Source organism: Candidatus Zixiibacteriota bacterium (genome assembly GCA_018820315.1).
Taxonomy (GTDB): Bacteria; Zixibacteria; MSB-5A5; order JAABVY01; family JAHJOQ01; genus JAHJOQ01.
This window is the reverse complement of record JAHJOQ010000147.1, coordinates 1-55,149: the sequence shown is the minus strand read 5'-3', so window position 1 is coordinate 55,149 and position 55,149 is coordinate 1. Positions and strand designations below refer to the sequence as shown.

48 protein-coding genes are annotated in these 55,149 nt (G+C 50.9%); 22 read left to right on the top strand and 26 right to left on the bottom strand.

Annotation, left to right across the window (positions count from 1 at the left end; translation table 11 throughout):
- The 17 genes from KKH67_14410 to KKH67_14330 form a co-directional block, all read right to left on the bottom strand.
- The coding region (locus KKH67_14410; protein MBU1320374.1) for a hypothetical protein at positions 1–451 on the bottom strand (451 nt) is incomplete at its 3' end.
- Positions 452–458: 7 nt separating this feature from the next.
- Positions 459–1,712, bottom strand: a complete 1,254-nt coding sequence (gene fabF / locus KKH67_14405; protein MBU1320373.1) for a beta-ketoacyl-ACP synthase II — start codon at positions 1,710–1,712, stop codon at positions 459–461.
- A 6-nt stretch (positions 1,713–1,718) separates the two neighbouring features.
- Complete coding sequence (acpP, locus tag KKH67_14400; GenBank protein MBU1320372.1) at positions 1,719–1,955, bottom strand: acyl carrier protein; 237 nt, start codon at positions 1,953–1,955, stop codon at positions 1,719–1,721.
- Positions 1,956–1,997: 42 nt separating this feature from the next.
- A complete protein-coding gene (gene fabG, locus KKH67_14395; GenBank protein MBU1320371.1) occupies positions 1,998–2,738 on the bottom strand; it encodes a 3-oxoacyl-[acyl-carrier-protein] reductase in 741 nt (246 codons plus the stop codon).
- Positions 2,735–3,700 (bottom strand): ACP S-malonyltransferase, encoded by a 966-nt coding sequence (gene fabD, locus KKH67_14390; GenBank protein MBU1320370.1) that lies wholly within the window; start codon positions 3,698–3,700, stop codon positions 2,735–2,737. The genes fabG and fabD overlap by 4 nt, the downstream gene beginning before the upstream one ends.
- Positions 3,701–3,764: 64 nt before the next feature.
- Positions 3,765–4,757: a ketoacyl-ACP synthase III gene (locus tag KKH67_14385; protein ID MBU1320369.1), complete on the bottom strand. Its 993-nt coding sequence runs from the start codon at positions 4,755–4,757 to the stop codon at positions 3,765–3,767.
- Positions 4,750–5,790, bottom strand: a complete 1,041-nt coding sequence (gene plsX / locus KKH67_14380) for a phosphate acyltransferase PlsX (protein MBU1320368.1) — start codon at positions 5,788–5,790, stop codon at positions 4,750–4,752. Before plsX ends, KKH67_14385 begins: the two co-directional genes overlap by 8 nt.
- Positions 5,791–5,811: 21 nt before the next feature.
- Positions 5,812–5,997, bottom strand: a complete 186-nt coding sequence (gene rpmF / locus KKH67_14375; GenBank protein ID MBU1320367.1) for a 50S ribosomal protein L32 — start codon at positions 5,995–5,997, stop codon at positions 5,812–5,814.
- A gap of 1 nt (position 5,998) precedes the next feature.
- Complete coding sequence (locus KKH67_14370) at positions 5,999–6,508, bottom strand: DUF177 domain-containing protein (protein ID MBU1320366.1); 510 nt, start codon at positions 6,506–6,508, stop codon at positions 5,999–6,001.
- A gap of 218 nt (positions 6,509–6,726) precedes the next feature.
- Positions 6,727–8,142, bottom strand: coding sequence for an NADPH-dependent glutamate synthase (gene gltA / locus KKH67_14365; protein MBU1320365.1), 1,416 nt, complete (start codon positions 8,140–8,142; stop codon positions 6,727–6,729).
- A gap of 67 nt (positions 8,143–8,209) precedes the next feature.
- The gene (locus KKH67_14360; GenBank protein ID MBU1320364.1) at positions 8,210–9,061 is read right to left on the bottom strand and encodes a sulfide/dihydroorotate dehydrogenase-like FAD/NAD-binding protein; all 852 of its coding nucleotides are present in this window, start codon (positions 9,059–9,061) and stop codon (positions 8,210–8,212) included.
- A gap of 134 nt (positions 9,062–9,195) precedes the next feature.
- Entirely contained in the window at positions 9,196–10,416 is a 1,221-nt protein-coding gene (locus KKH67_14355; GenBank protein MBU1320363.1) for an acetate kinase, read from the bottom strand.
- Positions 10,413–11,309, bottom strand: a complete 897-nt coding sequence (locus KKH67_14350; protein MBU1320362.1) for an NAD(P)-binding domain-containing protein — start codon at positions 11,307–11,309, stop codon at positions 10,413–10,415. Before KKH67_14350 ends, KKH67_14355 begins: the two co-directional genes overlap by 4 nt.
- 207 nt (positions 11,310–11,516) lie before the next feature.
- Complete coding sequence (locus tag KKH67_14345) at positions 11,517–12,056, bottom strand: hypothetical protein (protein ID MBU1320361.1); 540 nt, start codon at positions 12,054–12,056, stop codon at positions 11,517–11,519.
- Positions 12,057–12,205: 149 nt separating this feature from the next.
- Positions 12,206–14,596 (bottom strand): primosomal protein N', encoded by a 2,391-nt coding sequence (priA, locus tag KKH67_14340; GenBank protein ID MBU1320360.1) that lies wholly within the window; start codon positions 14,594–14,596, stop codon positions 12,206–12,208.
- A 62-nt stretch (positions 14,597–14,658) separates the two neighbouring features.
- Positions 14,659–15,975 (bottom strand): tetratricopeptide repeat protein, encoded by a 1,317-nt coding sequence (locus tag KKH67_14335; protein MBU1320359.1) that lies wholly within the window; start codon positions 15,973–15,975, stop codon positions 14,659–14,661.
- A 116-nt stretch (positions 15,976–16,091) separates the two neighbouring features.
- Positions 16,092–17,456, bottom strand: coding sequence for a DUF4139 domain-containing protein (locus KKH67_14330; GenBank protein MBU1320358.1), 1,365 nt, complete (start codon positions 17,454–17,456; stop codon positions 16,092–16,094).
- 204 nt (positions 17,457–17,660) lie between these two features.
- On the opposite strand from KKH67_14330, the gene recG reads away from it, so the two are divergent.
- The 19 genes from recG (at position 17,661) to KKH67_14235 (ending at position 40,031) form a co-directional block, all read left to right on the top strand.
- A complete protein-coding gene (gene recG, locus KKH67_14325; protein ID MBU1320357.1) occupies positions 17,661–19,751 on the top strand; it encodes an ATP-dependent DNA helicase RecG in 2,091 nt (696 codons plus the stop codon).
- A gap of 12 nt (positions 19,752–19,763) precedes the next feature.
- The gene (locus KKH67_14320) at positions 19,764–19,961 is read left to right on the top strand and encodes a hypothetical protein (protein ID MBU1320356.1); all 198 of its coding nucleotides are present in this window, start codon (positions 19,764–19,766) and stop codon (positions 19,959–19,961) included.
- Positions 19,958–20,332 carry a DUF1844 domain-containing protein gene (locus tag KKH67_14315; protein ID MBU1320355.1) on the top strand — a complete coding sequence of 125 codons (375 nt, stop codon included), beginning with the start codon at positions 19,958–19,960 and terminating at the stop codon, positions 20,330–20,332. Before KKH67_14320 ends, KKH67_14315 begins: the two co-directional genes overlap by 4 nt.
- 95 nt (positions 20,333–20,427) lie before the next feature.
- Positions 20,428–21,366, top strand: coding sequence for a UDP-N-acetylmuramate dehydrogenase (murB, locus tag KKH67_14310; protein ID MBU1320354.1), 939 nt, complete (start codon positions 20,428–20,430; stop codon positions 21,364–21,366).
- 217 nt (positions 21,367–21,583) lie between these two features.
- A complete protein-coding gene (gene sprA / locus KKH67_14305) occupies positions 21,584–27,313 on the top strand; it encodes a cell surface protein SprA (GenBank protein MBU1320353.1) in 5,730 nt (1,909 codons plus the stop codon).
- Complete coding sequence (locus tag KKH67_14300; GenBank protein MBU1320352.1) at positions 27,313–28,233, top strand: M28 family peptidase; 921 nt, start codon at positions 27,313–27,315, stop codon at positions 28,231–28,233. Before sprA ends, KKH67_14300 begins: the two co-directional genes overlap by 1 nt.
- Positions 28,234–28,268: 35 nt before the next feature.
- Positions 28,269–28,688, top strand: a complete 420-nt coding sequence (locus KKH67_14295; GenBank protein ID MBU1320351.1) for a helix-hairpin-helix domain-containing protein — start codon at positions 28,269–28,271, stop codon at positions 28,686–28,688.
- Entirely contained in the window at positions 28,685–29,566 is an 882-nt protein-coding gene (locus tag KKH67_14290) for a hypothetical protein (GenBank protein MBU1320350.1), read from the top strand. The genes KKH67_14295 and KKH67_14290 overlap by 4 nt, the downstream gene beginning before the upstream one ends.
- 1 nt (position 29,567) lies before the next feature.
- Positions 29,568–30,116: a 16S rRNA (guanine(966)-N(2))-methyltransferase RsmD gene (gene rsmD / locus KKH67_14285; protein ID MBU1320349.1), complete on the top strand. Its 549-nt coding sequence runs from the start codon at positions 29,568–29,570 to the stop codon at positions 30,114–30,116.
- Entirely contained in the window at positions 30,116–30,601 is a 486-nt protein-coding gene (gene coaD, locus KKH67_14280) for a pantetheine-phosphate adenylyltransferase (protein MBU1320348.1), read from the top strand. Before rsmD ends, coaD begins: the two co-directional genes overlap by 1 nt.
- Before the next feature lie 48 nt (positions 30,602–30,649).
- Positions 30,650–32,104 carry a lysine--tRNA ligase gene (lysS, locus tag KKH67_14275; protein MBU1320347.1) on the top strand — a complete coding sequence of 485 codons (1,455 nt, stop codon included), beginning with the start codon at positions 30,650–30,652 and terminating at the stop codon, positions 32,102–32,104.
- A 3-nt stretch (positions 32,105–32,107) separates the two neighbouring features.
- On the top strand, positions 32,108–33,346 hold the full coding sequence (locus KKH67_14270) for a lipoprotein-releasing ABC transporter permease subunit (GenBank protein MBU1320346.1): 1,239 nt from the start codon (positions 32,108–32,110) through the stop codon (positions 33,344–33,346).
- Positions 33,347–33,381: 35 nt separating this feature from the next.
- Positions 33,382–34,116, top strand: a complete 735-nt coding sequence (locus tag KKH67_14265; GenBank protein ID MBU1320345.1) for an ABC transporter ATP-binding protein — start codon at positions 33,382–33,384, stop codon at positions 34,114–34,116.
- Between the two features lie 11 nt (positions 34,117–34,127).
- The gene (locus tag KKH67_14260) at positions 34,128–34,631 is read left to right on the top strand and encodes a UvrB/UvrC motif-containing protein (protein ID MBU1320344.1); all 504 of its coding nucleotides are present in this window, start codon (positions 34,128–34,130) and stop codon (positions 34,629–34,631) included.
- A 47-nt stretch (positions 34,632–34,678) separates the two neighbouring features.
- Positions 34,679–35,728: a protein arginine kinase gene (locus KKH67_14255; GenBank protein MBU1320343.1), complete on the top strand. Its 1,050-nt coding sequence runs from the start codon at positions 34,679–34,681 to the stop codon at positions 35,726–35,728.
- A gap of 25 nt (positions 35,729–35,753) precedes the next feature.
- Positions 35,754–38,210: an ATP-dependent Clp protease ATP-binding subunit gene (locus tag KKH67_14250; protein MBU1320342.1), complete on the top strand. Its 2,457-nt coding sequence runs from the start codon at positions 35,754–35,756 to the stop codon at positions 38,208–38,210.
- A 103-nt stretch (positions 38,211–38,313) separates the two neighbouring features.
- Positions 38,314–38,574: a 50S ribosomal protein L27 gene (gene rpmA / locus KKH67_14245; GenBank protein ID MBU1320341.1), complete on the top strand. Its 261-nt coding sequence runs from the start codon at positions 38,314–38,316 to the stop codon at positions 38,572–38,574.
- Positions 38,575–38,614: 40 nt separating this feature from the next.
- Positions 38,615–39,457: a fumarate hydratase gene (locus KKH67_14240; GenBank protein MBU1320340.1), complete on the top strand. Its 843-nt coding sequence runs from the start codon at positions 38,615–38,617 to the stop codon at positions 39,455–39,457.
- A gap of 13 nt (positions 39,458–39,470) precedes the next feature.
- Entirely contained in the window at positions 39,471–40,031 is a 561-nt protein-coding gene (locus KKH67_14235; GenBank protein ID MBU1320339.1) for a Fe-S-containing hydro-lyase, read from the top strand.
- 125 nt (positions 40,032–40,156) lie between these two features.
- On the opposite strand, the gene KKH67_14230 is transcribed toward KKH67_14235, so the two are convergent.
- The 5 genes from KKH67_14230 to KKH67_14210 form a co-directional block, all read right to left on the bottom strand.
- Positions 40,157–40,924, bottom strand: a complete 768-nt coding sequence (locus KKH67_14230; GenBank protein ID MBU1320338.1) for a hypothetical protein — start codon at positions 40,922–40,924, stop codon at positions 40,157–40,159.
- Positions 40,925–41,217: 293 nt separating this feature from the next.
- Positions 41,218–41,952: a succinate dehydrogenase iron-sulfur subunit gene (locus KKH67_14225; protein MBU1320337.1), complete on the bottom strand. Its 735-nt coding sequence runs from the start codon at positions 41,950–41,952 to the stop codon at positions 41,218–41,220.
- A 1-nt stretch (position 41,953) separates the two neighbouring features.
- Positions 41,954–43,654, bottom strand: coding sequence for an FAD-dependent oxidoreductase (locus KKH67_14220; protein ID MBU1320336.1), 1,701 nt, complete (start codon positions 43,652–43,654; stop codon positions 41,954–41,956).
- 14 nt (positions 43,655–43,668) lie between these two features.
- The gene (sdhC, locus tag KKH67_14215) at positions 43,669–44,061 is read right to left on the bottom strand and encodes a succinate dehydrogenase, cytochrome b556 subunit (protein MBU1320335.1); all 393 of its coding nucleotides are present in this window, start codon (positions 44,059–44,061) and stop codon (positions 43,669–43,671) included.
- 9 nt (positions 44,062–44,070) lie between these two features.
- Positions 44,071–44,430 carry a hypothetical protein gene (locus tag KKH67_14210; protein MBU1320334.1) on the bottom strand — a complete coding sequence of 120 codons (360 nt, stop codon included), beginning with the start codon at positions 44,428–44,430 and terminating at the stop codon, positions 44,071–44,073.
- 653 nt (positions 44,431–45,083) lie between these two features.
- Between KKH67_14210 and KKH67_14205 the strand changes: the two genes are divergently transcribed.
- Positions 45,084–47,882: a T9SS type A sorting domain-containing protein gene (locus KKH67_14205; GenBank protein ID MBU1320333.1), complete on the top strand. Its 2,799-nt coding sequence runs from the start codon at positions 45,084–45,086 to the stop codon at positions 47,880–47,882.
- A gap of 260 nt (positions 47,883–48,142) precedes the next feature.
- Complete coding sequence (locus KKH67_14200; protein ID MBU1320332.1) at positions 48,143–49,948, top strand: hypothetical protein; 1,806 nt, start codon at positions 48,143–48,145, stop codon at positions 49,946–49,948.
- Here KKH67_14200 and lpxD read toward each other — a convergent pair.
- From lpxD to rplU, 4 genes are read right to left on the bottom strand one after another with little or no spacing between them, the layout of a single operon-like run.
- The gene (gene lpxD, locus KKH67_14195; GenBank protein ID MBU1320331.1) at positions 49,945–50,973 is read right to left on the bottom strand and encodes a UDP-3-O-(3-hydroxymyristoyl)glucosamine N-acyltransferase; all 1,029 of its coding nucleotides are present in this window, start codon (positions 50,971–50,973) and stop codon (positions 49,945–49,947) included. The two genes, KKH67_14200 and lpxD, sit on opposite strands and share 4 nt — an antisense overlap.
- A 1-nt stretch (position 50,974) precedes the next feature.
- Positions 50,975–51,520 carry an OmpH family outer membrane protein gene (locus KKH67_14190; GenBank protein MBU1320330.1) on the bottom strand — a complete coding sequence of 182 codons (546 nt, stop codon included), beginning with the start codon at positions 51,518–51,520 and terminating at the stop codon, positions 50,975–50,977.
- Positions 51,521–51,561: 41 nt separating this feature from the next.
- Positions 51,562–53,883: an outer membrane protein assembly factor BamA gene (gene bamA / locus KKH67_14185; GenBank protein ID MBU1320329.1), complete on the bottom strand. Its 2,322-nt coding sequence runs from the start codon at positions 53,881–53,883 to the stop codon at positions 51,562–51,564.
- A 4-nt stretch (positions 53,884–53,887) separates the two neighbouring features.
- Positions 53,888–54,205: a 50S ribosomal protein L21 gene (gene rplU / locus KKH67_14180; protein ID MBU1320328.1), complete on the bottom strand. Its 318-nt coding sequence runs from the start codon at positions 54,203–54,205 to the stop codon at positions 53,888–53,890.
- Positions 54,206–54,467: 262 nt separating this feature from the next.
- Here rplU and KKH67_14175 point away from each other — a divergent pair.
- Positions 54,468–55,149 (top strand): hypothetical protein (locus KKH67_14175; protein ID MBU1320327.1); only part of this gene is annotated, 682 nt, incomplete at its 3' end.

Below are 55,149 nucleotides of genomic sequence, written 5' to 3'. Positions count from 1 at the left end.
CATCAAGATAGATGGCGCCAAGAAGTGCCTCGAAGCAATCTGAAGTGATAGATGGGCGTTCTCTGCCGCCAGCATTCGCCTCTTCTTCGGATAGTCTGATGTGGTCGCCAAGTCTCATATCTCTGGCAATCAAAGCCAGTGTCTGCTCGTTGACCAGCGAGGACTTCAGCTTTGTCAGCTCTCCCTCAGAACATTCGGGATAGAGCCTGAACAACTGCTCGGCGACAAGCATGCCGAGCACAGAGTCTCCGAGAAACTCCATCCGCTCGAAGGATGGACATTGGGGATTCGCGGCAGTTCTTACATATGATCTGTGGGAAAGAGCCTCCGACAACACCTCAGCATCGGAAAACGTATATCCAATCGTTCCCTGCAACTCACCGAAGTTTGCCTGTCCACTAAACAGCCTCGTTACTGCGGATTTCCATCTTCTTAGCCATGACGGCGACATAGCTACATCACGCTTTCCCGTCCTCTAATGACTTGAGCAGCAACGAGACGTTATGCCCTCCGAAACCGAACGAGTTTGTGAGAGCATACTCAACATTCACCGATCTCTTCCCTTCCGAAACGAAATCAAGGTCGCATTCGGGATCGGGATCATCCAAATTGATAGTCTGGTGTACTACACCATCCCTTATAGAGAGCACGCAAACGCTGGTCTCGACTGCACCTGCCGCACCGAGGAGATGTCCGATCATCGATTTCGTGGAATTGATCGGAATCTTTTTCGCATGATCCCCGAACACGCTCTTGATAGCGGTCACCTCAGCGACATCCCCAAGACCGGTGGATGTACCGTGGGTGTTAATGTAGCTTACCTGGTCCGCCTCGATGTTGCCGTCTTTTATCGCCGCAATCATCGCCCTCGCGGCTCCCTCACCGTTGGGAGACGGCGCAGTGATATGATACGCATCACACGACTGACCTGCTCCAGCGATTTCGGCATATATCCGCGCGCCGCGTTTCCTGGCATGCTCGTACTCTTCAAGAATCAGCGCCGCAGCCCCTTCTCCGATCACGAAACCATCGCGACCTGAATCGAATGGCCTTGATGCTCTCTCCGGTTCATCATTCCGGGTCGAAAGAGCGCGCGCAGAACAGAATCCTGCGAGCGCGAGCGGGGTTATTGCACTCTCAGCTCCACCGGCAACGAAGACATCCGCTTCGCCATACACAATGCTTCTGAACGAATTGGCGATCGCATGCGCAGATGATGAGCAGGCAGAGACCGTCGCATAGTTCGGTCCCCTGAGATTATACTTCAGCGCCACCGCCCCCGCGCACATGTCCGATATCATCATAGGAATGAAGAACGGCGACACTTTAGAATGCCCTTTTTGCTCAAGCAGAGAGTACTGCGCCTCGAACGTACGAATGCCCCCAATTCCGGAACCGATTATGCAACCACATCTATCATGATCGACCGAATCGAGATCAATGGCGGAGTCTTTCAGTGCCATCTCGGCAGCGTAAAGAGCGAGTAGTTGCACCGGATCTGAGCGGCGGATCTCCTTCTTGTCAAAATGATCCTCAGGCTTGAAATCAGACACCTCACCAGCAATCTGAGACGCATAATCATCGACGTCGAAATAACTGATTCTCGAAATTCCGCTCTTGGCGGAAAGACAATTGCTCCAGAAAGTCTCGGCGTCGAGACCATTCGGGGCAATTACGCCAAGCCCGGTTACAACACAGCGACGACCAGCCATCCCGGCCTACTCTCCTGAATGCTGGTCGATGTAGTCAATCGCAGATCCGACCGTTCCGATCTTCTCGGCCTCATCATCCGGGATCTCAATCCCGAACTCTTCCTCGAGAGCCATGACCAGCTCGACTGTATCAAGGGAATCTGCACCGAGATCATCGACAAAAGAAGCTTCCAGCGTTACCTGCTCGGGGTCAACTCCAAGCTGTTCAACAATGATCTCTTTTACTTTTGCCTCAACCGACATCCCGTTACCTCCTGTATGGTTCTTGTTGCTTCTCTCTTCCAGCTACATGTATAGTCCGCCGTTAATGCCAAGCACCTGCCCGGTGATATAATCACTTGCAGACGATGCCAAGAACAGCACAGATTGTGCAATATCTGAAGGACTCCCAGCTCTCTTAAGTGGAACATTCTCCAGGAACGCCGCCTTAGCGGCATCCGAGAGTCCGGCAGTCATATCTGTTTCTATATACCCCGGAGCGATGGCATTGACGCAAATGCCGCGTCCGGCAAGTTCTTTGGCTGCGGACTTGGTCAGGCCGATGAGGCCCGCCTTTGAAGCGGCATAATTCGCCTGTCCGGCATTACCCATCAGTCCGACAACCGATGATATGTTAACAATCTTTCCGCTTCTCTTCTTCATCATGATCTTGGCAGCCGCTTGTGTCATCAGAAATGCACCTTTGAGATTCACTCTCAACACCAGATCCCAGTCCGATTCGGTCATCCGCACAAGAAGCGTGTCACGAGTCACACCGGCGTTGTTCACCAGCACATCGATTCCTCCGAGCTTCTCGACAGTCTGAGCAACCAGGTTCGTAACCTGCACAGAATCGGTAACATCACCGGCAATACCGATGACCTCGCCGCCGGATGCAGAAAGAGTCTTGACCGATTCCGAAAGCGCATCTTCGAGTACATCGGACAACACTACCTTGGCACCATTTCTGACGAACTCTTCTGCAATCGAGTAGCCGATTCCCCTCGCCGATCCTGTCACCAGACAGACTTTGTCTTTTAGCATCATGCTACTTCCGACTCCTGCAGAAGAAGTTCCACATCTTCGAGCGTATCTATATTAGCTGTTTCAACATCTGGCGCAATCTTCTTTATCAATCCGGTAAGCACCTTTCCCGGACCGATCTCGACGAATCTTGTCACCCCGAGGTCACACATTTTTTGCACCGACTGCATCCACTTCACTGGTGCAGTGATCTGCTTCACAAGCAACTCGCGTCCGCTCTCAGGTGAGTCAACCGGCTCGGCAGTGACATTTGCGACTACGGGACACTCGGGAGTCGAGAATTCCAGCCCCGCGAGAGCACCGTCCATCCTGTCCGCCGCAAACTGCATAAGGGGCGAATGAAAGGCACCGCCGACCTTCAACGGTAACATTCGCTTGAAACCATATTCTTTATGATGCTCGTGTGCAAACTGGATGCCCGCAGCATCGCCCGACATGGCAATTTGTCCCGGCGAATTGTAATTCGCAGGTTGCAGTATCCCGTGTTTCGATGCGTCCTTAACCATTCTGGAGACAGAATTATCATCGCCGCCGATGGCAGCAGCCATTGTTCCGTCAGTCGAATCGCAGGCGCTCTTCATGAGTCGACTCCTGTCTCTGACCGCAGCGATAGCATCCTCGAATGAAAGAGTACCAGCACACGCATGTGCGGAATATTCGCCAAGAGAATGCCCTGCGCAGAATGCCGGAACCGGCAACGAATCACCGATCATAGTCAGAATAGCCAGCGAATGAACCAACACCGCAGGTTGAGTATGTTCTGTTCGAGTCAGTTTTTCGAGCGGCCCATCGAAGCATGCTTCTGCCAGATCAAAATCCAGGATCCTGGATGCCGATTCAAAAAGACTTCTTACATCTAAAGAGGCATCGTGAAGGTCTCTGGCCATGCCGACATATTGCGACGCCTGCCCTGGAAAAACAAATGCCGTCTTGTCCATACGCAGTTTTCGCGGCTTATCTAGCATGTGATCAATCCTTTGTCAATACCAAAATTAGCGCGATCCATCGAGCAAGTGTCCGCCTCGTCAGTTAGAAACCGACCAGCGACGCCCCCCAGGTGAGGCCGCCGCCAAATGCAACCATCAGGACTTTGTCCCCCGGCTTGATTCTGCCTGTCGAATATGCTTCATCGAGAGCGAGAGGAACCGAGGCGGAGGATGTATTGCCGTATTTTTCGATGTTTACAAAAATCCTCTCTTCAGGGACACCGAGTCGTTTGATCATCGCGTTGATAATTCTGATGTTGGCCTGATGAGGAATGAACAGGTCGACATCTTCAACAGCGACATTCGATCGTGCGCACGCTTCTTTCGCTGCCGCGCACATTGCGCGAACTGCTATCTTAAACACCTCATTACCGTTCATCTCGATATACATCCGATCTTCAGAGGCGTTGTTTTCTCTGATCGGATTCACGCTGCCGCCCATTGGAATCCACAAATCCTTCGCATACCTGCCATCGGTCTGCAGGTAGTTGCCGAGAATACCTTCGGGCTTTCCTCCGTTGCGAGCTTCCACGATCACCGCTCCGGCGCCATCTCCGAAAAGCACACACGTGGAGCGATCATTGTAATTGGTGATACTCGACAGAGCTTCCGCTCCGATCACGAGGATTCGCTTGTAAGCGCCCGATTTGATATATGCCTCTGCAGTTGTTAGTCCGTATATGAAGCTCGCACAGGCCGCACCGATATCCATCGCCGGAGCCTGGAAGGCACCCATCTTCTCCTGCAGAATGCAAGCTGCCGACGGGACCGGATAGTCGGGAGTAACTGTACCAAAAAGGATCAGATCCAAGTCCTGTGCAGTTAATCCCGCTCGATCCAGAGCGACTTTGCTCGCCTCAAGCGCCAAATCCGACACACCGACACCGTCATCCTTGATGCGTCGCTCGGTGATGCCTGTTCTGCTGACAATCCACTCATCAGATGTATCGACTATTTTCTCAAAGTCGGCATTTGTCATCACCCTTGAAGGAGCATAGGAGCCAATCCCCGTGATGACAGCTTTTAGTCTATTCACTACCGTTTCCCTTCAATCTCACAGCCTTCTTCATACCAGCCAGTTCCTTACCTATGTGTTCGTTCACCCTTCTAATGACCATCTCCCTCGCCATCTTGATAGCATTGGAAACTGCGCGTGCATTTGAAGCCCCATGACAGATAATGGTCACCCCGTTGATTCCGAGCAACGGTGCGCCACCATATTCGGCGTAATCGAATGTCTTCTTCAACCTGCGGAGAAATGGCGCCATCAGCGCGGCACCCGCTCTCGAAAAGACATTCGCGGAAACCTGTGCCTTAAACTTGTCGAATATGAACGACTTGATAGATTCCGCGAATTTCAGAATTATATTGCCGACGAAACCATCACACACAACAACATCAGCCTGACCCTTCAGAACATCTCTCCCCTCGATATTGCCCACGAAATTCAGAGAATTGTCCGTCAGTTGGCGGTGTGTCTCAATCGTCACGTCATTGCCCTTAGTCCTCTCCTCTCCAATGGAGAGAAGCGCAAGTCTGGGGCTCTTGTTGTCGTACATATAGCTGTAGTAGATAGAGCCCATATGCGCGAATTCTATTAGGTTGTGTACCTTGCAATCAGAATTAGCGCCGACATCGAGAACCAGACATGGCTTGTCTGATGCCGTAGGAAATAGCGTGGCAATCGCAGGTCGCGACACGCCATCAAGTCGCCCTAGATTGAAGATCGCCGATGCCATTACGGCGCCGGTGTTGCCTGTTGATATCACTGCAGCGACTTCACCCCGCTTCAGCAATCCGTGAGATATCACCAGCGAAGACTCCTTCTTCCTGATCCCATCCGTTGGGGGTGAATCCATAGTAATGACATCAGTCGCGTTTTTGATCATAATCCTACTGCTCTGAGGTTTCAGATCAGCTAGCAGAGAGGCGAGTTCATGCTGGCGGCCTACCAAGACAATTTCTGTGTCGTCAGAGGCGTGATTCGACAGATACTGCATCACTCCACTGATGATCTCGCGGGGCCCGAGGTCACCTCCCATTGTGTCGACAGCGATTCTAACGGACATATTGCTTAAAAGGATACGAAGTTAATCTGACTTTTTGGGTGAAATTGCTTCGCGGCCACCATAATACCCACAGTTGGAGCATATATGGTGAGCCATTTTTGTTTCTCCGCATTCGGAACAGGTCGAAAGTGCCGGTGCAGAGAGTTTCCAATGCGTTCTGCGCTTGGCGCCGCGACTGTGCGAGTGCCTTCTTTTGGGTAGCGCCATATCAATTTCCTCCGTCTGTTTCCTTCAATTTGGCGAGCACACTAAGACGCTCATCAACTGTCTCGTTTGTACATTCACAAGTCTCTAAGTTCCTGTTTACCCCGCAGTTGGGGCAGAGTCCCTCGCAGCTATCGCTACACAAAGGTTTCAGTGGGAGAGATAAAATGACTCTCTCAGCGATTATAGGTGCGAGGTCGAATTCCTCCGTAGTGTCCGGAACTATGAAATAGTCATCACTGGACTCACTTTCAGGTCCGGTCAACTTGCCGTCATGCGCTAACTTAATTATGAGCGCCAGTTGAAAAACCGTTGACATATCAAAAGGTTCCAGGCACCTCGCGCATTCAAGTTTCAGATCTGTCGATACCTGACCCCGGACAATGACTTCCCCGGCGTTAGCATCGATCTCGACATCGACTATGCAACTGTCGACCCCAGCGACATCGGTCCAGTCGATCTTCAGTTCGGACTCATCCAATTCATATGTGTGGCGGGAAATTCCCGGTTTCATCCGCCGAAGGTATATAATAGCACTCATAAGGTTTAGATATTAACCTGACTGTGAAGTTATGTCAAGCAAATATTGGTCTGCGGCTCAAGCATGTCGAGCATTCTGAGGCACAGCCGTCTACTCGATCGCTGAACACGATCCGACCGCTCGTGTCAGGCAGAGGTTAATCTGTCGAGACCTCCCAGGTGTGATACTCTATGAAATTCAAATTCTCAGGTTCATAGGTTCTTCAGATAATCATCGATCGCACGAGCCGCTTTCTTTCCTGCACCAGCGGCAAGGATTACCGTCGCACCGCCCGTGACAATGTCTCCTCCGGCATAGACGCCCTTGCGGGAGGTCAGGCCTGTCTCATCATCAGCGACTATGTTGCCCCACTTATTCGTCTCAAGTCCCGGAGTAGTGCGTGGAATCAGGGGATTTGATGAATTTCCGATTGCAATGACCACAGTGTCGACATCTATCATATAATTGGAGTCTTTGATAGGGACGGGGCGGCGCCTGCCTGAGGAGTCCGGTTCGCCGAGTTCCATCTTTATGCACTCCATCTGCTTAACCCACCCATTCTCGTCACCGAGGAATCTAATCGGGGCTGTCAGAAACTGAAACTCAATCCCCTCCTCCTCGGCGTGGTGAATTTCCTCTTCTCTGGCCGGCATCTCCTTGCGAGAGCGCCTGTATATGATCCGAGCATGCTCAGCGCCGAACCGGAGCCCTGTGCGCACAGAATCCATCGCCGTGTTACCGCCTCCGAGGACAGCTACACTGTTCCCCGCCATCACCGGGGTTCCGTGGGACTCGAAGTCGAATGCTCTCATAAGGTTACTGCGTGTCAAATATTCGTTCGCAGAGTATATCCCGTTCAGGTTTTCCCCCGGGACTCCCATGAAATTCGGCAACCCGGCACCGGTGCCGATGAAGACGGCATCATACCCCTCTTCAAACAGCTCATCAATGCCCTTGATTCTTCCTATAACATAGGAAGACTTGAATTCTACACCCATGCTGGCCAGAAAATCGACCTCTGCCTTGACAATCGCCTTGGGGAGTCGGAACTCAGGAATCCCGTACACCAACACTCCCCCCTCTTTGTGCAGCGCTTCAAATACGGTCACAGCGTGACCGAGCTTGATCAGGTCGCCGGCGACTGTCAAGCCAGCCGGTCCGGAACCGACAACCGCGATCCTCTTGCCGGTCGGTGGCGCAATTTCTGGGATTTCGGTCTCGTTGTGCTCACGTTCCCAGTCAGCGACGAATCTCTCAAGGTGACCAATCGCCACCGGTGTGAATTTCTTCGCAAGAACACAGGTGATCTCACACTGCTCCTCCTGCGGACAGACACGCCCGCAGACAGCCGGAAGTGAGTTTGTCAACTTGATCTGCTTGGCCGCGTCAGAGAATCTGCCTTCCGTGATCAACTGGAGAAACCCGGGAATATCGACGTCGACTGGACAACCATCCATGCATGTGGCCTTCTTGCACTGCAGACAGCGCTGTGCCTCTTTGACAGCGAGCGCCGGGGTAAATCCGTTAGGTACTTCCTTGAAATTGTGAATTCTCTCTTTTGGGTCCTGCGCCGGCATCTGCTGCCGGGGTATCTTCATCCTGAGCTTCTTCTCTATCTGTCCAAGCATCAACCCTTCGAGTTCGTTGGATGCCATTGTTACCTCCAGGGAGCCATATCGATCTCGAATCGACGGTTTACTTCTTGCCTAACCCAATCCTACACTTGTGAAGAAAATCGTCATACGCGACTTTCTCCTGCGGCTTGTACATCGCTTGTCTCTGTATCAGCTCATCGAAATCTACTTTGTGACCATCGAAATCAGGACCGTCAACGCATGCGAACTTCGATTTGCCATCTATGGAAACGCGACAACCGCCACACATTCCGGTACCATCGACCATTATCGGGTTAAGTGACACCCAGGTCGGGATACCATGCGGCTCAGTCGTCCGTGCAATATTCTTCATCATAATAACAGGACCGACAGACATGACGAACTTGATCGGCTCGCCATCGTCGATAAGCTTCTGTAGCGCATGAGTGACAAAGCCCTGTATACCCTTCGAACCGTCATCGGTAGTGATGACCAGTTGATCGCAGACCGCGCCAAGTTCTGCCTCATAAATGAGCAGATCCTCGGTCCGGGCACCGATTATCCCTATCACTTTGTTGCCGTGGTCTTTCAGTGCCTTTGCGATAGGGAGAATCGGCGGAATGCCGACCCCTCCGCCTATCACTATGCATGTTCCACCAAAATCTTCCATGTGGGTGGGAATCCCAAGAGGACCGACTACATCGAGGAATTTCTCGCCGACTTCCATTCGGACTATCTCGGCCGACGATTTGCCAACCTCCATAACGACTATAGTCAGAAGACCTTTCTCCCGATCCAACCCGCCGATCGACATCGGTATCCTCTCAGAGTCTTCATACGCACGGAGGATAATGAACTGCCCTGCTTCTGCCTTGTTCACGAGTTCAGGCGTGCTGATTCTGAACAATGTGATATTGGGATAGAGGTCTTCCTTGTAGACTATCTCATTCAATGCGTGCCTCCGATGGATAATTTCTGTTCGATCTTTGCTTCCAATTCAATACAATCTCGGTCATTTTAGTCATGAATCCAAGCTATGATCCAGCGTCAGTCAAATCCCGGCAAATCGGGATTCCCAATCGACGATCATGTCGGATTTTTGTCGGCCTGCTCCCGGACTACTCTGTCAGTGTCCTTGGCAATAACCAATTCCTCGTTGGTCGGGATCACATAGATATTAACCGCGCTGTCCTCAGCCGATATATCGCTTTCCGTCGCAAGAGCGTCAGCGTTTTTCTCTTCATCTATCTTGATTCCGAACCAATCCATGTCGGCCAGCACTGCGCTTCTGACGCGCGGCGAATTCTCTCCTACGCCGGCAGTAAAAACGATTGCATCTGCGCCATTCATAGCGGCGATATACGCGCCGATATATTTCTTGATTCGATAGCAGTACATCTCGAAAGCAAGCCTGGCGCGCTTTCTGTCTTCATCCATGGCACTTATGATCTCCCGCATATCGGAGGAGCGTCCAGAGACGCCCATGAGACCAGAGTGCTTGTTCAGAAGCGTGTTTGCTTCGTGGAGCGAGAGCTCTTCTGTGCTCATGATTCGCAGAATGATGGCCGGATCCATATCACCTGATCGGGTTCCCATCATAAGACCTTCGAGTGGAGTCAATCCCATCGACGTATCAATGGAAATACCTCCGTCAATTGCTGCAATCGATGCGCCATTTCCGAGATGAATCGTGATAATCTTCAGGTCTTCGTATTTCCGGTCCATCAGCTTAGCTGCGCGCACTGAGACGTACCGATGAGACATGCCGTGGAAACCATAGCGTCGGATTTGATACTTCGTATATAGAACGTACGGTATCCCGTACATGTACGCGTAGTCGGGCATCTGGTGATGCAATGCAGTGTCGAATACGGCAACTTGCGGAGCATGCTCGAGAATCTTCATACAGGCCGTGATGCCCCGGATGTTGTGCGGATTGTGAAGAGGAGCAAGGTCTATCATATCTCGCAGTTCGGCGAGGACTTCAGTGCCAATGAGTGTCGACTCTGTGAATCTCTCCCCGCCATGGACTACTCGATGGCCGACCGCATCGATCTCAGATTTGTCCTTGATAACACCGTGATTCGGAGAAAGAAGCATGCTGATGACATGCTCTATGGCCATGATATGATCGAGTATCTCGCCCGAGATTTTCACAGCATCACGGTCATGGGGCTTGTGCGTGAGGACGGCGCCTGCCATGCCGATTCTGGAAACATCACCCTTCGCAAGACATATCTCCGTTTCGGTGTCAATCATCTGGTACTTGACCGATGACGATCCGGCGTTTATGACAAGTACTTTCATTCCCGTATTCCCTCTGCAGGCTCTACGACGTTGCCTTCTGAATCATAAGCATAAAAACCCTGACCCGACTTAACTCCGAGATGTCCAGCTCGGACCATCTTGCGAAGCAACGGACAGGGATTGTACTTATGCTCGGACAATTCGTGAAGCAGATTTTCCATCCAGTGCATCAGTTCATCGAGCCCGATCATATCCGCAAGCCGCAGCGGACCCATCTCTACGCCAAACGCGAGTTTCATGGCAGTGTCGATGTCTTTCGCAGAGGCTATGCCCTCCATCAGGACATGCATCGCCTCGTTGAGGAACGGGACGATGATTCGCGTTGTGATGAAACCAGGATACTCATAAACCATCACAGGCGTTTTATTGAGCTGGCCTGCGAATGATTTGATAGCCTCGACTGTTTCGTCAGAAGTTTTCAGTCCGCGCACAATCTCCACCAACGGCACCCTATGCACGGGCTTGAGGAAATGAAGACCGATGACTTTGTCGGGACGGTTGGTCGCTGCGGCCAACTCGGTGATTGAAAGTGTGGACGTATTCGACACTATGATCGTCTGCGGTTGACAGATGTTATCAAGATGAGCGAACAGCAATCGCTTCGCCTCCAGGTTTTCAGGAATGGCCTCGATCACCATCCTGACAGTCTTGACGGGTTTGAAGTCTCCAACCGGCTGAATCCTGGCAAGAATCGCCTTCTTCTCAGATTCAGTTATGCCCCAGCGCTCGATCTCACGATTAAGACTCTCTGCGATCATCTCTATGCCCTTTTTGGCAAGATCGAGATCACGATCGATAAGGATGACTTCGGTTCCGGTGGCGGCGATCACTCTCGAGATCCCCTGCCCCATAGAGCCGGCTCCTATCACTGCGATTTTATTGAAAGCTGCCATATACCATTACCATTTGCTAGCGTTCCTATAGCTACTTTTCGTACGTCGGGGAATATATAAGGAGGCTCCGAATTTGCAAGCGATATATTGGGAAATTCTGTGGTGGATATACAATGAGCAAATTGTCAGGCAAGTGACTACAAAGCAGCCACCTGAGCGCAATTGAGAAGCTTCATTCCTGCAGTGACAGATCAGGAGAAGTGACTGTTACCACTCTGCCAATTCGATCTTCTTGAGTTCCACATGAGTCTCTTTCTTGGGGCCGCTCATGTTCATTTCCCGCCATTTCTTGAACTCATCAAGGTACAGCTTATCCTTATCAATATTCCAGCTTCCCTTTTTGAAGTAACTGTAGATATACTCCCGGAAATACCGCGAATTCTTCACCTTGACTAGATTCTCTAGATAAGCATCTTTGTGACTTGCGCGCGTATTCTGCAGCTCTTCCCATTTCTCGGCCAGAAACTTCCTGCATTCATACTCTTCCTCGAAAGTGCTGTGATACGATTCTGCTTCAGGGAATCTCTCACGAAATATTTCGGTTCTCCACTTGACCTTCAGTTCGCCGTACTGCCGCCAGACAATTGCAAGAGCAGGCTTGTTGAGAACGCTCTTGTCGAGCTCGACGGTGTAAAGTACGCGTTTAAAGCCGGAGTTTGCGGATCCTTCTTCGGGAACCGAGGCAAATGCATGGACAATGAGCAGAGCGAAGAATGCCGCCACTGCGGTAAGGACTGATTTATTCATAGCTTCACTCCTGAGTAAGCCAGTTGTTATTTTGCCTGTCATTAATATTATCGGCGAACTGCCTGTACCGACTCTGCACATTGAGCGCCGAGGCAGCTCCAACTCTGTACAGTTTTGCGGTTGAACTCAAGCTGGCGGCTAGCGGGAGACTACATCATATCATATGGATCGACGTCGATGATCAAGCGGACTTTCCGCACTGTCTCTCTGACGCTCGGGTCACCTATGAATGAATCGAGGAATGTCAGAGTTGATGCCACAGATGACGTTTTTATCATGATTCGCCAGCGGTAGTTGTTCAGAACCTTGAAGAGGGGCGCTGGCGCGGGACCGAGTACGGACATGAATCGGTCGTACTTGCGGCGGGCAGATGCTAGTTTCTTCTGCAATTCAAATGCAGCGCTCTCAACCCGTTCAGCCGAGCCTGACTTCAATTTCATCAAGACCAGATGGCGCAAGGGTGGATAGCCGAGCTGGGTTCGCCTGGCGAGTTCCTTATCGAGGAATTCGGCAAAATCGCTCTTTTCAGTGACCTGCAGGAGAGGAGATTCGTCGCTGTCGACCTGCACCACCACCTCTCCCCTATATTTTCCCCTGCCAGCTCTCCCGGAAGCCTGGAAAAGAAGGGCAAAGGTCCTTTCAACCGAGCGGAAATCGGGAAAGTTCATCGATGCATCCGCACCGAGAATTCCCACAAGGCGAACATCTGGAAAGTCGAGCCCTTTTGCCACCATCTGAGTCCCAACGAGAATATTAACTTTTCGAGCAGAGAATCCAGCAAGTGTCTTCTTTGCCGCTCCGGCCTTTTCGGCCGCATCGGCATCCAGGCGACCGACCACGGCAGACGGGAATTTGAGATTCAGATAGTCCTCGATCCTCTGCGTGCCTGCGCCGAAGAATCCCCAGTTCGCCGCTCCGCATGCCTGGCACGTGTGATCCAGGGCTGACTTGAATCCGCAAAGATGACAGAGGACCTTTTCACGAGAGGCAATGTGAAACACCAACCCCACGTCACAATTCGGACACCTCAGCGTAGCGCGACAATCCAGACATTTCACCGTCGGCGCAAACCCCCGCCTGTTGAGAAAGAGGACAGTCTGGGCTCCTGATGACAGGCACTCTTCGATTCTTTCACGAAGATAATCGGAGAGCGGCTCCTCGTGCTCGGCGGCCGGTCTGTGCACAATATGTTTGATCGACGGCATCTGCCGCTCATCCCATCTCGTGGTAAGTCGCAACAGAGTGTACTTGCCGTTTTGAGCATTGCCCCAGCTCTCGACCGATGGCGTTGCGCTGCCGAGAAGGACCGGGCAGCAACTCAGCTTGCCAAGCATGACGGCTGCGTCTCTACCTTGATAATAGGGCGCAGAACCACCCTGCTTGTATGAATGGTCATGTTCCTCATCGACGATGATCAATCCCAGATTGCGAAGCGGTGAAAATATCGCAGATCGCGGTCCTATCACAACACGGATCGCACCTGACTCGATGCCCTTGAATATTGCATATCGTTCGGAATCTGTGACATTGGAATGAAGCCTGCAGATCCTGTCTCCAAACCGAGCAGATAACTTAGAGAAGACTTGTTCGGACAGCGCAATTTCCGGTTGAAGAAGCAATGCTGTTTTACCGAGCTCGAGAGCATCCCAGATCAACTTCACATAGACTTCAGTTTTCCCGCTTCCAGTCACACCGTATAAGAGAAACGTCTCGAACGTCCGGTCAATAATCGCCTTCGATACAGATTCAACAACATCCATCTGCTCGCGATTCAGCATCAGTTCCTGTACTGAAGAAAACTGTGATGATGTATCCGGAGGCGCTTTGATAGTCACAATCCCCTTTTTCGAAAGCGAGCGTATGGTCTGTCGCGAGAACTTCGCATTCTTGATAAGTGCGGACAATCTCATCGGTTTCCCCGACTTCTGAAGATGTTCGATAACCAGCTTCTGCTTTGAGCCAAGCTTCTGCTCACCAGCATCGGCAGCGCTTAGTTGTACTAACTCATCAATTGTACTGATTCGACGCGGCTGCCGATACGAGACAGTTACAAGCCCACTCTTCTCCAAATCAGTAAGTCGTCGGTGGAATCCGATCTGCGAACCGAGCTTCGCCTTCAGAGTGCTGACTTTGATAGGTCTATTGGGTGCGAGATGAGACAGAATCTCATCCGGCGATGCGCCTTCGCTATCGAGCCTACTTGCAGTCCTGCAAATCAATAATCCATCCGGCTGCATCAGCAGTTTCGGTAAGAAGAGTTTTAACACCGAACCGAGTGAGGAATAGTAATACCGTGACATCCACTCGATCAGCCCCCGCTGCTCAAGCGAAATCAGCGGATCGGAATCGATGACCTCGTGAATCTTTTTGAGGCTGTCGTCATTGCCGGTCTGAAGAGACCATACTACTCCGACAGTCTTCTTATTGCGAACATCAGCGACTACTCTGCAACCTTCCGATATGTCATCCGCGAGACCCGCAGGTACTTGATACGAAAGCGGCAGAGGAGGTCCCTGAACGAAAATTACGTCTACAATCATGGATTGAATATAACAAAAAGGGCGGTGGAAATCCACCGCCCAGAAGTCGGATAGTCACATGCCTAACCGGATTCCCCTACCAACTCCTCATACTTCTTCTGAGCTTCATCAGATTTCTTCCGATCCCCCTGCTTCAAATAGAGCGGCGCGAGGATTTCCAAAACCTCCTTGGCATCCGGCTTGATTGCTAATGCCTTCTCGTAACACTCCAGCGATTTCTGATATTCCTCGAGGAAATAATAACAGTTACCCATCCAATACCATGCGTCATAGTTGCCGGGATCTGTTTCTGCTACCACAGTAAAATCATCAATGACGCTACGGTATGCCGCATTCCTTACCTCAGTCAGCGCCTGAATTTCTGACTTATGCACGTTCTCGTCGAGACCTCTGAGTACACTGATTGAGTCATTGATGCCGATGCTCTCGGTAATGGTCGCGAAGGCCCGCTGACTCAAAGCGTCAACGTTTGTGGGATCAAGTTCTATTATTCTATCGAACACGAAAGTAATGGAGTCACCCAGATTCAGAGTGTTGAGAGTATCCTTTGAATCGAGCTCCATGAGGAGCATCGAGAGATTGCTAAGGACCGAGACATTATCCGGCTGCAGGGCGGCCATTTTGCCAAAAGTCGCAGCACATGCATCCCAATTCTTGAGCTCGAAGTATATCGTTGACATGTTTGACAGCAGATCGAAGTTTTCCGGATGTACCTCTATGGCGGTCTCGTAGGCAATGATAGCGGAATCTTTCAGTGCCGTCTCTGCATCTGGTTCGCCAAGGGTCTTCTTGACTTTGCCGAGATTGTAGTACGTGATTCCTGCGTTGATCCAAGCTTGAGCCGAGTCAGGAATTATGATACTGGCATTTACAAAATTCTGGAGCGCAGACCGATATGTAGCGTCGATCTCATCCAATATGTCGAGAGTGTCATCTTCTGACTCAGCGTCTTCGAGATCAGGCCAAAGGTCGACCGCACCCGCCAGCACCGAAGCACCACTATTAAACTCGTCAATCCAGGAGCTGAGACGAATTGAGATAATGGTCTCCGAAATGTTCTCTTTGTCGCACCGCTTCTTCAATTTCTTGTCAGTAGCTTCGGCGCAAATCTTCAGGGCTGCTTCGAAATTCTCGTTCATCTCCGCATAACGCTTCTTCTCAGCCTGCAACGCACCGAGTCCGAAGTAAGCTTCGACTGGCTGTTTGTCTTGAAACTCGTCTATAGCCTGTCTGAGCTTCTCTTCCGCCTTCACATAGTCCTTCGGAGCTTCCTGAAGGTAAATCTTGGCGGAACGAACAAGGGCATCATAGGTTAGCCGTTGAGCTGATGCTGATGCGACTATAGTCAACGCCAGGAATATCGTTATAACAGTTCTCATTCCAACCTCCCGGTTTGCATTAATTATCGGGCGTCATACTAACAAAAGACCCGGAATTTGTCAAAGCAAATCTCAGAAAGATTGTGAAACAAATACCAATCATGATATTACCCGATCTAATACCATTTACGCACGATGATTGAGAGTGTTGAATCACCATCGGCGTTGACCGGCACCAGAAACTCGGCAGTAGATGCATCCTTCTTGGTGAACTCGTAGTTCGACTCGCGAACCTCCCAGTACCGGCCGAATTTCTCGACAACCTTTATCGTAACATCTTTGTCCTTATGATTTCTCAGCTTTATTTCAATGGTCTCCTCGGTCATTCTGTCCGTGATCTTCTTTCTATCCATCACATTTCTCTCACCTACTAAGTCGAATGCATTCCCGAGAAACACCTTCAGGTCTTCGTCTTTGGGCGTATGATCTATCATGTCTTCACCCACAAACTCCATCAGACCGTCGGTATCTCTCTTCATCACTCGCAATTTGCCGGCTGGCAGAGGCATCCCGAGTCCAGCCTCTTTCGAATTCGTGAATTCAAGTACGATCCTGATATCCTTCGGATAGCGCCAACCCTCATATTCAAACACCTTCACAACCGGAGTTGTCGCCGGTTCAAACAGAGAAATCTGCTTGATCTCATTGTTCGCAATTGTCGTTGTTCTCGGCAAAGTGTAGAGATGATACTCAAAGAATGACTTCTCTTCGAATGAGGCATCCTCCGCCGACATTGCGGCAAGAGCATAGCCTTTGTCACGTCTGAACGATGGTGGCGGCGGCTGGACGACATTCACATCGCCCGCGATCAACTTCAATTTGGCATCCTTATAGGTAGCCCCCGTGCGATTATCGACAGAAACCCAACCTGAGAGATCGAGTTTGCTGTCATCGTCGGAGACAACTGCCACATATTCCGTATGCCAGTTGATGTTTTGGGTGAGATATGAGACTTCCGCCTTCTGCTTACCGGCCACATCGGAGAGTAATCTCCAGACAAGTGTCGGCTTGGTGATGAGGCCCTCAGGCAGCTTCTCAAATGAAACGTCAGAAATCCACTTCATTTCTATGACTTTGACCCCACCGTCCGTTGTCTTGAGGGTCACGTTGTTGCCATCGAATGCAAGAAGCTCTCCTGAATAGAACTTTCCCTGGTCACCGGCCACAGCCGTAATCTCGATCTCGCTGCCGATGAATTTCGTGAGAATTTTCGACGCGCTCACCAAATCATATTGATAGTTTTGTTCAAGGAGGACAGCCGCGTCCGGCTTATCGAGCAGCTTGAAATGAACGGATGTGGGGTCTATCGAGCTGGGAATATCCGTAAATTCAAGATCAAACTGCCCTTTCTGGAACTGAAGATCGCGGTGCTCTCTGACTAGTCCCAGATCCTGATTATAAACTGTGAGAGCAATCTGCGCCTGGGCTGATATTACCGGTATCAGCAGCAGCGCAAACAGTATTAAACCAAATTTCTTCATGGCGTTGCACCTCCCTCGCCTAACACGCTTATTTCTTATACAATGCACGCAGGTATTCATTCCCGGATTTCAAGGCAGCCGGCGATATTACATGCGCCGACAAACATCACTTACATCAACGGAGACAAGCATTTCAACAAAAATTCTGAAATATTGACTTGCGATATCCTTCAGCGAAATTAACTTTGGAACATGCAGGAAAGGATGATCTCATGTAAGGATCCTGTTCAGTTCGTCAAAGGGGTCGGACCCAAGCGGGCGGAATGGCTGAAAGGCGTCGGTGTGGAGACAGTCTTCGATCTGTTGCGCTACTTCCCCAGACGCTGGCTGGACAGATCAGACATCAAGCCGTTTAAGGCCTTGCAGGAGGGCGAGAAGATATCGACCATAGGCAGGGTCGTATCGCACGGCGTGCTGAAGGGTCGCCGGACAATCTTCGAGGTGCTTCTTTCAGATGGCGAAGGTTACCTCACTCTAACCTGGTTCAAGGGGTATCAGTATTTGCAGAAGAAATTCAAGCGTGACGACCTGCTTGCAGTTTCCGGCACGGTGACATCGTTCAACGGCCCGCAGATAATCCATCCCGAATTCGAGTATCTTGATGATCCTGACAGTACCGACAAGCTAATCCACTCCGGACGAATCATTCCGCTCTATCCCTCAACCGCTGAACTCAAAGGCCGAGGCCTCGACAGCCGGGGATTCAGGCGAGTTATCAGAAATGCGATCGAGAAGTTCCTGCCGTCTGTCGATGACTATCTGCCGCAGAGCATTATCGCTGCCAACCACCTGATGCCTCTGCGCGAGGCACTGGAGAGAATCCATTATCCCGACAGCGATGGAGAGCTTGCGGCTGCAAAAGAGCGGTTGGTTTTCGACGAACTGTTCTTGCTGGAGTTGAGGCTCGCTATCGGAAAAACATTCTCCTCCAGCAAACGGAAACCATACGGGTATGCGGCTCCCTCCTCCCTTCTGAGGGACTTCTACGATCTGCTGCCGTTCGAGTTTACGCGTGAACAAAACAAGGCAATTGGTCAAATATTAGAAGATATGCAGCGTAATTCAGCTATGCACCGTCTTCTGATGGGAGAGGTTGGTTCCGGCAAGACCGTCGTCGCACTCGCGGCGATGCTGTTTGCAGTCGAGAATGGCCACCAAGCGGCAATTATGGTTCCCACGGAACTTCTGGCCGAACAGCATTACGCATCGATCTCAGAGATTGCAGAGAGGCTGAATCTGAGAGTCGCTATGCTGACCGGTTCATTGTCGGCAAGCCAGCGTCGTGATCTGCACGAAGAAATTGCATCCGGAACTTTCAATATAGTGGTCGGCACGCATGCACTGTTTTCGAAGCCGGTTCAGTTTAAGCAGCTCGCGCTCGCTGTAGTCGATGAGCAGCATAAATTCGGAGTGAATCAACGCCTCCATTTCAGGCAGAAAGGGGTCGGCTGTGATCTGCTGGTTATGACAGCAACGCCGATTCCGAGATCGCTTGCGCTGACTGCATATGGCGACCTCGATTTGACGGTTATCGCAGACCTTCCGCCGGGGCGCCTTCCGGTCAGGACAGCGTGGAGGACCGACGAAAGCCGCTCCAAGGTCTACGACTTCATAGAATTGGAATGCAGCAAGGGCCGTCAGGCATTTGTTGTCTACCCGCTCGTCGAGGACTCGGAGAAGCTCGATCTGAAATCAGCCGTGTCGTCGTATGAGAATCTCAAAGATAACGTCTTCGCAGAACTTAACGTCGGACTTATACATGGCAGAATGAGTTTTGATGAGCGCGAGGAGATTTCACACAGATTTCGCGATGGTAAGATTGACATTCTTGTGTCGACTACAGTCATAGAGGTCGGAATTGACATTCCGAACGCGACTGTGATGCTGATCGAGAACGCAGAGAGATTTGGCCTATCCCAGCTTCATCAGTTGCGAGGCAGAATTGGCCGGGGTAAGAACAGAGCGGTTTGCATACTCATGTCTTCTGACGATCCCGGTGATGTTGCGAGGGAGAGACTTGCTGCGATAGAATCGACGAGCGACGGATTCAGGATAGCTGAGGCGGACCTCGAGTTGCGCGGCCCCGGCGAGTTTCTTGGATCGAAGCAGCACGGATTGCCCGACTTTAAGATCGCCAACCTCGTCCGAGATGCGGCCATTCTCGAAAGCGCAAGGAAATGCGCCTTTGACATTGTCTTGAAAAAACATAAATTATCGAGCGAAGAAATGTCGAAACTAAAGAGAGAGGCTTCGAGCCTATACAAACAGGCTCTGGAGTTGCTGACTTCAGGCTGATGGAGTGCCCAGATGGATAAAAAGAGACTGATCAAGGCTAAAGCACTGTCAAAGGAACTGGCGGACGAGGTTAATCATCTCGTGAGCAGTTCTTCGGATTACGATCTCGAGCGCCTGCTTAAGAAGATTGAAGCAGAAATTATGGACGTCCAGCACAATTTGAAGCTGGCATTGAGAATCTCGGAGGATGGCAAGGGAGAAGAGAAGTGACCGAGGATATAAAACCCATGCAGGTGGACCCTCACCTGATCCAGCTAATAGTCTCGCTGGAAGCTGCAGCAATGCAGCAGATGGGAAAGCTGCAGAACTCTATTACAGGGAAAGTCGAAAGAGACCTCGGCCTGGCCAAAAACAGCATTGATATGCTGACTATGATACAGACCAAGACTGATGGCAATCTCACCGATGATGAGGCAACGCTCATGAAGAGAACGCTATTTCAGCTTCGCATGAACTACGTCGACGAGTTGAATTCCGAGAAGAAGGCTGCTTCGGAACGAAAAGGTGACGGACATGCTGAGTCAGACGCGGCCGAGCAGGAGACGGGCGAGAGCACGAATGCGAGCGAAGAGAACAAATAACGGGAACTCCGGACCGGTAATGACGCGTATAATTCGTCGGAGGAGTATTGAATCGACCGCTACGACCGGCCCACAAAACGTAAGCAGAGATTCAGATGCTTGATAGGCTTGCAGAGACGCTCCACAGCAGCCTGAAGGCACGTTTCGGAGCAGCCGCTTCTGAAGACGAGCCGTTGTCGAAACACACCACATTCGGCATAGGCGGCCCCGCGGATATGCTCGTCACAATAACACTTGTTGAAGATATGGTCGATGCGCTCAGGCTCTGCGAGCAGCATGGAGCCGAATATTTCATCCTGGGCGGTGGATCGAATCTGCTCGTGTCAGACAGCGGCTATCGCGGCATCGTACTCAAAACTCAGATCGAGCATTTCGAAAATTCAGGAGGAAGCCTGACTGTCGGAAGCGGACACGGACTGGAGAGTATGATTGACAAGGTCTGCGCACTTGGTCTGGGCGGCATGGAGTCATTGGCCGGGATCAAAGGCTCTGTTGGTGGAGCGATCTATGGCAATGCGGGTGCATACGGCGGCTCAATTTCTGACCATTTGGTATCGGCGACTATAGTGACACCGGGTCAGAAGCCGCGCACAGAGCCGAAAAAGTATTTTGAATTCTCATACAGGAACAGTATATTGAAACGATCTCATGAGATCGTACTGGAAGCAAACTTCGAGCTACCGGCAGACTCGACCGAACGTCTGACCGAAAGGAAACGAGAGATCCTGAATCTGCGGGCGGAAAGGCACCCTGAGACTGATTGTTCGGCGGGGTGTTTCTTCAAAAATATCGAAAAGCCGGATGAGATGCACGGCAAACTCTCCGCAGGCATGCTCCTGGAAAAAGTTGGCGCAAAGAGTGCATGCGTGGGCAAGGCCGGAGTTTACCAACATCATGCCAATATTCTGGTGAATCTCGGAGGCGCCAGAGCCGAAGATGTTAGAGAGCTTGCTGCTGTGTTGAAAAAGAGAGTCAAAGACAAATTTGGTTATACTCTTGAAGAAGAAATTACATATCTTGGCAACTTCAGCTAAGGAGGTCTATCGAGCAGTTTATACAGTTAGAATGTTTTACTGAGGTTGGTCGTAGTTGCGATTAAGACCCGCTTTGAACATCAGGCTTTTATGTCTTGTCTTGCTCCTGTCGATGATCTCGGCGGGCAGTTCCGCTGTTGGGCAATGGCTGTCTATTCCCCTGGATACCAAATCACTTCGAAATGTTCCTATCCCGGCTCCCGCGCATTGGTCGGGTATGTCGATCGCTATCAAGAAATACTCCTGGCTTGACGCCGGCAAAGTCAGACCAGTCGACAAGACCAGAATTGAGCCGGGCACTCTGATGTTCACTTTCACCAGGACATATTCCTTTCACCCAACATTCGCGCCTATCGCTATCCACTATCCGACCTCTGTGGAGCCACGCGAGTTCAACCGCCAGAGAAACGAGACTAATGCGAGCGACTACTGGAAAATAGGCCTGATGAGATCGATAGCGAAAGATCAGGCGGACAAAGCTCAGGGCCTGCTCACTTTCAGCATCCCCATTCACGTACCCAGAGCAGTCGAGGCACTGATCGGCGAAGGTGGTGTCGGTCTTCGAGTCAACGGATATTATAGGGTCAGCTTTGATGGCCGAAGCCAATGGGATGACAAAACACAGGTCGCAGCATTCAAGCAGAGCAAATTCCCCTCCCTGAACATGGAGCAGGTCTCGCAGTTCAAGATCACGGGCAATATCGGTTCAAAGATCGAGGTCAAAGTTGACCAGGACTCGAAAAGGCAGACGGATCTCGATAATCGCATTCAGATCAGATACCAGGGGACCGAGGATGAGATTCTGCAGACTATCGAGGCGGGAAACACAAACCTCGCATTGCCGAATACGCAGTTCGTTGGGTACTCTTCGAGAGTGCAGGGACTATTTGGTATCAAAGCAACCGCGCAGCTTGGCAACCTCGGCATGACGGTAATCACGTCACAGGAGAAGGGGAACACCGAAAAATCAAGTTTCACCGCAGGTGCGCAGAGGAGTGTCAAATATATTCGAGACTATGACTACCTGACGAATACTTTCTTTGATCTCGGAAGAATCGGCGGACCGGCCGATGTCGGCGATACAGACTACGATCTCTTTCGCGGTGTCGACAAGATCGTAGATTTCAGGCTTTACATAAACGAGACAAGAACGGATCTCGAGGTACAGAAGATTCATGGGTTTGCATATATCGATCCCCGCGACACGACCCAATATTCCTCAGAAATCTATGAGACCGACTGGCTGGAGATTGACCGAAACAAATACTTCTTCTATGAAAACGAACTGTATCTGGAGATGCTTACCTACGTGGGCGTTCAGCAGGATCTCGCTTGCTGGATGACTGTCGAGCGTGGTGGCTCAAGGTATGAGGTCGGCAGCCTGTCGAATCCAGACACGCTTCATCTCAAGCTCATCAAAAGAGCCAGCGCTCCGCCCGACGTACCAACGTTCCACTATGAATGGAAACGAGTCTATTCTCTCGGTGCTCGCAACATCGACCCCGACGGATTAGAGATCAAGATATACAAGGGCAAACAGGGAGAGGAAACGCGTGAAGACGCAAACCTGGATCACCAGGACGGAACGCCATACCTCCAGCTCATGGGCCTTGATCAGCAGGACCTCAATGGCAATCCGAACCCCGACGGAAAGCTTGACATCACGGATCAAACGGTGTTTTTGGAAAGAGGATTTCTCTTCTTCCCGAATCGAGAACCGTTTAACAACCCCGATTCTCTCAACGAGGTAGTCCCTGAAATATACAATTCTGTCAATTCCCAGGACATTCGCGAAGCTTCGAAGTATTACATTGCAGTGAGCCTCGCGGAGCGACAGACCGAGTTTTCGCTCGGCAAGATCAATATCATCGAGGGTTCGGAGGTCGTCACTCTCAACGGACGGCGACTCACGAAGGATACCGACTACACAATATACTACGATCTTGGGCGCATAATATTCCGAAGCGAAGAGGTACTGGATCCGAATGCCAATGTCACTGTCGACTTTGAGTATCAGCCATTCATCGCTGCGGAAAAGAAATCATTGTTCGGAGCAAGACTCGAGTACGTGCTCTCTAAGGATTTCAAGTTCGGAACAACGATCCTTTACAAGAGCGAGAAATCGACAGACAGGAAACCGAGAGTCGGGCAGGAGGAGTCGAAGTACCTTGTATGGGACAGCGATTTCCAAACGAGTTTTGAGCTGCCGATTCTGACCGACATGTTTGACATGTTACCGCTGCTTGAAGCGACGACAGATTCCCGCATGACTATCTCCGGAGAGATCGCGCAGAGTGTGCCGAACCCCAACACGCTCGGTGAAGCATTTATTGATGACTTCGAGGGTGCCCGGGAGGCTTATGGCCTCAGTGTCCTGCGGCATGCGTGGACTACGGCCTCTCCCCCGCTTGATGGCAGCGGCTACACTTCGACTGTGAACCCCAGCTTCTTCACAAATGATTCTATCAATCCTCGTTCCAGATTGATTTGGTATAATCCCTGGTCCGAGACACCCGTTACCGATATTTGGAATCGTGACGTACAGGATCGAGACAACCGCACGAATACTATGATAGTCCGCATTGATCCCGACTCTACAGCGCTTGAGGAGTCGTGGGCAGGTATCATGAGACCTTTGGGGCGGGGATCATGGGATCAGAGCAGAACGCAGTTTCTGGAAATCCGCATGCGCCGCCCGTTCGTCGATCCTACGCATGGACAACTGCGAATCTATCTCGGTGAGATCACGGAAGACATCAACGGGAACAGGAAGTGGGACACGGAGGACAAGAACTTCAATGACATACTCGAAGATGAAGAGGATGTTGGACTTGACGGCTGGACGGATGCCCAGGAGAGGGACAGCCTGGGAAGCACGGCAGCCGATCCGTCCCTGGACAACTGGTTCTATTCGGATGACGATAAGGACAACTACGAGGGAATAAACGGAACTCAGAATAATGCCAGCGATCCGGCTCGTGGCTATTATCCTGACTCTGAGGACATCAATCGAGATAAGTCACTCAACACTCGCAACAACTACTATGAATACGTCCTGGACTTCGCCAACGACACCAAGTATCTCGTTGAGAATTCGCAGAATGAACGAGGCTGGGTAACATACAGGATCCCACTCGATGAGCCTGACGATTCAGCCGGCGAGGCCACACTGGACCAAGTGTCCTTCGCGCGTATCATACTCACCGGATTCTCTCACAGAGATTCGCTCGAGTTTGCTTCAATGGATCTTGTGTCCACAAGATGGCTCGTTCAGCCTCTCGAGACTCCCCTTCCTCAGGCATCGATGTCTGCGGGTGCATCTGAAGATGAGGAGACAAGGTTCGACGTCTCTGTCATCAACACAGAAGAATTTGCGGACACAGTTTACACTCCTCCTCCTGATGTGGAGGGATACTACGACAAAGTCAACGAGACACGCGAGAAAGAGCAGTCGCTGTGGTTGAGGTTCTTCAATTTTGACCCCGGTACCAGAGGAATCGCCGAACGCATATTGTTCCGGGGAGAGAACTACGCCGGCTACAGGCGACTTCAGATGTATGTCCATAGCGCGACTACTGCCGATTCATCGATTGAATTCATCTTCCGCATGGGTACCGATTCTCAGAATTTCTATGAATTCCACACGCGAATCTACGGCACGGACAGCACATCGCTCGGCAAGAATTACTGGGATCAGCGCAACTGGGTCGACATCGACTTCGATGCAATAACACAGGTCAAAGACAGCCTGCTCAAGTTAAGACAGGAAATTGCAGATACGAATTACCTGTCAGTCGGCCGCTACGGGGTGAAAGGCAACCCTCGGCTCACGAACATTATCTATCTTGCGGCGGGCGTGCAGAGGTCCGCCGACGCTCCGCCCGATCCGGAATCGGGTGAAATTTGGCTGGATGAATTGCGCGTCACTGACGTCAGGCGCGACAAGGGAGTCGCGAAACGAATCAGCGTCACAACAAGTATCGCTGATATTGGATCATTCTCCATGAACTACAGGAAGAAAGACGCTTTCTTCAGGCAGCTTACGGCAGCGGACAGGAACAATCTGGGAGCGGGGAGTGAAGAAACATCCCTGTCAATTTCCACGAGCTTCAACTTCGACAAGTTCCTTCCCCCGCAGTGGGGTGCAAGGATACCCATATCCTACTCGTGGAGCAAGAGCGTAAGAGTCCCGAGATTGAAGTCAGGCTCCGACATCGTCATAACCGAGAAAGATCGTGAAGCAGAGACTTCTCGCAACTATTCAAACAACTTCCGGATATCATCGAAATTTGCAAAGAAGACGAACAATTGGCTCTGGAACCTCACTCTCAACAAGATCAACACGAGCTTTTCATATTCCTCTTCTAATGCACAATCTCCCACACAGCCGAAAAGTGAAAGCGAGAATTATGCCGCTCACGCCGACTATTCTCTGAACCCGGGCAACAAGACGATACGGATATTCGGCTGGACTTCATTCATTCCGTTCTTCCCATCTGCCATCACAAATACGGCGCTGGGATATTCCCCGAGCAGGCTCAGCTTCAAAGGTGATGTCTCGCGGAAGCAGACTCTGAGCGTTAACAATGAAGGCCGGATATTCTCGACATATGATCGACGATTCACGGGATCGGGTTCAGCGCAATATAATCTCTTCGGATCTCTGCCGCTGAGCTTCAATTTCTCGACAGACAGAGACCTGAGGGATCCCGAGACCCTTAAGTTCTCTTTCAATCCGAAGGAATTCAAACTCGGCGTCGAGTTGGTGCGCCGCCAGTCCTTCACTGGAAGTTACGAACCAAAGATATTCAATTTCTTGTCGACCAAGCTGAGTTACAAGTCTTCTTATGATGAGAACTCCGATCCTAAGCGTTACAAAGATGGTTCAAGACTCGCATCGACCAGTTCGAACTGGACCTTGTCAAGCAAGTTCGACTCTCAGAGGTTCTTCGGCGCGGGTTCGAAAGGTAAAGGAGGCTCCGGAAAAGGCGGGGACTTCGTTCTGTTCAAGCCGTTCCTCTTAATCATTCGACCTATCTCCAACAGAATCGACCCCGTCACTCTCAGTTACAGTCAGGACAATCGCTTCTCGAGCTCAGGACTGGTAGATCGTCCGTCATTGAAGTTCCAGTTCGGCTTCACCAAGGATCCTGGAGTTGAGATCATCCAATCATCTGGAAGCAGCGTTAGTCGCTTCACTGACTCGAAATCCGAAACATATTCCGCCAAGAGCGGTATCGATTTCATACTTGGTTCCAAGATCAGTTCCGGTTATTCCAAGAGAACTCAGACGTCACGCGCGAATGATCTTGAGACAATCTCGACTTCATTTCCGGACCTCAGCGTCAACATAGGGCGACTGGAGCGTTTTCGCATCATCGGTTGGCTATTCAAGTCTTTCGCGGTCAACAGCAGCTACTCCAAGAAGCTCGATGAGAGCATCAATAAGAACAGCGGTGATAAAGAAAAAGAGAACATAACGCACAATTTCGGTCCTCTGCTCGGATTCAATGTGACGTGGCTGAAGTCGGTTCAAACTCAAGGCCGATATGAGGTTTCCCAATCGATCAACAAGACGATCACGCAGGGTGTATCGCGCGAGCAGCGCAACTGGTCCAAGAGCATTACGCTTTCCAACAGGTACAGTTTCAGAGCGCCGACGGGGTTTAAGATTCCACTTTTAGGTCGACTGAAGATTCAGAGCACGATGTCTCTTACCATTGACATCTCCCAGCGGACTACTAAATCTGAGCAGGAAGACACCAAGGGTAATGTGAGCCCCGGGAACGAACGCACCGATTTCACAGTCGCGCCGAGAGCAACTTACAGCTTCTCGAGCAATATTCAAGGCGGACTCCAGATGCGCTGGTCCGACACCGAGGATAAGAGGTCTCGCCGCAAATCGCATGTACGCCAACTCGGAATATGGGTTGAAATCAGATTCTGATGAACTATGCTTCAAGGTCAAATCTGCTCGTCGCTGCTGTTCTGTTGATTCTCTTCACAGTCATGTCTTTACCGGGTTGCGGATCTGGCAAAGTGACTTTTGACGGTGACCGCGCCTATGTCTATCTCACTGAGCAATGTGACTTCGGACCGAGGAATCCGGGCTCGGATGGTGCATCAAAGGCACTCGAGTACTTCAAGGCATTCTTCGAGACAAGGCTCGATACGGTCGAACTGCAGAATTTTGAGTTCACCGACACCATCAGCGATACGACTTTTTCCGATCTGACCAACATCATTGCCAGATTCAATCCGGGTCGTCTGCCGCGAGTGCTCCTGTGCGCCCACTGGGATACGAGGCCATATGCCGACATGGACCCGAACGTAGCACTGCAGAATCAGCCGATTCTCGGTGCCAATGATGGCGCTTCAGGCTGCGCCGTACTTATGGAGCTCGCAAATCTACTGCCTCATATCGACTGCCCCTATGGAGTCGACATCGTGCTTTTCGATGCTGAAGATTACGGTGAGTCGGGCAATCTGGACTACTACTGCATCGGCTCTAAATACTACGTTGAAAATATCGATCAGGGACATTACGCGTTCGGAATTCTGCTGGATATGGTCGGCGCAACCGATATGAGGATCTACCGTGAACGATATTCTCATATGTACGCCAAGCGCATCGTCGACCAGGTCTGGAGCGAAGCTGCAGAACAGGGCGCTTCGCATTTTGTCGATTCCATCAAACACACCGTCTATGACGATCACCTCCCCTTTCTGGAAAAAGGTATCCCTGTAATCGACATAATCGATTTCGACTATCCTTCCTGGCACACTCAAGCCGATACTCCCGACAAATGCAGTCCATCGAGCCTTGCCGCTGTTGGCAAAGTTTTACTTGCCCTACTCAGCCGCTGACAATATCTTACGCCAGCGGGATTGTGAGGTAAATAATGAACGACAGGCGCCCTGAACTGTTCTCTAAATCGGACATCAGGGTAGTGTTGTTTCTGACGACTGTTTTCCTTGTGGGCGGAGCCATCGTAATCTATCAGAAGTCAGGAGAAGTGATCTACCCCGAGGTTATTATAAGTCAACTGGAGCAGGATCGCGCGACAACTGACGGAAGCGAAGTAAGAGCAGGACTACTCACTAAGGGAATGCTTCACAAGTACCGGATCAACATCAACACGGCACCAATCGATTCTCTGGTGCTGCTCCCCGGCATCGGGAATTATCTCGCTACGAAAATAATCGAATCAAGAAAGGTACAAGGTCGTTTCGAGAGTGTCGATGATCTCGTGCGAGTCAAGGGCATAGGCCCCTCGAAACTGACAGCAGTCCGGGGCATGATAGAAATCGGTGAAAAATGATTACGCCGTTCAAATATCGACTCGGCATCGAACTGGCACAGGATGCCATCAGGACTGTGCTGCTCGAAGTATCACATAGCAGTTGCATGCTTCTTCGCGCTGATGAGTTCGATATCAGTGTTCCTGAAACAGTCAGGTCAGGAGACTTCGGCAGCGCGCTGCAATCCATATCGCAAGTCGTTCCTTCGAGTGACGGCTTGATTCCGGCGTCAGTAGTTCTTCCGGCGGAGTATGTAATCGAATTCACGATTCAGATTCCGAAGGGGCTGACAATCCGCCGGGATGAGTGGGAGCGCTGGGAGATCGCGACACATCTTATTGGTCGACACGAAGATTATCTCTATGAAAGCATACACTTAATGGACTCCATTTGTGGCAAGTACCAGATTCGCAGGGTAAGGGCGGCTCGAAAGCGAAATGTGAACCACCTGACTGATCAGGCCAAATCGATTGGCCTGCTTATTGATCAGATGTTTTTCCCACAGTCTGTGTGGGGAGATGTCGTTTCCAGCTATTGCGCCAGAGAGGATGCTGAAGCTGCCGAATGTGTGTTCATCGGCAGCAAATGCGCGTATCTTGTCAGAACGTCCCAGCGCCATGTGACCGACCTGCTGCCGGCACATTTGCCGACCGACGGCAAAATGGAGAGATTCGCCGAAACGATCGAGACTCTTCTGTCGTGGCATACTTCCGGATCACGCGCGAGAATAGACAGAGTTGTGATCAACGGAGCTGATGAAGATGAGCTGGCTTCGGAACTCTCGTCGAGACTCAATTTCAGAGGATTTAATCCTGATCACATCTCGAAGATCCTTCATGGAACGATAGACAAGCCCGAACGATTTCTTCTGCCTTTGGCGGCGCTTGGAGTAATTTAACATGAGAATAGTCGCCGGTGAGAAGAAGGGGTTCAAGCTTAAGACTCTTAAGGGACTCGAAGTGAGGCCGACACTTGAGCAAGTCAAAGAGAGCATATTCAACATGATAGCACCGGAAATCGACAATGCTATCGTAGCTGACGTGTTCTGTGGGTCTGGCAATCTCGGACTGGAAGCGCTTTCTCGCGGCGCGAAAAAGTGCTTTTTCGTCGACCTCTCTCGTGACGCACTGAAGGTCGTGAAGGAGAACCTGCAGACACTCGACCTGCTCGACCGTGCCGATATTGTGCGGCTGAAGCTGCCGGATGAATTGGCCAATCTAAAAGGTCTGGATACTGTAACTATACTGCTTGCCGATCCACCCTACGGGACTCCTCTCTCTTCGAAACTGCTCGACATGATTGCGAAGCAGAACCTCGTCAGGAGCGGATGCCTGCTGGTCGTCGAGCATTCAGGTAAGACCAAAATCAGCTTCAACCAGAAGACCTATACACTTCTGAGAGAGAAGAAATTCGGACAAAGTGAAGTATTAATACTGAGGAAGAAGTGATGAGAACCGCAATATATCCCGGCAGTTTTGATCCAGTGACAAATGGCCACCTCGATTTAGTGAGCCGCGCCTCAGGCATGTTCGACAAAATCATAGTGGCGGTTGTAGCCAATGGCATGAAACCGTATCTGTTCGATCTGGAGGAGCGTGTCGAGCTGGTTAGAGGCGCGATCTCATCAATGCAAAATGTCAATGTAGTCCCTTTCTCGGGACTGCTTGCGAAATTCGTCGAAGAATCCGAAGCTGTCGCGATTATTCGAGGCCTGAGAGCGGTATCGGATTTTGAGTACGAATTCCAGCTCGCACTAATGAACCGAGAACTTGCCAACAGAGCGGAAACAGTCTTCTTGATGCCATCCTTGAGTTATGTCTATATATCCTCTTCCCTCATCAAGGAAGTTGCGAAGAACGGTGGCGACATATCGGCGTTTGTACCTGCGGCCGTTGAAGACGCGCTCAGGAAGAAGTTTCCCAATGTCACATAGGATGAACCTATCAATCTGGAGTGAGAATTGACCAGCAATGAGAATGAGATGACGGTCGATCAGCGATCCGTGCGAATAAAGAAGTTGGAAGAACTGCGCAAAGCGGGAATCAATCCGTTTCCGTACAGGTTTGAAGTGTCTCATCGATCTGAACAAGTCAAAGAGAATTTCGAATCGCTCGAACAAAGCGAGGAGCGAATCACTCTTGCAGGTCGTGTAATGACAATTCGCGTGATGGGCAAAGCGGGATTCTGCCACATCCAGGATGATCTTGGGCAGATACAGCTCTATTTCAAGAAGGACGTGGTCGGCGATGAACTTTACGCGCTCTACAAGCAGATTGATATCGGCGATCTAATCGGGTGCAGGGGAAAAGTCTTTCGCACCAAAAAGGGTGAAATGTCCATATGGGTCGAGAGCTTCGAAATGCTCGCGAAATCCCTCCGGCCTCTGCCGGAAAAGTGGCACGGGCTCAAGGATGTAGAGATGCGCTACCGGCAGCGCTATCTCGATCTCATCTCTAATAGAGAAGTTAAGGAAATATTCCTGAATCGAGCCAAGATCATACGGTCGATCAGGGATTATCTCGATAACGATGGGTTTGTCGAAGTCGAAACCCCGATACTTCAGCCGCTATACGGCGGTGGATCTGCCGAACCGTTCACAACCCATCATAACCGTCTCGGCATGGAGCTCTACCTTCGCATCGCCGACGAGCTTTATCTCAAGAGACTGATTATAGGTGGCTTCGAAAAAGTGTACGAAGTCTGCAAGGATTTCAGAAATGAAGGTCTCGACAGGACACACAATCCCGAATTCACGATGATCGAGCTCTATCAGGCGTACGTAGATTATAATGACATTATGGAATTGATGCAGAAGCTACTTGTTCACGCCGCACGCGAAGTCCTGGGCAGAACTACGATCACGTACAAGGATGAAGAGATCGAACTGGACTGCGAATGGGAACGCCTTCCGATGCTCGAAGCAATCAAGAGGTACTCCGGCATCGATGCTGAGAACCTGGATGAGGCCGAATTGAAAGCAGCATGCAAAGAAAAAGGCATCGAAGTTGAGGAGTCGAGAGGACGCGGCAAGATCATAGATGACATTTTCACTGAGAAGGTGCAGCCGAATCTGATACGGCCCACGTTCATTACCGATCACCCGATCGAGATGTCGCCACTTGCGAAAGTGCACCGCGACGATCCCAGGCTGACGGAGCGATTTGAGCTGTTCATCTGCGAGATCGAAGTTGCAAATGCTTTCTCTGAACTAAATGATCCTCTCGATCAGAGAGAGCGTTTCGCGATGCAGAAGCAGCTCTCGAAGCTCGGCGACAAGGAAGCGCAGGTTATGGATGAGGACTTCCTTCGCGCCCTCGAACACGGGATGCCCCCAACCGGCGGACTCGGCTTCGGAGTTGATCGCGTCGTAATGCTCCTGACCAATCAGACGAACATCCGTGAGGTGCTTCTTTTCCCGCAATTGAAACCGGAGTAGGATATGAGGTACGAGCTTTTCATCGCCACCCGGTATATGAAGTCGAGGCAACGGGAAGGTTTCATCTCAGTGATCTCCTTCATCACGATCACCGGCATTACAATCGGCGTCGCGGCTCTGGTGACCGTTCTCTCTATGATGAATGGTTTCGAGTCGGAGGTGCGTGAACGAATCGTCGGTACCCTTGCGCATATTTCGATTTTCACTTTCGATGATGTCGGGATTCAGGAGACGGATAAACTGCTGGAGGAAGTCAGAAAGGTCGATCGCGTCGTGGCCGCTGCGCCTTTCGTCTATTATAAAGCTTCGATATCATCTGCAAAGGAGAATGATGGAACGATGGTGCGCGGGATTGATCCTAATCTCGAGCGCGGCGTATCGAATCTGCAGGAGACAATCACTCGCGGTGATCTCAATCTCGACACACTTGAATCAGGACTGCCGGGAATAGTGCTCGGAGAAACGCTTGCAGAGCGGCTTGGAGTGACCGTCGGATCAAGAGTCGTTCTGATGAGCCTTAAAGATATGTCGCTGGTAGGTGGCGTCACAGGTATGAAAATGCCGAAAGTCGCACAGTTTACCGTGTCAGGTATCTTCTCCAACGGACTTCATGAGTACGACGCATCGCTCTCCTATATAAGCATCACATCGGCGCAGAAGCTGTTCAAACTGGAACAGAAAGTGACCGGTATTCAAATCAAGATCGACGACATGTACAAGTCTGCTCAGGTCGCAGCAGCCCTGAACAGGGACCTCGGCTTTCCATATTTCGCGACTGACTGGACAGAAATGCACAAGAATCTCTATTCATGGATGAAGCTCGAGAAGTACGGCATGTTTCTCGGATTTGCGTTGATAATCGCTGTAGCTGCGTTCAATATCATCTCCACGCTGGTGATGCTCGTCCTTGAGAAGAAACGTGAGATAGCAATACTTAAGTCTATGGGCGCCTTGCGGAAATCTATCTCACGAATCTTCGTGTATCAAGGTCTGGCGACTGGAACGATCGGCACGGTGCTCGGTATCACTTTGGCAGTAATTGTGTGTCTGTTGCAGCAGGAGTTTGGAATAATATCGTTGCCTGCGGACATATACTTCATAAGCAAGCTGCCTGTGAGAATGGAGCCGCTCGATTTCGTGGTGATTTCGGCAACGTCGATTCTTCTTAGCTTCCTGGCTGCTCTCTATCCGGCACACCGGGCGGGGCGTCTCTATCCTGTTGAAATTCTTAGATATGAGTAAATTATACTAAACAAAAGTCACATATGGGCGAAAATATGAATAGTCGTCATGATGCCGCATCGGACGTGGATTCGGAGCGGAAGGACAGCAGCTCAATTGTGATCAAAGCAACGGGTCTCCGGAAGAGCTTTCTGTCAGTGGACGGCTCATTGAATGTACTCAATGGAGTCGACTTGAGCATAGAGCGTGGACAGATGGCTGCAGTAGTAGGTGAATCAGGAGCGGGCAAGAGTACTCTCCTGCACATTCTCGGAGGACTTGATCGCGCTACGGACGGCATGCTGGAAGTCTGCGGTACGGATTACGCAAGTATGAATGACGACTCGATGGCGCAATTCAGAAACGAGAATGTCGGTTTTGTATTTCAGTTTCACCACTTGATGTCTGATTTCACTGCCCTGGAAAACGTAATGATGCCTCTGCTAATACGAGGGACTGATCAAACGACAGCCGAAGAGAAGGCGTCTTACTTATTGGGAAGGCTTGGTTTGTCGGAGAGGACGAGCCACAAGCCGGGCAAGCTCTCGGGTGGTGAACAGCAGCGGGTTGCGGTGGCAAGAGCTCTTGTGACAGATCCGAAGGTTGTCCTCGCGGATGAACCGAGTGGCAACCTCGACACGAAGACTGCATCCGCACTACACGAGATGCTTTGCGATTTGAACAGGAGTATGGGAATCACTTTCGTGGTCGCAACTCATAATCGAGAACTTGCTGAGAGTGCCGACGAGACATATGAACTCTCAGCCGGTGTGACAATTCCCGCAAGGTGAGGAGATAGGATATGTTGTGCCAGGATTGTCAGAAGAACGAAGCCATAATACACCTGACCCAGATCGTGGGAAACGACACGTCCGTTCTGGACCTGTGTGCCAATTGTGCGTCTCGCAGAGGATTCGAGAATCCTCTCAAGAACGCTCCCTTCCCTCTCGGTGACTTTCTGGCGAGCATGGTGGAGAAAACGCTTGCGACGGGTATTGATAGACAGGAGCAACTTGAGTGTCAGAAATGTGGGTTGACATTCTCAGAATTTTCGAAGACTGGTCGTTTCGGATGTGGTGGGTGCTACAGTGCATTCCATGCACCGCTGGACGACTTGCTAAGGAAGATCCACGGATCCAATCGGCACTCGGGGAAGCTACCGTGGGGTTCACCGGACAAGATGAAGCCGTTGAAGGAAGGACGGAAGCTACAGGAAGAGTTGCGCGACGCAGTGCAGTCTGAGAACTTCGAACTCGCTGCCGAATTGCGAGATCGTATTAAGGGCATTGTCTCAAGCGGGCAATAGTCCTTGCACTCTATATTGACGCAAGGTATATTTTGGTAAGAGGAACTATGTTTGAAGAACTGGTAGATAAACCTGCGAAATGGCTGCAAGCCGATGGTACAGACGCCGCAATAGTACTTTCCAGTCGCATCAGGCTGGCGCGTAACGTCGCCGATATCCATTACCCCGACCGCGCTTCCGATGAAATGCAGGCCAAGGCCAAAGAATATGTCCGCTCGGCCCTCGAAGAGAAAGGCATGCTTGACATCGGCAAGTTGTACGAGTCGGAAACAATTGACGATCTCGATCGCAATTTCCTTATTGAGAGACACCTTATCTCGCCAGAGTTTCTCAGGACAAGTACGAACCGCGCGCTGTATGTCAGAGATGACGAATCGGTCTCCATCATGATTAATGAAGAAGACCACCTACGAATTCAATCCTTCCAGTCCGGTCTCGAAATACAGACCGCGATGAATAATGCCGAAAGGACTGACCACGAGCTGGGCAACAAACTCGAATACGATTTCAGCAGCGACTACGGTTTCCTGACATCCTGTCCCACTAATGTTGGAACCGGCCTTCGTGCGTCAGTGTTAATACACTTGCCAGGGCTTGTGTTGACGAATGAGATTGACGGCGTGTTATCTCAGATTACAAAGGTCGGTCTGGCAGTGAGAGGATTTTATGGCGAAGGGTCGGATGTCCTGGGGAATATCTTCCAGGTCTCGAACCAGACGACTTTGGGCCGCAAAGAGGAAGACATAATTGGGTCGCTTGAAGAAGTGACTCGACAATTGATGGCTCACGAGGAAAATGCCCGCACGACTCTGATCAGGGATGCGGGAGAAGAGATAAAGGACAAGATATGGCGCGCATACGGTATTCTGAAACATGCCCGCGTGCTGTCGTCCGGAGAAGCTATGAATCTGCTTTCTGCGATGAGGATGGGAGTTGCAATGGGAATTCTCGACATGCTCCCGCTCCGGCTGATCAACGAGATAATGCTTCTGGTTCAGCCAGCGCATTTGCAGAAATTGCTAAATGAAGAACTTTCACCATCTGAGCGTGACAGCAGACGGGCGCAGCTCGTCCGTGAACGGCTGGCTGACCGGTGATCGACGATAACCAGGGAGGTCTGACATGAATGAGATGTTCACTGAACTAGCGAGGAAGGCAATCGAGTATGCTCGCGATGAAGCTGCTCGACTTCGCCACGACTACATCGGCACGGAACATCTTCTTCTCGGTCTCATACGGCTTGGCGAAGGCCGATCCGTCGAAATAATCAGCAATATCGGACTCGATCTGGCTGACCTAAAGCAGTCGATTGAGGACGTGGTGCAGCCGTCTGGCGGCACGATGACAATGGGCCAGCTTCCCCTGACAGCCCGCGCCAAGAAGACTCTGGAGGTCGCTGGACAGGAAGCGCGCGCGTTGAAATCAAAAGACATTGACACCGAGCACATCCTCCTCGCCCTGCTCAAGGATGAAGAGGGCGTAGCAGCTCAGGTGTTGACAATGTACGACATCTCCTATCAGGAGGTGTATGACGAGCTGAAGAATATCATCAGCGGTAATCCGTCGTCGTTTGCTCGCAAGCGCAAGAAAAGCAAGACTCCAGCTCTTGATCATTTCGGCCGCGATCTGACAGAACTCGCACGGCGCGGAAAACTCGATCCGATTATCGGGCGTGAAGACGAAATCGAGCGTGTCAGCCAGATATTGTCGCGTCGCAAGAAAAATAACCCGGTGCTGATCGGCGAACCTGGCGTGGGCAAGACAGCTATTGCAGAAGGATTGGCGCAGAGAATCGTCCAGGGCAAAGTCCCGCAGACATTGGAGAACAAGAGGCTGGTGACTCTCGATATGGCTTCGCTGGTGGCTGGCACCAAGTACAGAGGCCAGTTCGAAGAGCGGTTGAAAGCTGTCATGAACGAGATAATCAGCTCGAAAGATGTAATCATCTTCATAGATGAGTTGCATACCATAGTCGGTGCCGGTGGTGCCGAGGGATCATTGGATGCTTCGAACATCTTCAAGCCTACTCTGTCGAGAGGCGAATTGCAGTGTATCGGCGCCACGACCCTCAACGAATACAGAAAATATATCGAGAAAGATGGCGCTCTCGACCGCAGGTTCCAGACTGTTATGGTCGAGCCACCATCAACCGATGATACGATCAAGATTCTTCAAGGTCTCAAACAGAAATATGAAGAGCATCATAGGCTCGAAATTAGCGACAGCGCGATCGAAGCGGCGGTGAAGCTCTCGGATAGGTATATTACCGGGAAATTCCAGCCGGATAAGGCCCTCGATATTATCGATGAAGCCGGTTCGCGCGCGCATTTGTCGACTTACACCAAACCGCAGGAGTTCACCGATTTTGAGAATGAAATCGAAGAACTTTCCAAGCGGAAGGAAGATGCCGTCAAGAATCAGGAGTTCGAACGCGCCGCTCATCTGCGAGACGAATTGAAGGCAAAACGCGAGAAACTCGAGCAGATGAAGCAGGACTGGCACGCCGCCCGCGAAGAAGAACAGATCGAACTCACCAGCGAGGATGTCGCGGCAATCGTCTCCCAAATGACGGGCATCCCATTGTTCCGTCTTGAAGAGAAGGAATCACGCCGGCTTCTCCGAATGGAAGAAGAACTGCAGAAGAGCATTGTCGGCCAGGATGAAGCTATTACGGCCATCACGAAAGCTATCAGACGCGCACGTGCAGGGCTCGGCAATCCGAACCGGCCAATTGGGTCATTCATATTCCTCGGGCCGACAGGAGTTGGCAAGACCGAGCTCGCAAGAGTGCTGGCAGGTTTCCTCTTTGAGGATGAAAACGCTCTCGTGCGGATCGATATGTCGGAGTACATGGAGAAGTTTGCGGTGTCGAGACTTGTCGGAGCGCCTCCCGGCTACGTCGGATATGAGGAAGGTGGACAGCTCACCGAGAAAGTCCGCCGCCATCCCTACTCGGTGGTGCTGCTCGACGAAATCGAAAAGGCTCATCAGGATGTGTTCAATATCCTTCTACAGCTTCTGGATGACGGCAGCCTGACCGATTCGTTCGGCAGGAAGGTCGACTTCAGAAATACTGTTATAATCATGACATCGAATATCGGCACTAGGCAGATATTTGATTCCAAAACGCTCGGCTTCAAGTCGGGTGATGCGGATCGGCCGGATCACGAGGCAATGCGGAAGCGTGTCACCGAGGAGTTGAAAAGGATATTCAATCCGGAACTCCTAAACCGTATTGACGAGACAGTTACGTTCCACCAGCTCACGAAGGATCACATAAAGAAGATCATCGAAATCCAGCTTTCGGATGTCGGTAAGCGCTTGGCTGACAAGGGCATATCTTTCACTCTCTCGCCAGCGGCCAAAGAGTACATTGCCGACAAGGGTTATGATCCGCATTTTGGAGCCAGGCCCCTGAACCGCGCTATCCAGAAATTCCTTGAAGATCCGCTGGCCGAGGAGATTCTGCGCGGCCAATATGCAGGCGACTGTGATATCCTTATCGACTTCCCGGAAGGGTCTGACGGGTTGAAATTCACGTTCAACCCGAATCCGTCGGAAAAGCCAGTGGCTCGATAGATTTTTCGCTTGCCATTTCGGCAAATGCTGTTATATTTGCCGTCTGATTTTGAAAAGCCCAAATTACAAGATTTGGGCTTTCTAATGTGGACGGGAGGAAAGAATGGCTCATAAGAAAGGTGTTGGATCGTCCCGCAACGGGCGCGACTCCAACGGACAGCGGCGAGGCGTGAAAGCTTACGGCGGAGAATTCGTAACCGCCGGCAGCATTATTGTACGTCAGTGCGGCACCAAATTCCATCCCGGGGAGAATGTCGGTCTGGCAAAGGACTTCACGGTTTTCTCGCTCGTCGATGGGCATGTGAAGTTCTCCCGCAAGGGCCGTGACAAAAAAGTCATTTCGGTTGAAGCAATCTCCAGCTAGTCCTTCTCCCTCTCTTCAGTCTTACCAGCAAGGAGCAGCTATGCGTGAGATAAACGTTAGTGAAATAATTCCCAAGGTCAGGCAGATGTGCATGGAGGCGAACTACTTCCTCGGGAAGGATGTCCTGAATGCGCTCAAGTCTGCCGCTCAGAGCGAAGAATCTCCGGTCGGCAAAGGTATCCTGGGTGATATTGTCAAGAATGCAGAGATCGCACATGACCAGCTTGTCCCCATGTGTCAGGATACCGGCTTCGCAGTCTTTTTCGTTGAGGTGGGACAGGATGTCCATTTCACCGGCGGTTTGATTTCTGATGCTATCAACGAGGGTGTCCGCCAGGGTTACAAAGATGGCTACCTTCGCAAATCGATACTCGGCGATCCGATCCAGAGAGTCAATACCGGTGACAACACACCGGCTGTCATCAACTATGAAATAGTCCCCGGCAACCAACTGAAGATCATCTTTGCTGCCAAGGGTGGCGGCTCGGAAAACATGAGCGAAGTCAAGATGATGAAACCATCAGACGGCGTCGAAGGCCTGAAGGAATTCGTCATCGACAGAGTGAAGCGCTCTGGCGGCAATCCCTGCCCTCCGATCATTGTCGGTATCGGCGTTGGAGGAACGTTCGACAAGTGTGCACAGCTTTCCAAGAAGTCGCTTCTGCGCGAGGTCGGTTCAAAGCATGCTGATCCATACTATGCTGCTCTCGAAGAGGAGCTTCTCGAAAAAATCAACAAAATCGGAATCGGCCCACAGGGACTCGGTGGCCGGACAACTGCGCTCGCGGTTTTTATTGAAGCGCATCCGTGTCATATCGCGAGCTTCCCGGCCGCAGTCAATATACAGTGTCATGCCGCAAGGCATAAAGAAGTCATCATCTGATTGGAGATAGATCATGGCTGATGGAAAAGTGAGAATCACAACGCCGCTGACCGATGAGGTTGTGAAGAGCTTGAAAATCGGTACACAGGTTCTGATCAGCGGAACGATATATACGGGTCGCGACGCCGCTCACAAGAAGATGACCGAGGCGCTCGCGAAAGGGGAACCTCTCCCCTTTGATCCAAAAGGTCAGATAATTTATTTCGTCGGACCGACTCCGGCCAAGCCGGGCAATGCCATCGGCTCTGCGGGACCGACGACATCGTACAGAATGAACGCTTACTCACCTGCGATGCTCGATGCCGGTCTGAAAGGCATGATCGGTAAGGGGCAGATGTCGGATGAAGTGCGCGAGAAGCTCAAAGAACATTTCGGCTGCTATTTTCTGGCAATCGGCGGCGCAGGCGCGCTGATATCCAAGTCGATCAAACAGGCGGAAGTCATCGCGTACGACGATCTCGGCCCGGAGGCCGTGCGCAAGCTGACCGTTGAGGATTTCCCGGCGATTGTGACATTCGATTGCTACGGCGGGAATCTGTTCGAAGAAGGCATCAAGAAGTACGGTCGCGAATAAGTACTCTCGCAATATACCATTTTACATAGATGAGCAGCCCATCCGAAAGGATGGGCTGTTCGTGTCTCATACGAGACTTGGTTATAGCAGCACCGGCTTCCCGGTGCATTATATCTTCATGCAGATCAGAAGTAAACCGATAGTCCGAACTTGACAGGAAGAGATTGCACCAGCACACCTCTCTCAAAATCATCTCGCTGACTTGAATCCTGAGCTACAATATCCCCGGTTTCCGAGTCTCTCCTGATATAATCGTAGCGATATATGTTATCAAGGTACCTGTAGATCAACGATAGCCCGTATTCCGCAGACAGACTTAGCCCATCAGTTACGAACCAGTCAACACCTATAATCGCGATTCCTCCACCCGATAGAACGTACTGGCGATCAAGAGCCGTCACTCTGCTGATTAGATTCTCCCGAATGAAGACAGATTCTGTTTGATTGTCTGACAGAGAATACCCAATCATGGGACCATAACCATAGTAGAAATAAGCCGATTTACGCACCTGTGAATATGACAGAAACAGCAATTGAGCATCCAAACCGAGAGTACTTATCGATCGATCTGTGTCTACGCGACCAGGAATACCAGACAGATTGTCATCATATGTGTCTCTTCCGAGCAAAGAGCCAGAAATAGTGAGGCCTAACCGCTTCGCCGATCTAGCTGATGAGTACTTCTTAAAAGAGATCGTCGCGCCATCGAATGAACTAAGCTGGAAATTGTCATCGATCTGAAACTGCATTGCCTTCGATCCCGCTGTCAGTGAATTGTGTGATGAACTGTCTGCAGTTGTGTCGTCTTCGGCCAGACAGACAGCACTGAGTAGCATCACCATCACTGAGATGGACAGAGCCACCAGTCCCCGTGTTGAACTTCGCGTTACCATTCTTCCTCCCATTTGTTGCGCCGGATCTTGTCGTTATATAATCTATAACAGTATACCATCAAATAGCAAGGTCTATTCCAATTCATCCGAAATTTCGCGACAGCGTACAACTCCTTGAGAAATACCGACTTACATAAGATGTTTCGCCGGAAAATCAAACTCAATGCTGATTTCATGGCCTAATAATTGTGCCAGGACACGCACTGATGCACGAATATGTGGCGATCTCCCAAAGAAGAAAACAGGCAGGATCATTTGCTCCTGCCTGCATGATCATGCAATGATATGATTATCTACGCTGCCGGTGACTGCGGTTTTGGTAGCTTGCCTTTCAGCTTTGCCCAGATTGCTTTCCATTTCAGTCTCTGGATAGCGCCTGTCGGGGCGAGGTCTTTCGGGCAGACCTGCTGGCAGTTGAAGATAGTATGACATCGAAACACGCCGAAATCTGTGGCGAGAAACGCCAATCTCTCATACGTCGCGCCGTCGCGGGTATCATCGACGAACCGCAAAGCCTTCAGCAGTGCGGCCGGGCCGAGGTAGTTCTCGTCGGTCGACACAACCGGGCACGATGCAAAGCAAGCTCCGCACAGGATGCAGTCGACTTTGACATCGAGCCTGTGGCGCTCTTCGACTGTCTGGATATACTCCTTCTCAGGAGGCTCTTCCTTCGGGATGAGATACGGCATGATCTTCTCGTAGTTCCTGAAGAATGGCTTCATGTCGACCACGAGATCGCGCATCACCGGCGAATGCGCCATCGGCCTGATCGTAATTAGATCAGACTTCAAGTGATCGATATTTGTTTCGCAGGCGAGGCGGTACTGACCATTGATATGCATCGCGCAGCTACCACAAACTGCAGCACGGCACGATGATCTAAATGCCAGCGACGGATCGATGTTTTCGATTATATGATAGAGTCCTTCCAGTACAGTCATCCCCCGCACAACGGGCATATCATAAGTCTGGAAGTATGGCATCTCGTCTTTATCTCGATCAAACCTGAAGACTTTGAACTTAGGCATATCAATACTTCCTTTCTTCCGGCTCGTACAGCCCAAGTTTCACCGGTTTGTAGCTGATCTCAGGTCCGCCCGGTTTGTACTTGAAGATGGTGTGCTTCATCCAGGGATCGTCGAGACGTTTCGGGAAATCGATGCGGAAATGCGCGCCACGGCTCTCTTCTCTGCGCAACGCGCCCTCGGCGATCATCTGGGCAGCATCGAGATTGCCGGCAATCTCGGTCACCCACAGAAAATCATAGTTGAATGTTTTGCTGGTCTGTATAGGACGAATCTTCTGATAGCGCTTCTTGAGCTCCTTGATCTTGTCGCATGCAACTCGCATATCGGCACCATTCCTGAAGATCCCAACCTTCTCGAGCATCACTGCGGAAAGCTCATTCTTAAGCTGATACGGGTTCTCATCACCGGAGCCTTTGATCAGACCATCGAAACGGCTCTGTTCTTCCTTGAGTGCATCCTTCATGACGCTCTCAGTCGGATCGGCACTGTTCGGAAGATATCCAGCGACTACACCTCCGCCAATTCGCCCAAAGACAATTGTGTCGAGGAGTGAGTTGCCGCCAAGACGATTCGCGCCATGCACAGAGGCACATGCGCACTCACCGGCAGCATAGAAACCCGTCACTTCCGTCTCGGTCTTCTCGTTAGTGTCTATGCCCCCCATCGTATAGTGCTGTGACGGTCTCACGGGTATCGGGTCCTTAATGGGATCGACATTGACAAATGACATAGCCAAATCACGAATGCCGGGAAGACGTTCGTTAATCTTCGCCTCACCGAGATGCCTGAGATCAAGATGCACGAATGCTCCTTCGAAGCCACGTCCTTCGTTGATCTCCATTTGGATTGCACGAGCGGTGATGTCGCGCGGGGCAAGCTCCATGACCTTCTCTGAGACATAATTCTTCATGAACCGCTCGCCTTTGTTGTTGAGAAGGTAGCCTCCCTCTCCCCTGCAGCCTTCGGTCATGAGAATCGACGAGGGATAGAGACCTGTAGGGTGAAATTGAATGAACTCGAAATCCTTGACCGGCACGCCAGCCCAATATGCCAGCGACACACCGAAACCGGTCGATGTGTGTGCATTGGTCGTATTCGTCGAATAGACCCTTCCCGATCCACCGGTCGCCAACATCGTCGCGTTCGAAGCAATCGGGATGAACTCGCCTGACTCAAGATCGAGGCAGATGACGCCGTGGCTGCGCCCATCGCGGACGACAACCTTCGTCACCATCCACTCCGTGTACATCTGCACTTTGTGCTTCACGGCCTGCTCGTACAGAGTCTGCAGTAAGTAATGCCCGGTCTTATCTGCGCCATAACAGGTGCGCGGAAAACCCGCACCGCCGAACGGCCGTTGTGCGATTTTCCCCTCGGGCGTGCGCGAGAATGGACAGCCTGCATGTTCCATATCTATAATGATGCCGGGAGCGGCATCAGTCATCAACTTTACAGCATCCTGATCAGCCAGGAAATCGGAACCTTTGATGGTATCGTAAGCGTGGCGATCGGGCGTATCGTCGTGACCAGTCTCGGCGTTTGCAAGAGCTGCATTTATACCCCCCTGCGCAGCTCCGGAATGGGACCTCGTCGGATGAATCTTCGAAACCAGCGCGACATCGATCCCTCGTTTGCGTGCTTCGATAGCCGCAGACAATCCTGCCAAACCACCACCGACAACCAGAAATTTATGAGCAATCACGTCCAGAGTCCTCCTCAATGGCCCAGCAGTTTCGGCAAAGCAGCTACAATGGTCCAGGCCATCACAGTAATGAACAGAGCCATCACGACCCAGAACAACTCCTTATGCCTGCGCGTGAGGGGAAGAAAATCAGCAGCCACTATCCTGACACCATTGAGCAGATGGAAAAACACGGCCACGGCCAGAAACAGCTCCAGGAGATGAAACAACGGAGTCTGGACACTGCCGAGGCGTTCGGTAAACTTAGCAGGCCCATCCTGAGCGGAGCTGAGGACCCACGTGTGCATGATCAAGTAAATAGCTAGCCCGATTCCCGTTATCCTGTGGAGGATGTATGAAAATGTGCCTACGTTCGGATTCAGCTTAGCCTCATCGACGAACTTCCCTGCAAATCCTTTGAAACTCATCTGTCCCTCCTATGCTTCAAAAAGATTGATTAGGGTGTCGGCTCCGATATAGGTCAGTGCCAATCCGATGAGCCACAGTACCGCCAGCGAAGCCTTTCGGATCATGGCGGACGGACGGTAATCGATAAGGATCCCCCACAATCCGTTCATGGCATGAAACGCACACGCTGGGACGAACATGATGTAGAAGACTTTCCAGCCGAATGATCCGGCAAGTCGCGAGTTCACGAGCGAAAAATCAATAATCCGCTCGCCGAGTGACAAGTGGTTTATGTTCATGTGAGTGAACAGAAATACCACCAGCAGAAGGCCCGTTATCCTCTGCAGGAACCATGTCAGCGTACTCTTGCTTGAGGTGCTTACATCCATAAACCCCTCTCCTATAATTGACTACCTGTAGAAATATCTATCATCAAGGATTTCAATCGTGCCATAGGTTAACTCAGGTAATAAACAATCAGGACGGCAACTGTCAACTTAAATCCCTCGCGTATAGCGCGCTGGAAAGCCGGAGTGGTTAATTAGTATAACAATAGTTGTTGACAGGAGCCTTGGAACTTAATAGAATTAGGTGGTTCTCAGATTTGACAAATATGCCGACAGGCGTAATACATGCCACGGCAACTACTTCTGCAATCTGTGTTGTTATCTGATGGCTGAGTGAATGGTTTACTGACCGAATAGAGAATAAGAGTATCTCAATAGCGGTGCCTTCTATCGGTAAGGCAAGTTAGGGCGTGAGATCTGGAAGCTGTGTAATGAATTCAATCGTATGTAAGAGTGCTTTATATGTTCGGCAAGCAGCGGATGCCGCGCCGGAAGAAAGTGAGAGGAAGGGAGCGGACAGGTGCAGCGCTGTAGTGGCGCCCCTGTTGCCGTAAATCGGAAGGAGGCCAGAAGAGGATCGCCTGATGGGGGATTGGGTGTCCGATCTGAAAAGGAAGAAAAGAAGTAACTAATGCTATTCTCAGATGAGTCGGCTTCAGGCCGGCTCATTGAAGAACGCGAAAAGGAGTAAGGAAATGAATATCTGCTCACTTCTCCGGACAACTCTGCTGATCACCACCCTGTTGTTCGGTGTGTCTACAGCCTCTGCCGTGGACATCCCTGGCACTGTTCCGTCTGACTTCGACTGGGATGCTTTCAGTCCGGATGGGGCAACTTCAATTGACCCGGTTGTTACCGAAGTGGGGCGCATCAGTCTCTCGATTGATGGTGTTAGTTCGGGAAATCCGACAGCAGTATTGCAGGCTGAAAAGCCAGTCGGCGCAACCGTACGTAAGGCTATCTTCGCTACTGCGACTACGGGATGGTCCAACTACAGTCTGCTACCGGGCGATGTGACCATCAATGGTGTCCCCGTCGTGTGGGATAATATCATTCCGAATCATGTCAGCTCATTCAATCATATTGCAGACGTCACTGATCTGGTCAAACCAATTCTCGACGCTGCTATGGCGGGACGCGTGCCTTTTGCGATTGGGGAGGCTGACCCGGATATCGTTGATGGCAACATTCTTGCAGTGATCTTCGACGATCCTAATCAGACGGACGATGCCACCGCAATATTGCTCTTCGGTGCACAGGATGTCGCTGGTGATCAGTTTCTGATTGGGCTCGCTGAGCCTCTCGATTTAGCAGATCCAAGTTCCGTTGTGACAATGTCACTTGGAATCTCATATGGTTACCAGATGCCCGATCACGATGTTCAGTTTAGTCTCGTAGATGTCAACGGATCGCGGCTTTCATCTTCAGCGGGCGGTCAGGATGATGGTATATCTCCGGATTGGAATGACTACGGCAACGGTGCCCTCATCACGGTCGGTGGTCTCGATGATGATCCCGCAAATCCGCCTGACCCATTCAGCCCACCTCTCGATTTTGATTACGACGATGAGCTCTACGATCTGATCCCCTTTGTCCAGCAAGGCGATGTTCAAATCACGGTGAATACTTCGAATCCGTCCAATGACGACAATATTTTCTTCGGAGCGTTCTACCTCACAGTTCCCGCAATCATCGGGGAAGGCTGCCTGCTGTCGCCGACATTCGCCACCAATCCAGTCGGGACGCAGCACACCGTGACGGCTACTGTCAATGACGAGGACGCCAATCCGGTCGCGGATAGAGAGGTCAACTTCGAAATCATCGGTGGCCCACACTCCGGACTTGTTGATGCCGTGATGACCGATGGCAATGGCAAGGCGGATTTCGTCTACACCGGAAACAGTGTCGGGATCGACACTATACAGGCATGGTTCATGAATTCTGCCGATGAGATGCAGATGGCGGAGAATTTCTCATATAAAGAGTGGACAGACGAAGGAATTCACCCAACGAACGAATGGATCAACGTCTACTGCAGGTGCCCGAAGCTGAACGGAGTCTTGCTTAGCGAGGGAGACGTTATCAAAGCATACGACCCAGATGGTGTTCTGTGCGGTCAGGACGTCGTTCGGGCCGACGGGTCATTCGGCTTCATGCCGATTTATAGAGATGATTTCGTGACGCTGAATCTGGATGAAGGAGCTGAGCCGGGCGATCAGATTTCGTTCACGATCAATGACGTCGAAGTGTTCACCGATCCTGTCATATACTGGACATCGAACGGTGACAGCTTCGAGCTCTGTAGATTCCATACCTGCAAAATCATCCACCTTCACGAGGGATGGAACTTGATTTCATGGAATCTCAATTACACTGAACTGACAAGTGACTTTGTGCTCAGCCATCTCGACAAATGCGAATGCGTGGACGTCATTCTCGGATTCGATCGGGGAGCGATGACCTACGATCCATTCCTGCCTCAGTACTCGACGCTGCCGTATGTCGACTATTTCCACGGTTACTGGCTGAAGATGCATTGCGCCTGGGATCTTGAAATATGCGGAGAGACAATTGATCCGTCGGAGTACATCGACATTTACACGGGATGGAATCTCGTAAGTTACTGGCCGGTTCAAACGCTGCCTCTTGAAGTCGGTTTTGCCACGATTCTCGATTGTATTGAGATTGCCATCGGCTTCGACAACGGCGGGCAGGTATGGGTGCCCGGCAAAGAGCCCTTCAACACACTGACTGATTTGAGCGAATTGTTCGGCTACTGGATTAAGTCGTCATGCGATGGTGCTCTCATCTATCCCGGATGGGATACTCCTCCTCCCGCTCCGGATGGCCTTGCCAAACCATTGGCGAATTCGGATCGCGATGTAACGCCATCCCGCACATGGATGTCGCTATATGGCTCTGACATCAAAGTCGATGGCTCGATCATCGATAACAACAGCGTAATTGAGGCGTACAGTGCCGACCAAGTTCTCTGCGGACGCGGCGTCTATATGGACGGAATGTTGAGGTTCACGCCAGTGTACGGGCAGGACAATCTTGATGATGCCACAGCCGGTTATCCGACAGGTGAAGAACCATTCTCCATCTGCGTCAACAAGGTTAGGGTGTATCCTGACATCACATGGACCGGCAATGGCAATGTATTCGGATTGACTCAGCTTTCGACAAAGGCGACCGCTGCAGGATTGCAGCCAATTGACTACAGCCTTGCGCAGAATTATCCGAATCCATTCAACCCGACTACAGTCATATCATATAACTTGCCATCGGCGAGTCATGTCAGACTGTCGGTCTACAACCTGCTGGGCCAGAATGTTCGCACACTCGTAGACGGCGAGTCGACAGCAGGAACCCATCGGGAAATCTGGGATGCCACCGATGATGGCGGCAACCCTGTTGCGTCGGGAGTTTATTTCTATCGGTTGGAGACGACTGACTTCACCCAGACGAAGAAAATGCTCTTGGCTAAATAGCGAGAAACATAGATTGGCATAATTGCCCTATTATTTTCGGCGGTGTGCAGATTCTTTGATCGAGGAGTCTCAGCGCACCGCCGATGCATTATATTCCCCCGACTTGCAAAATCATCTCCAGATCAAAGATATCAGCAGACAAATTGAAATTGACATGGGAAGTCAGCGCTGGTATATTCGTGAACTGATTATAGAGATCATTGTATAAGCCTTTGACAGTATATCATTTGGCAACGCATAAAACAGGTCGGAGTAGATTCATGAATATATCAGGACGATTGATCGTGTCGCTGAGCTTCGCAATGCTGCTGCTCGTTATCTCTGCGGGGTGTTACGAGGAAAAACCGTTTGAGTCCGAAGACGACTCAGATAATGCAATCACTCTCACGGGTGAATGGCAATCGCCTTTGCCCCAAGCTAATAAGCTGAACGCAATCTGGGTCGACAGTTCCTCGTCAACTGTCCATACTGTCGGTGACCTGGGGACAATTCTGTCTATCAAAGGCCAAACCTCTACTCTTCACGATCCAATCACCAATTACGATCTGACGGGAGTCTGGGCTTCATCCGATTCGAGTGTATTTGCGTGCAGTGAAGTCGGAGAAATTCTGCACTTTGATGGCGAAGAATGGTCAAAAATGACATCCAATTATTCGGGACAGTTGCACGGGATCTGGGGATTGACGGACGACAATGTCTTCGCCGTCGGTAACAGCGGCACAATCCTGAATTACGATGGCACTAGCTGGTCTGTGATGACAACTCCGGTGAGTCGAGCGATCTTCTCTGTATGGGGAAGTTCAGCTGATAACATCTTTGCCGTCGGAGTCACCGGGCTGATATTGCATTATGACGGCTCAAAGTGGGATTCCGTCTCGACAGTCACATCCGGTACGCTAATTTCCACGTGGGGGTTCGGTGATGACACTCTGATCGCAGTAGGAGAGAACGCGAAGATGGTATTCTATGACGGCGTTACGTGGCAAACATTTGACGCAGGTGTGAGCGACGAATCCGTTGTTGATTTTGTGGCAGTGTGGGGTCTATCCTCAGACGGCATATACGCATCAACTGTTCAGGGAGATATATTCCAGATTGACTTTGCGGCAGACATTCTTCGCTCTCACCGCCTCGGCACAAAGGGAGTCTACGGAATCAGTGGAATCGTGCCTGACGAGTTCTATTTCTGCGGCGATGGCGGAATCGTCTATCGGAGCACCGCAGAAGGGGTACACACGCAACTCCTGCCACGCGTAGCCAGTGGACGACTGAGGACTGTGTGGGGAGAAAGCGATTTCGATGTCTATGCAGCGGGCGACGATGGCGTCGTGCTGGCGAAAAGCGGCACAGGATGGCGTCAAATGCATCAAAAGAATGACAATGTAATCCTCGAACTCTGGGGTACCAGCGGCAACGCGATCTTTGCGGCTGCGGGCAGCAAGATTCTACAATTCAACGGCAGCGCGTGGAGCGTGAGCTATCACACCGATGACACACTCGCCAATTACGTCTCCATCTGGGGTCAGAGTCCGTGGGATGTCTACGCCGCCGGAGATAACGGCAAAGTGATCCACTTTGATGGTGCCGCCTGGAGAGAACTCGACACAGGTTCAAATAAACACATCGCGGCGATCCGAGGAACTCGTGACGGCCTGATCTTCACAGCCGGCGAAGAAGGCACAATTCTGCGGTATGACGGAACGAACTGGGCTCAGATATTCTCAGATTCCCGATACTACTTCCTCGGTCTCCTTGTAAAAGAGCCAAACAGAATAATCGCCATAGGCCAGAACGGTGTTGCGATTCATTATGACGGAGTGAGTTGGGTGACAAGGCTCAAGGATACAGGCATTGACCTCATAGATATCTGGGGAGTGCGATCAGACGAAGTACTCGCTGTCGGACGGGGTGGGACGATCCTGTTCTTCAACGGAAGCTACTGGACTAGATATTTTTCGGGAACCAGCAGCGATCTGTACGGCATCTGGGGTGAAGACAGAAACAGCTTCTATGTTGTGGGAGATGGCGGAACAATCAGGCGCTACGCAGTCGAGTACATCGACTAATCTTCAGTCTTCGTCAGCTTTGCGATCTTCTTGTCAAGCTCCTTGAGCAACTTGATCGATTCCGGAAGCTTGCTCAGACACGCATCGATTTTCCTGGCATGCATAATCCCGCGTGCAGGACTGCCTGAGACTGTCTTGCCGGCCGGGACATTCTTAGACACCCCCGACTGCGCACCGACGATCGCGCCGTCACCAATCTCGATGTGGCCTACAAGCCCTACCTGCCCCGCCAGTATGACATATTTGCCAAGCTTTGTCGATCCTGAAACACCCGTCTGCGAGATTATGATACAACCTTCTTCTATATCAACGTTGTGACCTATCTGTACAAGGTTGTCGATCTTCGTTCCGCGCCCGATTCGCGTCACGCCGAGAGTTGCCCTGTCTATAGTCACGTTCGCACCGATCTCGACGTCATCTTCAATTGCAACGTGCCCCACCTGGAGAATCTTGTGGTGTTTCCCATCGGCCTTTGCATAACCAAAACCGTCAGATCCGATGACCGTGCCGCTGTGGACGTTGACCCGGTCGCCTATGATACTCTGCTCCCTGATAGTGACATTTGGATAGATCAGGCACTCGTCGCCAATCTGGACTTTTTCCCCGACAAAGGCATTCGCCAATACAGCGCTTCTCTTGCCGACTGTGACCGATTCCTCTATCACGACGTTCGGTCCGATATGGGCAGATGGGTCAACCTGGGCTGATTCGGCTATTACGGCTGTAGCATGGATTCCGGGAGAATATTCCTTTGGAGGATGAAAAATCCTGATCGCCTTCATAAAAGCGAAATAGGGATCAGGATGCACGAGCAGTGTCAATTGCTCAGAGTGAACGTCAGCTTCCGTGATTACTGCCGACGCACGTGTGGTCGCCAGATACCGAAGGTACTTTCTGTTCGCCACAAATGCCAACTCACCGGGATGGGCATTCTCAATGCCAGCCAGGCCAATCAGTTCAACTGAGCCATCCCCGACGACTTCAGCGCCGATCTTCTCTGCAATTTCGCGTGCCGAGTATGCCATTCTACTGCAAGTCGGCTAATTCTTCCAGCACCTTGTCCGTGATATCGAGCGTCTTCTTTGCGTAAGCGATGTTGCCGTTAACTGCGTCGAGAATATACAAGTAGTTGTTCTCAATTGCGATCTTTTCGAGCACAGCCGTCACCTTATCGAGCAGCGGCTGCGTCAGTTCCTGATTGCGTCGTTCCGCCCTGCCGTTCGGCCCGAAAATGTCATTGGTGAACTTCTGTAGAGCCGCTTCCTTGGTTGCGATCACGTCCTGAGTTTCGGCAAGCTTGTCTGGACTGTAGAACAGGCGTTTTTTCTCAAGATCGACTTTCAGTGAATCGAGCTCACGCTGCAGGTCAAAACCTTCCTGATTCCACTCGTCAATCTCAGTATTGAATGCGGTCTGAGCGTCCTGAAATTCCTTGTATTCCTGCCGTATTCTGTACGAATCGATGTAGACAATCCTTCCCTCCTGTGCCATCACGTCGGGAGCGATAGACAACACGAATGCCATCGCCAGAAAGATCATCAGCACAGACTTGTAACCATTCACTATCTTCACGTCACTTCCTCCTTAGAAATCAAATCTTTATCAATCTGAACTCAGAATGTTGTTCCTATCTGAAAATGCGGTTTCCATTCATTCTGCGCGCCGCTTATCCCGCGCGCGAAATCGAAGCCGATGATCCCGATCCCCGGCACAACGAGCCTGAAGCCAAAACCATACGATCCATATAGCGACCTGGAATCAAATGGACGCAAGTCTTTCGGTTCGAGCCATGAGTTTCCTGCGTCAGCCAATAGAAGCAGATAGACCTGCTGCGCGACAAGTGGAAACTGCAATTCTGCATTATACACCGCCATCGATCTGCCTCGAAGATATGCCCCAGACGCCGTGCGTGGAGTCACCCTGCCGTCGTCATAACCTCTTATGAATCCGTCAAGGTCGGTCCCTCCCGGAGAGAATCGCTCCGAATACGGCACTTTCGAATCACCTTCCGGAGCGAAGATTAGACCATATCTTGCTTTTGCTGCAATGACGAACTTCCAGAACACTTTCTGGAATTTCGAAACCTGAAGTATGAACTTATTGTATCGCCAATCACCGCCAAGCAGACCACCGGAATATTCGCCAGAAAGGCTGACAACCGAACCAGCGGTAGCAAACTGCGAAAGATCTCGGGAATCTCGCGTCACCGTAACAGTCATCGATGAAGTCCTCTGCCAGTCCTCATCGAATCTCGTCAGGCTCGTCGCATCATCGATCGTCTGTGCTTTGTAAGTATCTGAGAATTCGTAATACCGGACGTCCTCGGCACGGTAGCGCCAATAGACACCGAAATAGTCATCCGGCCACCGCAGTCTCCGTCCGAGCCGCAATCCCAAACCTCTGCGCCCTTCCGTGAAATCTTCATACCATCTTCTGTTGATGCTGTAAAGGTCTATACCGAGCGATGTCGGAGAGTCGAGCAGCCACGGCTCAGTGAAGCCAAGCGAGAATGATGATCTCCGTCCTCCGAACTCCCACTTGATATCTACATTCTGACCATTGCCTCTGAAGTTCGGGATTCCAAGTCCAAGCGTACCGACAAATTTATCCTGGCCGGAATATCCGGCGCCGACATTGAACTGGCCTGTCGGCTTCTCGGTGACTTTCAGGATCAGATCGACGTCGCCGTTCTCAAGCACCTTGAAGTCCGGCTCGACATTCTCGAAGTAATTGAGAACCATGACGTTTCTGACTGATCTCATAAGGAGCGAACGCCTGAAAACTTGCCCCGGCGACGAAAACAACTCACGCCGGATCACCTTCTCCTTGGTCTTCGAATTCCCCTCAATCTGAACCAGGTTTATCTTGGCAGGTACCCCCTCGGATATCTCGAATGCGATATCGACCGTCGAATCTGTTGTCGAAATATTGTCAAATATCCGCGCGTGGATATTGCCCTCTTCCTGATAGATCGAATAGAGCTCCCCAACAGACTCTTCATACTTTTCGCGGTTGTAGACATCCCCCTCATCATACTTCAGTTTGGAGGCGAGATGCTCGTCATTAAACAGCTTATGACCGGAAAATGTCGTATTGCCAAATCTGTATCGAAGCCCCTCTTCGACTTCGATGCGGATAATCAGCTTCTTCTGATCCTCCACCAGTATCAACGTATCCCCCATAATTCGCGCGTCGATATAACCCTTCTCGTTATAGAATTCGACGACTTTCTCTTTGTCCTCGGGATATTTCGACTTGTTGAAACTACCGCCACGAAAGAAACTCTTCGGCTTGTTCGACATCTTGCCGCGTAAATCGCCATCGGAAAACGCAACATTGCCCTCGAACTCGATCGCCTTAATCTTGATCTTGGCATTTTCCTTGATCTTGAATTTGACGACCGCAATCCCCTTCTCCAAGTCAATCTCTTCCTCATGCTTGACTTCGGCAAGGAAATACCCCTTCTCGCGATAGAGGTCGAGAATGCTATTGACTGTCAGCTGGAGAAGATTCGGTGTGGCCACCTGACCGATCTTAATCTGCAGAGCCTCGTCGAGGTCGTCATCGTTGACCTTGTCGTTGCCCTCGTATCGGACCTCTTTGAGACGCGGGAACTCCTTCACAACGATATGTAGGGCGATATTGTCGCCGGAGCGATCCCCCTCGATCTTGACATCGCTGAACAACCCAAGAGAATAGACTCTTCTGATCGCATCCTGCGTGGCAGTCGAGGTTAATATGGATCCGACTGGAAGATCGGACACGCTCATAATGAGCGTCTGATCGACCGTCCTGTTCCCTCTGACATCGACCGATGAAATCGAATAGTCCTGCGCAAACAAAGCCGCAGGCAACGCAAAAATCGCAATCGCTACTGCCAGCAAAATAGCTGCAGTAGCAATGCAGGGTTTGGAGTCCGTTCCGCGAGAATTCAAGCTATCATCCCGGTTTTACGATGTCATCAATCCTGATTTCTGTATAAGGCTGGCGATGCCCGTTGTGAAGCCTGTAGGTGGTGCGCCGTTTCATTTTGAAAATCCCGACTTTTTTATCGAGAACTTCTCCGAGCACCTCGGCGGCGACACTTGCGCCATCGACATACGGCGTACCGACTTTCGTCTCTTTGCCGTCGCAAAGCATCAGTACCTTGTCGAGCGTAAGCTTATCTCCCGCCTCGGCGGTTACCTTTGGTATCCGCAGGGTATCGCCTTTCTCAACCCGGAACTGGACATTTCCTGATTCCACAATCGCGTACATTCAGTATGACTCCTTCTAAGTTCAATTTCGCCTTGCGATTAAACGCTCAAAATACCGAAAAAGGCGCTTCTGTCAAGCCAAAAACACCCCTCCAGTTCCGCCTATTTGTAACATCTGTAAAAGCTTTAGTTCCAGAAACGTAGCTCAGGATCCCCGTGATCCTGACTATTCGGTTGGGCGGCCCGCCCTCAGAGCGGATTACCCAAGGGGAAAGGTTGTGATTGCCATATTTGTGATTATAGAGCATTATAGTGAGAAGGAGATGGCACATACGATTGCTATGGGCAAGTTAACGAAGAAGCTGGTAGTCTATCTTGACCAGAATTTCATAAGCGACATGGCCAAGGCAGACGTCAACGAGCGCGTCAAACCGGAGTTCTCCAGACTCTTTGAGCTGCTCCACAGAGGCTTCATTGAAGAGAAGCTGGTTGTCCCTCGCTCGTATGCACATGAAGACGAGACCAGCTTGGCGCCTCATCTCGCAAAGAGCATCAGGAGTTACCTAGGATATCTGGGGCAGATTGCTTTGCGGGATCACGCATATATTCAACAATGTCAACTGAAACAAGCAATTGAGCGATTCAAAGGTGAGTCACCGGTCGGTATTGAATTTCGGGATGTTTTCTGGGGAAATCCTGACAATCGAACTGAAAAGCTCGATTTTCGTGGGTGTAGATTGAATGACGCCTCCTCTATGCGTCAATCTCGCGAATACTCAGCGAAGGTGCTTAATGTGCTTCGCATGCAGCTCCATAACGAGGGTACATCCTATGCAGATCAGAGAAACAGGGTACTAGCGGTTCAAGTACAAGACATGTTCCGGGAACACAAATGTCTGTTTCCAGAATGGCTAGGCGAAGATGTCGATGAGATATTGTCAAGAGTTGTGGATGATTGTTTTGATAGTATCCTCAAGTTCTCCAGTTATGCGGCTTCCTTTATTT

Excerpts from the sequence above, each read along its gene's own strand:
- fabF (MBU1320373.1), bottom strand. The coding sequence starts at position 1,712 with ATGGCTGGTCGTCGCTGTGTTGTAACCGGGCTTGGCGTAATTGCCCCG.
- acpP (MBU1320372.1), bottom strand. The coding sequence starts at position 1,955 with ATGTCGGTTGAGGCAAAAGTAAAAGAGATCATTGTTGAACAGCTTGGA.
- fabG (MBU1320371.1), bottom strand. The coding sequence starts at position 2,738 with ATGATGCTAAAAGACAAAGTCTGTCTGGTGACAGGATCGGCGAGGGGA.
- fabD (MBU1320370.1), bottom strand. The coding sequence starts at position 3,700 with ATGCTAGATAAGCCGCGAAAACTGCGTATGGACAAGACGGCATTTGTT.
- plsX (MBU1320368.1), bottom strand. The coding sequence starts at position 5,790 with ATGTCCGTTAGAATCGCTGTCGACACAATGGGAGGTGACCTCGGGCCC.
- rpmF (MBU1320367.1), bottom strand. The coding sequence starts at position 5,997 with ATGGCGCTACCCAAAAGAAGGCACTCGCACAGTCGCGGCGCCAAGCGC.
- KKH67_14370 (MBU1320366.1), bottom strand. The coding sequence starts at position 6,508 with ATGAAACCGGGAATTTCCCGCCACACATATGAATTGGATGAGTCCGAA.
- gltA (MBU1320365.1), bottom strand. The coding sequence starts at position 8,142 with ATGCTTGGACAGATAGAGAAGAAGCTCAGGATGAAGATACCCCGGCAG.
- KKH67_14355 (MBU1320363.1), bottom strand. The coding sequence starts at position 10,416 with ATGAAAGTACTTGTCATAAACGCCGGATCGTCATCGGTCAAGTACCAG.
- KKH67_14350 (MBU1320362.1), bottom strand. The coding sequence starts at position 11,309 with ATGGCAGCTTTCAATAAAATCGCAGTGATAGGAGCCGGCTCTATGGGG.
- KKH67_14345 (MBU1320361.1), bottom strand. The coding sequence starts at position 12,056 with ATGAATAAATCAGTCCTTACCGCAGTGGCGGCATTCTTCGCTCTGCTC.
- priA (MBU1320360.1), bottom strand. The coding sequence starts at position 14,596 with ATGATTGTAGACGTAATTTTCGTTCAGGGACCTCCTCTGCCGCTTTCG.
- KKH67_14335 (MBU1320359.1), bottom strand. The coding sequence starts at position 15,975 with ATGAGAACTGTTATAACGATATTCCTGGCGTTGACTATAGTCGCATCA.
- KKH67_14330 (MBU1320358.1), bottom strand. The coding sequence starts at position 17,456 with ATGAAGAAATTTGGTTTAATACTGTTTGCGCTGCTGCTGATACCGGTA.
- recG (MBU1320357.1), top strand. The coding sequence starts at position 17,661 with ATGATCTCATGTAAGGATCCTGTTCAGTTCGTCAAAGGGGTCGGACCC.
- KKH67_14320 (MBU1320356.1), top strand. The coding sequence starts at position 19,764 with ATGGATAAAAAGAGACTGATCAAGGCTAAAGCACTGTCAAAGGAACTG.
- murB (MBU1320354.1), top strand. The coding sequence starts at position 20,428 with ATGCTTGATAGGCTTGCAGAGACGCTCCACAGCAGCCTGAAGGCACGT.
- sprA (MBU1320353.1), top strand. The coding sequence starts at position 21,584 with ATGTCGATCGCTATCAAGAAATACTCCTGGCTTGACGCCGGCAAAGTC.
- KKH67_14300 (MBU1320352.1), top strand. The coding sequence starts at position 27,313 with ATGAACTATGCTTCAAGGTCAAATCTGCTCGTCGCTGCTGTTCTGTTG.
- KKH67_14295 (MBU1320351.1), top strand. The coding sequence starts at position 28,269 with ATGAACGACAGGCGCCCTGAACTGTTCTCTAAATCGGACATCAGGGTA.
- KKH67_14290 (MBU1320350.1), top strand. The coding sequence starts at position 28,685 with ATGATTACGCCGTTCAAATATCGACTCGGCATCGAACTGGCACAGGAT.
- rsmD (MBU1320349.1), top strand. The coding sequence starts at position 29,568 with ATGAGAATAGTCGCCGGTGAGAAGAAGGGGTTCAAGCTTAAGACTCTT.
- coaD (MBU1320348.1), top strand. The coding sequence starts at position 30,116 with ATGAGAACCGCAATATATCCCGGCAGTTTTGATCCAGTGACAAATGGC.
- lysS (MBU1320347.1), top strand. The coding sequence starts at position 30,650 with ATGACGGTCGATCAGCGATCCGTGCGAATAAAGAAGTTGGAAGAACTG.
- KKH67_14270 (MBU1320346.1), top strand. The coding sequence starts at position 32,108 with ATGAGGTACGAGCTTTTCATCGCCACCCGGTATATGAAGTCGAGGCAA.
- KKH67_14265 (MBU1320345.1), top strand. The coding sequence starts at position 33,382 with ATGAATAGTCGTCATGATGCCGCATCGGACGTGGATTCGGAGCGGAAG.
- KKH67_14260 (MBU1320344.1), top strand. The coding sequence starts at position 34,128 with ATGTTGTGCCAGGATTGTCAGAAGAACGAAGCCATAATACACCTGACC.
- KKH67_14255 (MBU1320343.1), top strand. The coding sequence starts at position 34,679 with ATGTTTGAAGAACTGGTAGATAAACCTGCGAAATGGCTGCAAGCCGAT.
- KKH67_14250 (MBU1320342.1), top strand. The coding sequence starts at position 35,754 with ATGAATGAGATGTTCACTGAACTAGCGAGGAAGGCAATCGAGTATGCT.
- rpmA (MBU1320341.1), top strand. The coding sequence starts at position 38,314 with ATGGCTCATAAGAAAGGTGTTGGATCGTCCCGCAACGGGCGCGACTCC.
- KKH67_14240 (MBU1320340.1), top strand. The coding sequence starts at position 38,615 with ATGCGTGAGATAAACGTTAGTGAAATAATTCCCAAGGTCAGGCAGATG.
- KKH67_14235 (MBU1320339.1), top strand. The coding sequence starts at position 39,471 with ATGGCTGATGGAAAAGTGAGAATCACAACGCCGCTGACCGATGAGGTT.
- KKH67_14230 (MBU1320338.1), bottom strand. The coding sequence starts at position 40,924 with ATGGTAACGCGAAGTTCAACACGGGGACTGGTGGCTCTGTCCATCTCA.
- KKH67_14225 (MBU1320337.1), bottom strand. The coding sequence starts at position 41,952 with ATGCCTAAGTTCAAAGTCTTCAGGTTTGATCGAGATAAAGACGAGATG.
- sdhC (MBU1320335.1), bottom strand. The coding sequence starts at position 44,061 with ATGAGTTTCAAAGGATTTGCAGGGAAGTTCGTCGATGAGGCTAAGCTG.
- KKH67_14210 (MBU1320334.1), bottom strand. The coding sequence starts at position 44,430 with ATGGATGTAAGCACCTCAAGCAAGAGTACGCTGACATGGTTCCTGCAG.
- KKH67_14205 (MBU1320333.1), top strand. The coding sequence starts at position 45,084 with ATGAATATCTGCTCACTTCTCCGGACAACTCTGCTGATCACCACCCTG.
- KKH67_14200 (MBU1320332.1), top strand. The coding sequence starts at position 48,143 with ATGAATATATCAGGACGATTGATCGTGTCGCTGAGCTTCGCAATGCTG.
- lpxD (MBU1320331.1), bottom strand. The coding sequence starts at position 50,973 with ATGGCATACTCGGCACGCGAAATTGCAGAGAAGATCGGCGCTGAAGTC.
- rplU (MBU1320328.1), bottom strand. The coding sequence starts at position 54,205 with ATGTACGCGATTGTGGAATCAGGAAATGTCCAGTTCCGGGTTGAGAAA.